The organism is Burkholderia sp. Bp9099, assembly GCF_003857805.1.
GTDB lineage: Bacteria > Pseudomonadota > Gammaproteobacteria > Burkholderiales > Burkholderiaceae > Burkholderia.
The window spans coordinates 169,715-227,385 of sequence record NZ_QTPU01000005.1 but is presented as its reverse complement, the minus strand read 5'-3'; the positions used below and the strand labels follow the sequence as shown (position 1 = coordinate 227,385).

The following is a 57,671-nucleotide window of genomic DNA, read 5'->3' as shown; positions in this document are numbered from 1 at the left end:
CACCTGTAAAGGCCGCCGGCGGCGGGTCCGGCGCGCCGGGCCCGCGTTATCCTCCTTTCATCGCCACGAGTCACAACGGGGGTGACCGCGATGCACTCGGACTATCTCGCGCATGACGCGATCGGCCTCGCCACGCTCGTGCGCGAACGCAAGGCGAGCCCGCGCGAACTGCTCGACGCCGCGATCGGCCAGGCCGAAGCGGTGAACGGCGCGATCAACGCGATCGTGCTGCAGGACTACGACGCCGCGCGCAAGCGGGCCGAGCAGGCCGGCGACACCGGCACCGACGCGCCGTTCGCGGGCGTCCCGTATCTCGTCAAGGATCTGGGCGCGGCGGTCGCCGGGCTGCCGCTGTCGATGGGCAGCCGGCACTACCGCTACTTCGCCCCCGCCGACGATTCGCCGCTGATCGCGCGCAGCCGCGCGGCCGGGCTCAATGTGTTCGGCAAGACCAACACGTCGGAAATCGGCCAGATGCCGTACACCGAACCCGAGCTGTTCGGCGCGTGCCGCAATCCGTGGGACATCGATCACACGCCCGGCGGCTCGAGCGGCGGCGCGGCCGCGGCCGTCGCGGCCGGCATCGTGCCGCTCGCGCATGCGTCCGACGGCGGCGGCTCGATCCGGATCCCCGCGTCGTGCTGCGGGCTGTTCGGCCTGAAGCCGAGCCGCAATCCGGTGCTGGTCGACCTGCCTTCGAACGGCGAGCTGGTCGTCCAGCATGCGGTGTCGCGCAGCGTGCGCGACAGTGCGCTGCTGCTCGACGTGACGACCGGCCAGACGCTGCCGCCCGGCGCGCCCGGCACCTTTCTGGGCGCGCTCGACGCGCCGCCCGGCCCGCTTCGGATCGGCCTCGTCGTCGACCCGATGCTCGCGCCGGCGCTCGCCGGCGACACACGCGCGGCGCTCGACGACGCGGCCGCGCTGGTCGAATCGCTCGGCCATCACGTCGAACCGGCGACGCTGAACATCGACTACGCGCGCGCGGCCGAAACCTTTCTCACGCTATGGGCGACGATCGCCGAGGAGCTGGTGCTGGGTGCGCGCGCGCTGACCGGACGCACGCCGAAGCGCGCGGAGTTCGAGCCGGCGACGTGGGCGATGGCCGTCGTCGGCAGGCGCGTCGCCCGCGCGCGCCTGCCGGACGTGCTCGAATGGCAGCGCCAGCTCACCGTGCAGGTCGCGGGCCTCGTGTCGCGCTACGACGCGATCCTGTGCGCGACGCTCGCGGGGCCGCCGGTCAAGATCGGCGAGCTGCAGCCGACGCCGCTCGAAGCCGCGCAGATGAAGCTGCTCGGCGCGCTGCCGGTGAAACCGCTGCTGCGCGAGATGCTCGCGAAGGCGTCGGAGAAGGCGTTCGCGTGGGCCGGCTGCACCGAGCTGTTCAACCTGACGGGCCAGCCGGCGATGTCGGTGCCGCTCTGGTGGAACGCGCGCGGGCTGCCGATCGGCGTGCAGTTCGTCGCGCGCCACGCCGACGATGCGTTGCTGCTGAAACTCGCGCGCCAGCTCGAACAGGCGCGGCCGTGGTTCGACCGGCGCCCGCCGCTGATGCAGGCGCAGCGCTGACGCTGGCGCGGCGGGCGGACCGGCCGACCGGCAGCGAAAAAAAAGCCCAGCCGGTTTTGCCGGCGGGGCTTTCGACGCATGCAACCGCGTGATGACGCTTACATGGAGAGCCGTTCGCAGATCGTCCGCGTCGCGGCCGCCGCGTTCAGCGTATAGAAGTGCAGGCCCGGCACGCCCGCGTCGATCAGGCGCTGGCACAGGCTCGTGACGACGTCCGCGCCGAACGCACGGATCGCGTCGCGATCGTCGCCGAAGCTCTCGAGCCGGCGCGCGACCCAGCGCGGCACTTCCGCGCCGCACATTTCCGAGAAGCGCATCAGCTGCGAGAAGTTCGTGATCGGCATGATGCCCGGCACGATCGGCACGTCCACCCCCAGCTTGCGCGCATCCTCGACGAAGCGGAAATACGCGTCGGCATTGAAGAAGTATTGCGTGATCGCGGAATTCGCGCCGGCTTTCACCTTGCGCGCGAAGTTCTCGAGATCGGCCTTCGGCGAGCGCGATTGCGGGTGGTATTCCGGATAGCCGGCGACTTCGATGTGGAACCAGTCGCCATGCTCGGCGCGGATGAAGCTGACGAGCTCGGACGCATAACGCAGCTCGCCGACCGCGCCCATCCCCGACGGCAGGTCGCCGCGCAGCGCGACGATATGCCGGATACCGTGCGAGCGGTACTGGTCGAGGATCGCGCGCAGGTTGTCGCGCGACGAGCCGATGCACGACAGGTGCGGCGCGGCCTCGAGGCCGTCCTTCTGCATGTCGAGCACGGTATCGAGCGTGCCCTGCTGCGTCGAGCCGCCGGCGCCGAACGTCACGGAGACGAATTTCGGCTTCAGCGGCAGCAGCTGCGCACGCGTCGCGCGCAGCTTCTCGACGCCCTCCGCCGTCTTCGGCGGGAAGAATTCAAACGAGAGTTCGATCGGTTTCATGATTCGCAAGAGTGAGCCCGGCCGTCAGCCGATGTCGCGCTGCCCGAAGATCAGCGCGGACAGCAGCCACGACACGATGCTGTACAGGATCGAACCGAAGAACGCCGACCAGAAACCCGACACCTCGAACCCCTTCAGCAGCGACGACGCGAACCAGAAGCACAGCGCGTTCACGACGAGGATGAACACCCCGAGCGTGACGATCGTGACGGGCAGCGTCAGCAGGATCAACACCGGCCGGATCACCGTGTTGATCAGGCCCAGCACGACCGCGATGATCAGCGCGGTGCCGAAGCTCTTGATGTGGATCGACGGCACGAGGTACGTGATGATCAGCAGCGCGAGGGCGTTGATGACCCAGGTGAGGATGACGCTCATGGAGGGCTCCGGTTCGGTTGTCGATCTGGTCGGTCAATGCTCGGTGACCGCCGCCGGCCGCCACGCGTGCCCGCGCAGCGGCGGACATGACGCGACGGCCGGCGATCCGGCACCGTGCCGCCGTACCGCGCCCGCCCGATGCGGGACGCCCGCGGCACGGCGGCGACGGCGCATCAGTAGCGGTAGTGGTTCGGCTTGAACGGGCCGTCCTTCTGCACGCCGATGTACGCAGCCTGCTCGTCCGACAGCACGGACAGGTTCGCGCCGATGCGCGCGAGGTGCAGGCGCGCGACCTTTTCATCGAGGTGCTTCGGCAGCACGTACACCTTGTTCTCGTACTCGTTGCCGCGCACGAACAGCTCGATCTGCGCGAGCGTCTGGTTCGCGAACGAGTTCGACATCACGAACGACGGGTGGCCGGTCGCGCAGCCGAGGTTCACGAGGCGGCCTTCGGCCAGCAGGATCACGCGCTTGCCGTCCGGGAAGATGATGTGGTCGACCTGCGGCTTGATGTTTTCCCACTGGTACTGGCGGGTCGACGCGACGTCGATTTCCGAGTCGAAGTGGCCGATGTTGCAGACGATCGCGTTGTGGCGCATCGCCTTCATGTGATCGTGGTTGATCACGTGGTAGTTGCCGGTCGCCGTCACGAAGATGTCGGCCTTGTCGGCCGCGTATTCCATCGTCACGACGCGGTAGCCTTCCATCGCCGCCTGCAGCGCGCAGATCGGGTCGATTTCGGTGACCCACACGGTCGCGCCCAGGCCGCGCAGCGATTGCGCGCAGCCCTTGCCCACGTCGCCGTAGCCCGCGACGACCGCGACCTTGCCCGCGATCATCACGTCGGTCGCGCGCTTGATGCCGTCGACGAGCGATTCGCGGCAGCCGTACAGGTTGTCGAACTTCGACTTCGTGACCGAGTCGTTCACGTTGAACGCCGGGAACGGCAGGCGGCCGTCCTTTTCCATCTGGTACAGGCGGTGCACGCCGGTCGTGGTTTCCTCGGTCACGCCCTTGATGTGCGCGAGGCGCGTCGAGTACCAGGTCGGGTCCGCGTCGAGGTGCTTCGCGATCGACTTGTACAGCGCGACTTCTTCCTCGTTGGTCGGCTTCGCGATCACCGAACGGTCCTTCTCGGCCTTCGAGCCGAGGATCAGCAGCAGCGTTGCGTCGCCGCCGTCGTCCAGGATCATGTTCGCGAATTCGCCGTTCGGCCATTCGAAGATGCGGTGCGAGAACTCCCAGTATTCGTCGAGCGACTCGCCCTTGAACGCGAACACCGGCGTGCCGGCTTCGACGATCGCGGCCGCGGCATGGTCCTGCGTCGAGAAGATGTTGCACGACGCCCAGCGCACGTCCGCGCCGAGCGCCTTCAGCGTCTCGATCAGCACGCCGGTCTGGATCGTCATGTGCAGCGAACCGGCGATGCGCGCGCCCTTCAGCGGCTGCTGCGCCTTGTATTCGTCGCGGATCTGCACGAGGCCCGGCATTTCGGTCTCGGCGATGTTCAGTTCCTTGCGGCCCCAGCCGGCAAGCGCCATGTCGGCGACGATGTAATCCTTGGAAGCCTGGGAATCGATAATGGCGTTCATCACGCCCTCCTTTCTAAAAAAGTTCTAGAAATTGGTGACGTGAGCGCCGTTCAGGAAGCGGGGCCGGTGCAAATATCGCCGCACGGCTGCTTGGTGAAGCTTTCCGAGCCTGGCGGACGCAGGATGGTCCGTCGCAACGCTCCTCGGAAAACGGGAGGGATTGTAGCAAATCGGCGCGGGAAATGCGCGCCGCGCGCCGCGTCGGCGCGCGTGGGCTGCCGTGAAAGGGTCAGTTCTCCGCGCCGACCCACGCCTGTTCGCGCAACCGCGCGCGCAGGCGCGCGACGGCCTGGCTGTGCAGCTGGCACACGCGCGACTCGCTGACTTCGAGCACCGCGCCGATCTCGCGCAGGTTCAGCCCGCGCTCGTAGTACAGCGACATCAGCAGCTTCTCGCGCTCGGGCAGCCGGTCGATCGCGTCGACGAGTGCCTCGCGCAGGTGGTCGTCGAGCAGCGCCGACAGCGGATCGGCGTGATCGACGCGATAGCGGTCGAGGAACGGCTCGTCGTCGGCCGCGCGGTCGAAATCCTCGTAATAGATGAGCTGGCTGCCGTGCAGGTCCTGCAGCATCCCCTGGTATTCGTCGAGCGGCATCTTCAGGTGCTGCGCGATCTCGGTCTCGCTCGCCGAGCGGCCGAGCTGCTGCTCGACCTGGTGCACCGCGTGCTCGACCTCGCGCGACGTCTTGCGCAGGCTGCGCGGCAGCCAGTCGTTGCTGCGTAGCTCGTCGAGCATCGCGCCGCGGATGCGCTGGGTCGCGTAGGTCTCGAACTGCGCGCCCTGGTCTTCCTTGTAGCGGCCGGCCGCGTCCATCAGGCCGATCATGCCGGCCTGGATCAGGTCGTCGAGGTCGACGCTCGCCGGCATCTTCGCGACGAGCTGCAGCCCCAGGCGCCGCACGAGCGGCGCGTATTGCGCGAGCACGTCGGCCTGGGTCATCTTTCCCTGAGCGTTGTACATCATGGCTCTCTCCTTGCGGTGGCGCTCACGCGGCGTGCGCCGCACCCGCCTCGTAAGACGGCTTGCCGCCCGCATGCACGGCGCGCCCCGCGCCCGTGCCCGGGCGCATCGGCCAGTACAGCAGGTCGGCGGCAATCTGCCGGTAATCGCGCGCGGCGGCCGACGACGGAAACGCGTCGACCGCGGTATGCATCAGGTCGCGCGCATGCTCGACGAGCGGATCGGCGGTCACGCAGCCGGCGTCGGCGATCGACACCGTCAGGTAGCGGCTCGCGACGCCCGCGAGGTTGTCGAATGCGGTCCTCGCGTCGGCGTGGCTGCCGACGTGATTGGTCAGCACGCGGAACTGCGCGACCGCGTGCGCGAAATGCAGCCGCTTCATGCACGCGTACGCCTCGGTGATCGCCTGCGCGGCGACCCGCGTGACGATCAGCACGTCGTGCGCCTCGCGCGCGAGCGCGGAGAACCCGCCGTCGGCGCCGAGCTGCGCGTCGACCAGCACGATGTCGGCCTGGCCGTCGACGAAGTCGCTCAGTTCCGTATCGTCGTAGCCGTCGCGTGCGAGCCGCGCGGCCGCGCACAGGCCGAAGCCGGCGGCGACGCGCGTGCGTTCGCCGTCGCGCAGCCACGCGCCCGCGAGCGTCGCCGTGGCCGACTGCACGTCGGCGCGCTCGTCGACGACGAGCACGTCCTTGCCGAGCGCGGTCAGCGCCGCCGCGAGGTTCACGACGGTGGACGTGCAGCCGACGCCCGCCGGCCCGCCCGTCACCGCGACGATGCGCGACGCGCGCCCGGCCAGCAGGCGCCGCAGCCCTTCGGCCTGATCGATGATCCGTTTATCCAAATCGCACCTCGTGCAGCTCGGCGGTGGAACGTGCGGTCAGTGCGGACAGCAGCGTCGGCATGTCTTCGTCTTGCGGCACGAAGGGCGAGCCGTCGCGCGGCACACAGAACGCGCTCTTCAGCAGGAATTTGGTCGACGCGACGTACAGGTTCTCCGGCACCTTCTGGCCGGTCGACACGTAGTGGACCGGCAGCTTGTAGCGGATCACCGTGTCGAGCACGCCGCCGAGATGGGTCGCCTCGTCGAGCTTGGTCAGGATGCAGCCGGCGAGATCGGGGTGTGCCGCGTGCGGATGGTCGGCCGCGCTGCGGTAGGCCTGGACGACCTCGTTGAGCGTGTCGCCGTGGCTCGTCGCGTTGAGCAGCAGCAGGCGCTGCACCGGCGCGTTCGCACCGTGCAGCATCGCGATCTGGTCGGACAGCGCGCGGTCCCGCTGGCTCATGCCGATCGTGTCGATCAGCACGATGTGCTTGTTGCGCAGCTCGGACAGCGCGAGCTCGAGATCGCCCGCATCCTTCACCGCATGCACGGGGACGCCGAGGATCTTGCCGAAGATGCGCAGCTGCTCGTGGCCGCCGATCCGGTAGCTGTCGGTGGTCAGCAGCGCGACCTTGCTCGCGCCGAAGCGCATCACGCAGCGCGCGGCGAGCTTCGCGGTGGTGGTCGTCTTGCCGACGCCGGTCGGCCCCATCAGCGCGAACACGCCGCCGCGCTCCATCAGCGCGTCTTCGCTCTCGAGCACCGGCAGGTTCGCCGCGAGCACCGACTGCGCCCAGTCGGCGGCCTGCTCGAAGGTCTGCGCGCCGTCGCCGGACGGCAGGTTGTCGACCAGCATGCGCACCAGCTGCGCGGAGAAGCCGGCCGAGAACAGGTGCCGGGTCAGCGCGCCGTGCACCGGGCTGCGGCGCTGGCGGTCGTGCCACATCAGGCTGTCGAACTGCGCTTCCATCATCCCGCGCATCGCGCCGAGCTCGTGCATCACCGTGTCGTTGACGATGCTCTCGACGCGCGCCTTCACCGCGTCTGCCACCGCGGCGGCGGCCTCGGCGGACAGGCGCGTGCGTTCGGCCGGCTTCGCGGCACCCGTTTCGCCCTGGCGGGCCGTCGCAGCGGCGGCCGGCGGCATCCGGCGCTCGGCGTCGCGCACGATGTCGCGCGCCCAGGCGGCAGGCGTCGCGGGTGCGGCGTCCTGCTGCATGCGGGCCGGCGCTTGCGGGGCGGTCGGGGCGGCCTGCGCGCGGGCGATCAGCGCTTCGCGCTGCTGGGTCAGGCGTTTCGCGTGCTCGACGAGCCACGGCGCGGGTTCGGACGCTGCCGACGGCGTGCCGGCGGCGGTGATCGGCGCAACGGGCGCAACCGGCGCGCCCGATGCCGCGGCCGTTGCGTGCGTGTCGGCATCCGCGTCGAAGGCGGTCGATTCCGCGGCCGGCTCCGTCGCTTCGGCGCGCGCGCCGAACACCGAGGAAAACACGTCCGGGAGCCCGCCCTCGCCTGCTGCATACGGATTGACGGCCGGGCGCGCGAGCCCGGCACCCGGGCGCGACACGATGCCCGGCACGGCTGCGGCCGGCACGGATTCCGGCGTGCGCGGCGGAAGGCTGCGCGCCCGGGCCGCGGCCGGCGGCGCGACCGCGGCGAGATCCGAATCGGCGAGCGCGACGATTTCGACACTGCCGTCATCGAGCGTGCGGTTCGACAGCACGACGGCGTCGGCACCCAGTGCCTCGCGCACGAGGCGAAGCGCGTCGCGGCTGGTCGCGCCGGTGAATTTGCGAATGTTCAAGCGGAACCCCCGATGACGTTAACGACTTTGATCGTGCGCGTGTCCGGCACTTCGGCATACGACAGCACTTTCAGTTGCGGCAGGCTGCGGCGCAGGAAACGCGCGAGCATCGCGCGCAGCGCGTGCTGCACCAGCAGCACGGGCGGCAGCCCGAGATTCTGTTGACGCAGCATCGCTTGCTGCGTGCCGGTCAGAAGGTTGTGCGCGAGGCCGGGTTCGAGGCCCGGGTTCGCGCCGGTGGCGAGCGCCTGCGACAGCACGCGCTCGAGATTCGAATCGAGGCCCATCACCTGCATCTCGCCCGCGCCCGGATACCACTGCTGCGTGATCGCCCGGCCGAGCGACAGCCGCACCGCGGCGGTGATCTCGTACGCGTCGCCGCGGCCCGCGTGTTCGGACACGGCCTCGAGGATCGTGCGCATGTCGCGGATCGGCACGCCTTCCTCGAGCAGGTTCTGCAGCACTTTCTGCAGCGTCGTCAGCGAGATCGTCTTCGGCACGAGGTCCTCGACGAGCGACGGCGCATCCTTGCCGGTGCGCTCGACGAGCGACTGCACTTCCTGGCGGCCGAGCAGCTCGGCCGCGTGCTGCACGACCAGATGGTTCAGATGGGTCGCGACGACCGTGCTCGCATCGACGACCGTGTAGCCGTACACCTGCGCCTGCTCGCGCATCGCGACGTCGATCCACACGGCCGGCAACCCGAACGCCGGATCCTGCGTCGTGGCGCCCGGCAGCGCGGCCGTCACCTGGCCCGGGTTGATCGCGAGCCACTGGCCCGGGAACACTTCGCCCGTGCCGATCTCGACGCCCTTCAGCGCGATCCGGTATGCGTTCGGCCGCAGCTCGAGGTTGTCGCGGATGTGGATCACCGGCGGCAGGAAGCCGATTTCCTGCGCGAATTTCTTGCGGATGCTCTTGATGCGCTTGAGCAGCTCGCCGTCGCTGTTCTTGTCGACGAGCGGGATCAGCCGGTAGCCGACTTCGAGGCCGAGCGGATCGATCAGCTGCACGTCGTCCCAGGTCGCCTCGTGGCTGTCGCCCGGCAGCGCGGCGGGCGGTGCGATCTCGGTCACGTCGCCGGCCGCCACGCGGGCCGCCGCGCGACGCGTCTGCGTGCGGGCCAGCCAGATCGCGCCGCCGCCGAGCGCGAGGAACGCGACGTGCGGCATGCCCGGGATCAGCCCCATCAGCACGATGATCGCGCCGGTGATGTTGAGCACGCGCGGGTTGGTGAACAGCTGGCCGGTGATCTGCGTGCCGATGTCCTCGTCGGTCGCGACGCGCGACACGATCACGCCGGCCGCGGTCGAGATCACGAGCGACGGGATCTGCGCGACGAGGCCGTCGCCGATCGTCAGCAGCGTGTAGTTGGTGCCGGCCGCGGCGAAGCTCATGTCGTGCTGCACCATCCCGACGATCAGACCGCCGATCACGTTGATCGCCATGATGATCAGGCCCGCGATCGCGTCGCCGCGCACGAACTTCGACGCGCCGTCCATCGACCCGTAGAACTCGGCTTCCTGCGACACGGCGAGGCGCCGCTTGCGCGCCTGTTCCTCGTTGATGAGGCCCGCGTTCAGGTCGGCGTCGATCGCCATCTGCTTGCCGGGCATCGCGTCGAGCGTGAAGCGCGCGGACACTTCGGCGATCCGCCCCGCGCCCTTCGTGATCACCATGAAGTTGATGATCATCAGGATCACGAACACGACGATGCCGACCGCGAAGTTGCCGCCGACGAGGAAGTGGCCGAACGCCTCGATCACCTGGCCCGCCGCGTCGGGGCCGGTGTGGCCTTCGAGCAGCACGACGCGCGTCGACGCGACGTTCAGCGACAGCCGCAACAGCGTCGAGAACAGCAGCACGCTCGGGAACGCCGCGAAGTCGAGCGGCTTCATCGTGTACATGCTGACGAGCAGCACCATCACCGACAGCGCGATGTTGAAGGTGAACAGCAGATCCAGCAGCAGCGGCGGCAGCGGCAGGATCATCATCCCCAGGATCATGCAGATGAGGATCGGGCCCGCGAGCGCGCGCAGGTTGGTGCCCGCGAACGGGTTCGCGCGCTTGGCGAACAGGCCGGTGGTCGGGGTGCTCATGCTGCGTTCCCTTGCTTGCCGAGCGTGTCTTCGGCTTCTTCACGCTCGTCGTCGGCGGCGACCGACGACCCCTTGTCGAGGTCGGCCGGCACGTCGAGATCGACCGGCGCGGCCGGGAAGGCGCCGCCTTCCGAGCGGAAACGCTTGAGCTGGTAGACCCACGCGAGCACTTCGGCGACAGCCGAGTACAGCGAGCCGGGAATCTCGCGTTCGAGTTCGACGTTGTGATACAGCGCACGCGCGAGCGGCGGCGCCTCGAGCAGCGGCACGTTGTGCTCGGCCGCGAGTTCGCGGATGCGCGCGGCGACGAGGTTCACGCCCTTCGCGACGACCTTCGGCGCACGCATCTCGCCGTCCGTGTACTGCAGCGCGACGGCGAAGTGCGTCGGGTTCGTGACGACCACGTCGGCCTTCGGCACGGCGGCCATCATCCGGCGCCGCGCGATCGCGCGCTGCTGCTGGCGGATGCGGCCCTTCACGTGCGGATCGCCTTCGTTCTCGCGATGCTCGCGCTTCACTTCTTCCTTCGTCATGCGCAACTTCTTGTTGTACTGCCAGAGTTGGTAAGGCACATCGAGCGCGGCGACCACCAGCATCCCGGCGACCGTCGTGCCGCAGCACACGGCGACCAGATGCATCGCATCGGCGAGCGCCGAGCCGAGCGGCTGGGTCGCGAGACCGAGCAGCTCGTCCTTGCTGCGCCAGATCGCGATCCCGCCGATCCCGCCGACGACGAGCGTCTTCGCGAGCGACATCCCGAGCTGGATCGGCCCCTGGATCGAGAACATCCGGCCCAGGCCCGAGATCGGGTTCAGGCGGTCGAACTTCAGCTCGAAGGTCTTCTGCGAGATCAGCCAGCCGCCGAGCGCCATTGGCGCGAGCAGCGCGGCGAGGCCGGTGAGCGCCAGGATCGGCAGCAGCGCGGCGAGACCCTCGAGGCTCGCGCTGCCGGCCGCCGACAGCATCCGGTGCGTGTCGAACGCGGTCGCGCGGTCGAACGCGAACGCACCGCGCAGCATCGTCTGGAGGTGGGCGCCCGACGGACCCGCGAGCAGCCACGCGCCGTAGAACCCGGCCGCGAGCAGCGCGAACGAAGCCAGCTCGCGCGAACGCGCGACCTGCCCCTCCTCGCGCGCCTTCTCGCGGCGCCTCGGAGTGGCGGCTTCGGTTCTGTCGAGATCGCTCTCGTCTGCCACGGGGCCTCCAGTCGGGTACGGCGAAATGCCGTTCTCCAGTGACACCGATTATTCATGCGCGCGTCAAACGCCGATCGGTCGAGCAAAGCCTGGAAAGGGGGGTATTTCGAGGAATCGGGCGAGCGGGGGCGGCGGACGGCCGGCGGGAGGGTGCGGCGCGCGAGGAGACGATGGAAACTGCGTCCGCGGGGTGGCGGGGTGGCGGGGTGGCGGGGTGGCGCGGTGGCGCGGTGGCGTGGTGACGTGGTGACGTGGATGAAGGTGTGAAGCGGGGAAGCGGGGAAGCGGGGAAGCGGGGAAGCGGGGAAGCGGCGAAGCGGGTAATGGGGAAACGGTGAAGCGTGGGATCTGCCAAGCAGCCAAGCAGCGAAGCAAGGCAGCCGTGAAGCGATCGTCGGCCCGCCCCGACACGACGGCGTCGCGCGTCGGGGCGGGCGGCGCTCAGATCGCTGGAATCGGATCCGAGCCGTAACGGTTCGGGCCGTTGGTGCCGCGCGAGCACATCCACACGAGCAGCAGAATCCCGCCGACGAGCGGAATGAGCGCGATCAGCAGGAACCAGCCCGAGCGGCCCGTATCGTGCAGGCGGCGGACGGTGACCGCGAGGCTCGGCAGCACCAGCGCGAGCGACACGACGGCCGCGACGATCATCAGCAGCAGCGAGATCGCGCTCGTGTCGTGCCCCACCATGGTGATCACCTGGCAGAGGATCGACACGACGCTCGTGAGCAACGCGAAATACCAGTATTCCGCGCGGCGCGCGCGGCCCTCGAATTTCGCGTATTGATTGAGTGCGGCACGAACGGCTTCACTAAAACTCATCTTATTGCCCTCATGTTTTATATCGACGATCCCGGAAACAACGCGGGCATTATAAGTTTGAATTTCTTCGCATCGCATCTCCTTTCGCATGCGGACCGTCTCTCACGCCGGCTCTCGCATTACTGGAGCGGCCGCAGCGGCGGCGCGCCGTATCGCCAACACGCATGTCACGTCATTTTTATAATCGCGACGACCTGACATAAACAGCAGCAAGATAATTCACGACTTGATTACACCGGCGTGAAACGCATCTCGATCGATAATCGAAACGATCGTTCTGCGCTGATTGACCGACCGGCCGGGAATATCGTCGGACGTCGCGTGCGCACGTCGAAACGGCGCGTCCAGGCCGGCGTTCGCTAGCCGGCCGCCGCCTGCTGCAGCACGCCGAGATCGAGCTTCTTCATCTTCATCACCTGCGCCATCACGCGTTCGGCGCGTGCCGGGTCGCCCGCCATCAGTTCGGGCATCTGCACCGGCACCACCTGCCACGACACGCCGAAGCGGTCGCGCAGCCAGCCGCACTGCTGTGCGCGTTCGTCCCCGCCTTCGGCCAGGGCCGCCCAGTAGCGGTCGATCTCCTGCTGGTCGCGGCAGTTGACGACGAACGACACGGCCGGTGTGAGCGGGAACGCCGGGCCGCCGTTCAGCGCGAGAAACGCCTGCCCGTCCAGTTCGAACGACACCGTCATCACCGCGCCCTCCGCCTGCCCCGACGCCTGCGCGCCGGACTTGCCGTAACGGGCGACGTGCAGGATGCGCGCGTCGTCGAACACCGACACGTAGAAGCGGGCGGCCGCCTCGGCGTCGTGGTCGAACCACAGAAACGGCGTGATGCGTTGGATACGCTGGCTCATGGCGCTGTCTCCTCGATGTCGTGCGCCGGCACCGGTGCCGGTCTTATATCGTAGGCGCTGGCGCGGCGTTCCCCGGTAATCCGGGTTGAACCATAAAAAAGGGGGCGATCGCTCGCCCCCTTCCTGCTGCCGCTCGTGCGCAATCAGAACGCGACGTAAGGCTGCGCGCCGCCGGTCGCGGTCCGGTCCATCCCGAAGTAAATCGTCTTGCCGTAGAAGTGCGGCATGCCGAGATCGAGCCAGCCGGCCGCGCCGAACGGGCCGGCGATGTCGTTGAACGCGAACGTCGACGCATTCGCGAACAGCGAATCGGCGTTCGCGACGGGCATCGACACGCCGCCCGACTTCCCGTTCTGGCCGGTCAGCGTCGCCGTATAGGTGGTCGTCGACGACGGGCAGTAGAACTGCGTGTTGGTCGTACAGGCCTTCTGCGCCGAATCGTTGAAGAAGTACGCGTTCGAGCCCGTATCGAAGAACGCGGTCACGTTGCCGCCGAGGAACGTCGCGTTCACGTCGCCCGTCGTCGTCGACGTCAGCACCGTCGACGCCCCCAGCGCGTTGTTGCCCTGCGTGCCGATCCCGAACGTCAGCAGGCCCGTCGCGCTGCCCTGCCCGCTGCTCGAGATGTTCGGCATCTGCACGATCACGCCGTTGTTGTCGGTCGCGAAGCGATGGACCGGGTTGGCCACCTGCTGCGCGACCGGCACCAGCGCCACGGCGCAGCTCGCATTGCCGTTCGGGCACGCGTAGTAGTTGTTGGACGTCGCCGACGTCGACGTCGCGCAGCTCGTGCCGCAATCGACCGGCGCCGGCCCGATGCCGAGGATGCCGTTCGCGCCGAGGTCGCTCGCCGTGTTGGCCGACGTCCTGGCGCCGTTGTTCGAGCACGAGCTCGGCACGTTGGTCGTGCCGAGATCGCCGATGATCTGCACCGGCAGCGAACCCGCCTGCTCGGTACCGATCGACAGGTCGACGGTACGCACCGAGCCCCACGTGAAGCTCGACACGAACTTGCCGCACTCGGCGACCGGCGCGCCGCCGCTCGTCGTCTGCGGCAGGTTGTTCAACACGCCCGACGACAGCGCGCTGCTGACCAGCCGCAGCCCGTACGACGCGGTGTCGACGAGCACGTTGTTGACCACCTGGCAGTTCGTCGTGCCCGGCACGCAGATCTTCACGTTGACGGTCGGGATGTTGATCACGTGCGCGACGCCGGTGCCGACCGTGATCACGGCCGTGTTCGCGGTATTGCCGTCCGATACGTTGGAACCATTGCCGCCGCCGCTGCCGCCGCTGCCGCCGCCGTTGTCATCGCCGCCGCCGCAGGCGGTCACGAGCATGGCCGTCACGGCCGCGACGCTCAGCAGCCCGAGCCAGCGCCTGAAGGTACGAGGAATTCTCAAGATCGCTCTCCCGCTGTCACTGGATGTCGTTGCCGGTCAGCCCGGCAGGCAGCGCCGCCGGCAGCCATGCCTGGCCCGCGAAGGCGCCCATGTGGCCGCCCGTGCGGATCACGAGGCCGCTCGTGTCGACGGACACGGGCGCGCGCCAGCCGCGCGCCGCATGCGCCGCCTGGACGCCGGCCGTGTACTGCGGGAAATAGCTGCCGAGCAGCGACTCGAGATCCGGCATGCTCGGCCCGCGCCAAGCGAGGCCGAACACGGTGCCGGCCGCGCTCGCGTATTCGTGGATGACGGTGCCCGATCCGAGCGTGATCTCGCGGACGGTGTAGGCGGCCGCGCTCGCCTGCGCGCCGTCGGCGGAGCGCATCGCGCGCTGCAGCGCGCGCACCGTGGCGGCGTGATCGTCCGCCGGCGGCGACATCGGTGCGCCGCCCAGTTCGGCCTGTGCGTGGACGGCCCACAGCACACCCATTGCAGCCGTCGCGTGCGCGGCGGCCCAGCCCAAGCGTTTCAGCTTCACGTTCCCCCCCAAAGGGACTGGCTTCGTTGCCGGCGGTGCCGCCATCAGGCACGGCGCCGCGGGCCAACAAATCAAAGTCTTAAGAATGACGCTTCGTTGCTGCTGATGCGTAGTATGCCTGCGGAGTGTGTCGGAGTGTCAAATCAACGATGCATGACGCGGCGCAGCATGACGAGCGACACGACCCGCGCGCGGGGGGGCTCGGCGGGAGAGGCAGGGTGAAAGCCACGCACACCGGGCGCTCCGCGAACGGAGAGCGGCGCGGTGGCGTGCGGTGCGGCACGGTCAGAAGCCGAGACTCGCGAGCAGGTCGTCGACCTGCGCCTGGTCCTGCACGACGTCGGACTTGCCTTCCGGTGCGATCTGCGGCCCGTTCAGCAGCGACTCGGGGCTGCCGGTCGCGCTGATCTGCTCGGCCGCGAGCGCGGCCGCGGTCGCCGCGAACTGCTCGCGCCGCTCGGGCGCGATATTCTCGACGAGCACGGTGAGCAGCTGCTGCTCGATCAGATAGACCATGTCCATGATCTTCTTGATCACCTGCCCGGTCAGGTCCTGGAAATCCTGCGCGAGCATGATCTCGAGCAGCTGCGCGCTGGTCGCGGACGTCGCTTCGGGCAGCGCGCGCAGGAACGTGCGCGTGTCGTCCATCAGCTCGCGCACGTCCGCATGCTCGATCGGCGCCGCGTACCACTGCGCCCAGCGCGCGTCAAGCGCCTCGGCCTCGCTCTGGATGCGCGCCTGCACCGGCTTCGCGACCTCGATCGCGTTCAGCACGCGCTCGGCCGCCTGCTCGGTCATCGTCGCGACGTAGCGCAGCCGGTCGCGTGCATCGGGCACGGCTTCCGCCGCACGCTCGACATGCTTGTCGAGCCCGAGCTCGCGCATCGAATCGCGCAGCGTGCGCGTGACGTGGCCGATGCGCGCGAGGATCCGGTCGCTCGCGTAATCGGCGCCTTCGGCGTGGCCGTCGGCGCTGAACGCAGCGCCGGCGAGCGCCGCATGGATCGGCTCGTTCACGTCAGCTCCCGGCCTTGGCCATCTTGTCGATGATCTTGTTCAGCTTCTCGTCGAGCGTCGCGGCCGTGAACGGTTTCACGACGTAGCCGCTCGCGCCGGCCTGCGCGGCCGCGATGATGTTCTCCTTCTTCGACTCGGCCGTGACCATCAGCACCGGCAGATGCGTGAGCGTCGCGTCCGCGCGGATTTCCTTCAGCATCGCGAGGCCGTCGAGGTTCGGCATGTTCCAGTCCGAGATCACGAAGTCGAAGCCGCCGCCGCGCAAGCGCGCGAGGCCGGCTGCGCCGTCCTCGGCTTCGTCGACGTTCGTGTAGCCCAGTTCCTTGAGCAGGTTGCGGACGATCCTGCGCATCGTCGGGAAATCGTCCACCACCAGGATTTTCATGCTCTTGTCCATCGTCGTTCCTTTGCAGATTCGTTACCGTCGGGGCCCGCGGCTTCGCACGTGCCCCGTGACATTTCATTCAGACGCGTTGCACGCGGTCACCCATCGTCGCCAGCCGCGCCATCACGCGCCGGCTCATCTCCGCAAGCGGCGCGACCTCGTCCGCGCCGCCGAGCGCGATCGCCTCGCGCGGCATCCCGAACACGATGCAGCTCGCCTCGTCCTGCGCGAACGTGTGGGCGCCCGCGCGCTTCATGTCCAGCAGGCCGGCCGCGCCGTCGCGCCCCATCCCCGTGAGGATCACGCCGATCGCGTTCTTGCCCGCGTGCTGCGCCGCCGAGCGGAACAGCACGTCGACCGACGGCCGGTGGCGGTTCACCGGCGGCTCGTCGGACAGCTGCGCGATGTAGTTCGCGCCGCTGCGCGCGAGCAGCAGGTGCGCATGGCCCGGTGCGATGTACGCATGGCCCGGCAGCACGCGCTCGCCGTGCTCGGCTTCCTTCACCGCGATCCGGCACAGGCCGTTCAGCCGCTGCGCGAACGACTTCGTGAAGCCGGGCGGCATGTGCTGCGCGATCAGCACCGCCGGCGCATCCGGCGGCAGCGGCGTCAGCACCTCGCGGATCGCCTCGGTGCCGCCCGTCGACGCGCCGATGATGATCAGCTTCTCGGTACTGACGAGCGGGTTGTTGATCATCGGCGCGGCCGGCTGGCCGCTCGCGGTGCGCGCGGCGGCCGCCTGCGGCTGCGGTGCCTGGCGCACGCGGGCGCGCGACGCCGCGCGGATCTTGTCCGCGAGCTTTTCCGCGTAGTCGAGCATGCCGTCGCGGATCCCGACGCGCGGCTTCGTGACGAAATCCACCGCGCCGAGTTCGAGCGCGCGCAGCGTGATCTCGGAACCGCGCTCGGTCAGCGACGACACCATCACGACCGGCATCGGCCGCAGGCGCATCAGCTTCTCGAGGAAGTCGAGGCCGTCCATGCGCGGCATTTCGACGTCCAGCGTCAGGACGTCCGGGTTGTGCTGCTTGATGAGTTCGCGCGCGACGAGCGGATCGGGCGCGGTCGCGCATACCGTCATGTCGGGCTGGCTGTTGATGATCTCCGTCATCAGGCTGCGGATCAGCGCCGAATCGTCGACGCACAACACTTTGATCTTCTGCACTGCGGTCATGCCTCCTGCTTTCTCGAATGGTTGGCCGCGTACGGGCTGCCGGCGTTCGGGCTGGTGGCCTTCGCGTTCGCCGGCTGCGCGCCCGCGCCGCCGCGTGCGCCGAACAGCTCGATGCGCGGGCGCGCCGGCGGCGGCGCGGCCGGGCGCTTCGCCGCGAACAGCTCGACGTGCGCGCGCGTCCGGGCGGCGTGCACGCGGTCGGCCTCGCGCGCCAGCGCGGCTTCGCGCTCGGTCACGCCCGGCACCTGCAGCCGCAGCTTCTTCACCATCGCGCGCCCGCTGCGCGGCATGAACGCGACCTTGCGCGGGTGCACGCCCTGCAGGTCCTCCGCGGTGATGCGGATGCGCTCGAGCGCGAGATAGCGGCGCACGAAATCCGCGTTGCGGTCGCCGATGTTGATGGTCGTCATCCCTGCCAGCACGGCCGCGCCGCCGAACACCTTCGCCTCGAGGCGCTCGCGGCGCCCGCCGGCCTTGATCAGTTCGTTCATCAGCACTTCCATCGCATACGCGCCGTAGCGCATCGACTCCGATGCGGCCGCGCCGGCGTCGGCGCCGTCGTCGGGCAGCATGAAGTGATTCATCCCGCCGATGCCCGCGATCGGGTCGTGCAGGCACGCGGCGACGCACGAGCCGAGCACGGTCATCAGCACCATGTCCTCGGACGTCGTGTAGAACTCGTTCGGCAGCAGCTTCACGCCGGGGCGCTCGAAGTGGTTGTCGAAGTAACGATTGGTGGCGATCGGCAGCGCGCTCATCCGCGTTCTCCGTAAGCGGGCGCGGCGCCCGCGGCACGCGCATGGGCGCGCGGCGGCACCGCCGCGGCCGGCGCCGCGCCGCGCGGGCGCAGGCCCGGCGCGGCGTCGTGCCCCAAGGGCACTTCCTTCGGGGCGCGCGTCAGCTCATACACCGTCTGCCCGCGCAGCCGGAACGCCTGCGAGACGTAGGTGAAATTCTCCGAATGCCCGGCGAACAGCAGCCCGCCCGGTTTCACGAGCGGCTCGAAGCGCGACAGCACCTGCCCCTGCGTCGGCTTGTCGAAATAGATCATCACGTTGCGGCAGAAGATCGCGTCGAACGGCTTCGCGATCCCGTAGTCGGCATCGGTCAGGTTCAGCTGCTCGAAGCGGATCATCGCGCGCAGCTCCGGGCGCACCTTCACGCGGCCGGCCTGCGCGCCGGTGCCCTTCAGGAAGAAGCGCTTGAGCCGCTCCGGGCTCAGGTGCTTGACCTGGTCGTACGTATAGATGCCGGCCTCGGCCTTCGCGAGCACCTGCGTGTCGAGGTCGGTCGCGAGGATCGATGCGCCGCGCGCAGCCGATTCGCCGAGCGCCTCGATCAGCGTGATCGCGATCGAATAGGGCTCCTCGCCGGTCGACGCCGCCGAGCACCACACCGACACGGGCGCCGCGCGCCCCTTCACGAAGTCGGCCAGGATCGGGAAATGGTGCGACTCGCGGAAGAACGCGGTCAGGTTCGTCGTCAGCGCGTTGGTGAACGCCTCCCACTCGAGCGGATCGTCCTCCTGCTCGAGCAGGTCGAGGTAGTCGCGGAACGTGTCGAGGCCGCGGGCGCGCAGCCGGCGCGCGAGCCGGCTGTACGCCATGTCGCGCTTGTGCTCGGACAACGAGATGCCCGCGCGTTGATGAATCAGCGCGCGGATGCGTGCGAAATCCGCGCCGGTGAACGCGAAGTCGCGCCCCGGCTCGCCCGCGCGGGGCGAGGCATCCGGTGCATCGGGTCGAAACGGTGCGCGCGCGGACGGCATGGCTTAGAAGGTCTCCCAGTCGTCATCGGACGTGCCGGCCGCGGCCAGCGCCGGCTTCTCGCTGCTCAGCGCCGGACGCACCAGCGCGGGCTTGTCGGCCGGCTTGTGCGCCGGTGCGGCGGCCGCCTTCGCGAGACGCGGGCCGTAGCCGCCCGCGGCCGGCGCTTCCTTCGCCGTGCGTGCGGCGGCGTCCGGCGCACGCTTCGTTTCGTGGCTCGCGGCCGGTGCCGATGCATGTGACGCATGCGACGCGGGCGCAGGCGACGCGCGGCGCGCCGGCTGAACGGCCGCCTGCGGTGCCGGCAATGCGGCCGGCGCGGTTTCATGGCGGCGTTCCGACGGCGACGCCAGCGCCGGCGCCGATGCGTGCGCGGCCGGGCGTGCGGCGCCGCGCGACGGCGCGAGCGCGATGCCGCCCGCGACGCGCCACGCCGACACGACCGCCTTCATCTGGCGCGTCTGCTCCTCGAGCGACGCGGCGGCGGCCGCGGCCTGCTCGACGAGCGCCGCGTTCTGCTGCGTGACGGAATCCATCTGGCCGACCGCGCGATTGACCTGCTCGATGCCGGTCGACTGCTCGTCCGACGCGGCGCTGATCTCGCCCATGATGTCGGTCACGCGGCGCACGGCCTGCACGATCTCGTCCATCGTCGAGCCGGCCCGCGCGACGAGCGCCGACCCGCTGTCGACCTTCTCGGCCGAATCGCCGATCAACTGCTTGATTTCCTTCGCGGCGCTCGCGCTGCGCTGCGCGAGCGAGCGCACTTCGCCCGCGACCACCGCGAAGCCGCGGCCCTGCTCGCCGGCCCGCGCGGCTTCGACCGCCGCGTTCAGCGCGAGGATGTTGGTCTGGAATGCGATGCCTTCGATCGTGCCGATGATGTCGACGACCTTGCCCGAGCTGGCCGCGATGTCCTGCATCGTCGACACGACCTGGCCGACCACCTCGCCGCCCTGCGTCGCGATGTCGGACGCGTTCACCGCGAGCTGGCTCGCCTGCCGCGCGTTCTCCGCGTTCTGCCGCACGGTGCCGGTCAGCTGCTCCATGCTCGATGCGGTTTCCTGCAGCGACGCGGCCTGCTCCTCGGTGCGCTGCGACAGGTCGGTGTTGCCGGTCGAGATCTCGCGCGCGCCGACGTCGATCGATTCGGTGCCGCGATGCACGGCCTGCACCATCGCCGTCACGGCGTCCTGCATCCGCTTGATGCCGCCGAACAGGCGGCCGATCTCATTGTTGCTGAACACGTTCACCGGCTGCGTGAGGTCGCCGCCGGCGATCCGCTCGAAGTGCGCGATCGCGTCCTCGAGCGGCTTCACGATCAGCCCGCGCAGCACGAAGCGGATCGCGATCACGACGACGAACGCGATCGCGATGCCGGCCGCGATCAGGCCGATCATCAGCGAGATCTGCGATTGCGTCGCGGTCTGGCGGTCGTTCGCGCGCTTCTGCAGCGCCGCGACCACGGCCGATGCCGTCTGGTCGTACGCGACGAACATCGGGCTGATCTTCGTGTCGGCGACCGCGTGATACGCGGCCATGTCGCCGGCGCGCGCGGCCGCGAACTCGGGCTCGACGCCTTCCTTCACGATCGTCGTATAGCGTGCGGTGAGCTCGTCGACGAGCGCCTGCTCGATGCCGAGCTTCGGCGTGGCCTGGAACGCCTGCCAGTTCTGGCTCGACTTCGCGTACAGCTCCTGCGCGCGGTCGAGCACCTTGCCCGCCTCGGCCGTGTTGCCGGCTTCGGTCAGGGTGCGGAAGCGGTCGAGCGCCACGCGCGCGCGCAGCAACTGCGCCGACGTGTCGTCGAGCGCATGGATCGCCGGCAAGTCGACGTGCGCGATCTCGTCGAGCGAGCGGCTCGCGCGATCGAGCGCGTAGAGGCCGAGCCCGCCGACCGCGGCGGCCAGGCCCACGAGGATGAGTCCGACCGCCGTGAGCGTCGTGCGGATCGACCAGTTATGCAACATTGCAGATTCTCCCGAAGTTCCTGCGCGCGCGGCGCGCTTACGCGCCGAGCGTCTCGATCAGCGCCATTTCCCGGCTCGACATCAGCTTCTCGATGTCCATCAGGATCAGCATCCGGCCGTCGACCGTGCCGAGGCCCGTGAGGTACTCGGTCGTCAGCGTCGCGCCGAATTCCGGCGCCGGCATGATCTGGTCGGTCTGCAGCGTCAGCACGTCCGACACGCCGTCGACCACCATCCCGACCACGCGGTTCGACACGTTCAGGATGATCACCACCGTCTGGTGGTCGTACTCGACGCGGCCGAGATGGAACTTGATCCGCATGTCGACGATCGGCACGATGATCCCGCGCAGGTTGATCACGCCCTTGATGAAGTCCGGCGCGTTCGCGATGCGCGTGACGCTGTCGTAGCCGCGGATTTCCTGCACCTTCAGGATGTCGATCCCGTACTCCTCGTCGCCGAGCGTGAAGACGAGGAATTCCTGGCCCGTCGCATCGCCCTGCTCCGCATCGCGGCGGCTGGTTGCCGCGTTCGCCGCGGCCGGATTGATCATTTGGACTTCAGCGGACACGTTTGCCCCCAATCGGTTGAATGGCGAGAGTCAGAAAATGGCGAGCTCGGCGCCGGCTCGGGCGCCGTGCGTCGCACGGGTTTCGCGGTTCAGCGCCGCGACGTCGACGATCAGCGCGACACTGCCGTCGCCGAGAATGGTCGCCGCAGAGATGCCGTGCACCTTGCGGTAATTGGTTTCGAGGTTCTTCACGACCACCTGCTGCTGGCCGACCAGCTCGTCGATCAGCATCGCGAAGCGGCGCCCCTCGGTTTCCATGATGGTGACGATGCCCTGGGTCGGATCGGTGCGCGCGTCCTCGACCGAGAACACCTCGTGCAGCGCGACGAGCGGCAGGTATTCGCCGCGCACGCGCACCACGCGCTCGCCGTTGCCGACCGTGTAGATGTCGTCGTTCGACGGCTGCAGCGACTCCATCACGAAATTCAGCGGCAGGATGAAGATCTCGCTGCCGACCTTCACCGACATCCCGTCGAGGATCGCCAGCGTGAGCGGCAGCACGATCCGCGTGGTCGTGCCGCGACCGGCCTGCGACGTGATCTCGACATGGCCGCCCATCGACTGGATGTTGCGCTTCACGACGTCCATCCCGACGCCGCGGCCCGACACGTCGGTCACGGTTTCGGCGGTCGAGAAGCCCGGCGCGAAGATCAGCTGCCAGACTTCGTCGTCGCTGATGTTTTCGGAAATCTGCATGCCCTGCTTCGCGGCCTTCGCGAGGATCCGCTCGCGGTTCAGGCCCGCGCCGTCGTCGCTGACCTCAATCACGATGTTGCCGCCGTGATGCGCGGCCGACAGCACGAGCTGGCCGACGCCGTCCTTGCCGGCGGCGACGCGCTTGTCGACCGTCTCGATCCCGTGGTCGAGGCTGTTGCGCACGAGGTGCGTGAGCGGGTCGATGATCCGCTCGATCAGGCTCTTGTCCAGCTCGGTCGCCTGGCCGAACGTGACCAGCTCGACCTGCTTGCCGAGCTTGCCGGCGAGGTCGCGCACGAGCCGCGGGAAGCGGCTGAACACGTAGTCCATCGGCATCATGCGGATCGACATCACCGCTTCCTGCAGGTCGCGCGCGTTGCGCTCGAGCTGCGCCATCCCGTTGAACAGGCGGTCGTGCAGCGCCGGATCGAACGCGCTCGCGGTTTCCGCGAGCATCGCCTGCGTGATCACGAGCTCGCCGACCAGGTTGATCAGCTGGTCGACCTTCTCGACGCCGACGCGGATCGAGCTGCCTTCGGCGCCCGATGCGGCGGCGGCCGGGCGCGGACGCTTGTCGTCGTGGTGCGCGGCAGCCTGGGCAGCCTGCGCGGCGGGTTCTGCGTGCGGTTGCGATGCCGGTTGCGATGCCTGTTGCGATGCCTGTTGCGATGCCTGTTGCGGCGCCGGTTGCGCGGCGGCGCTCGGCTGCGCCTGCGGTGCGGCGGCGGCCGGGGTGGCACCGGGGGCTTGCGCGAAGACCTCGACCCGCGCGGCCGGTTCCGGCGCGGCGACCGGTTCGACGGCGGCCGGTTCGACGGCGGCCGGCGTGGCGGCAGGCGCCGCCGGTGCGGCCGGCGCGGTGCCGCGCGCGATGCGGATCTGGCTGTCGTCGATCACGAAGCAGCACACGGCGACGATGTCGTCGGACGGCACGTCCGATTCGAGCCACAGCGTCAGGTCGGCGCCCGCTTCCTCGCGGCCGACGATCCGGCCGAGATTGCCGAGCTCCTCGGTGAGCAGCGCCTGGTCCTTCGCGTCGACGCCGAGGAGCGTGATCTTCAGGTGCGGGCCGTCCGTGCCGGCAGCCGCCGCCGGATGCGCGGCCGCGACCGCCTGTTCGACCACGTGATCGGGCGCGCGGTCGCTGGCGGAGGTAGCGGCGGCCGGCGCCGGTGCAGTCTCCACGGCAGGCGCGGCAGGTGCGACGTCCGCGGGGGCGCCCGCGCCGCTCTCCGCCTTCAGGCGTTCGAGCTTCGCGCAGATCGTCGCGGCAGCCGCCGCGTCCGGTTCCGCGCTCGCGCGATAGTCGACCAGCTGGTCGGACAGCACGTCCTTGGTCTCGAGGAACGCGTCGACCATTTCCTTGGTCAGCGTCAGCTCATGGTTGCGCGCGCGGTCGAGCAGCGACTCGAGGATGTGGGTCGTCTCGGTCAGCGCGGAAAAGCCGAACGTCGCCGCGCCGCCCTTGATCGAATGCGCGGCGCGGAAGATCGCGGCCAGGTCCTCGGGGTCCGGCGAGCCGACGTCGAGGTTCAACAGCAGTTGCTCCATCTGCGCGAGCAACTCGTCCGCTTCGTCGAAAAAGGTCTGGTAGAACTGCGTGATGTCGAGAGTCATGCCCGGTCACCGGTTGGATTCGTCGCGTTCATGTCAGGAGGCGGTCTGCTCGGACAGCGTCGCGACCAGGTCGATCAGCACGGCCGGGTCGATCGGCTTTTCGATCCAGCCGGTCGCGCCCGCGTCGCGCGCGGCGTCCTTGAACGCATCGCTGCCTTCGGTCGTCAGTACGAGAATCGGCGTGTCCGCATACGCCGTCAGCTTGCGCAGCGCGGCGATCACCTCGAGGCCGTTCCTGCGCGGCATGTTCTGGTCGGTCAGCACCAGGTCGTACGGCACGGTGGCCGCCATGTCGAAGCCGGCTTCGCCGTCCGGCGCCACCGTCACGTCATAGCCGGCCTGCGCAAGCGTCGCCTGCAGCAGCGCACGCATGGTCGCGGAGTCGTCGATGGCGAGAATGGTTCGGATCATGTCGGGCTCCGCAGGACCGCTCCAGGGTGGCTGACCGCCCCCTCGGGGGGCAGCGAACGAAGTGAGCGTGAAGGTTGTTTCATACGCGTCTCGAAATCTTGGAAACGTCAGGGTTTCGGCACCACGGCGACGGCGCTCGCGAGCACCGGTCGCGCGGCCGGCGCCGTGCCGTCGAGCTGCTGGGCCAGTTGCTTCGAGCCCGCGGCGTCGGCCGACAGCGTCGTGGTCGTCGTGTCGTCGCGCATCAGCGCGTCTTCGGATTTGCGGTTCAGCACGATCACGCTGATCCGGCGGTTTTCCGGATCGAGCGGATCGGCCTTGTTCAGGTTCTGCGTCGACGCGAGGCCGAGCACGCGCAGCACCTTCGACTCGTCCATGCCGCCCGCGATCAGCTCGCGGCGCGACGCGTTCGCGCGATCGGCCGACAGTTCCCAGTTGCTGTAGCCGCCCTCGCCGCCCGCGTACGGCACCGCGTCGGTGTGGCCCTGGACGATGATCCGGTTCGGCACGTCGTTCAGCGTCTTGCCGATCTCGCGCAGGATGTCGCGCATGTACGGCTCGACGTGGTCGCTCGACATCGCGAACATCGGCCGCTTCTGCGAATCGACGATCTCGATGCGCAGCCCCATCAGCGTCGAATCGATGCGGATCTGCTGCTTGAACTGGCGCAGCGTCGGATTCGCCTCGATCGCCGCCATCAGCTTGATCTGCAGGTCGTGCAGGCGCGCCTGCTCGAGCCGGTCCTGTGCGCCCTGCGCCTGCGAGCGCGTCCTGTCGTCGCCGGCCTTCGCGACGCGATCGGCGAGCGACGTCGTGCCGTCGGTACGGCGCAGCGTGCCGGCATCGAGGCTCGACAGGTCGCGGCCGCCGCCGTTGATGATGCTCGAGTCCTGCGAGCTGCGATCGCCGCTGCCGAACAGCGCGGCCTTCAGCGGCGTGTTGAAGTACTCGGCGATCCCCTTCAGCTGCACCGGCGTGACCGAGCTCAGCAGCCACATCAGCAGGAAGAACGCCATCATCGCGGTCATGAAGTCCGCATACGCGAGCTTCCAGGCGCCGCCGTGGTGGCCCTTCTTCTGCGGGGCCACCCGTTTGACGACGATCGCGCGATCCTTGCTCTTGCTCATCGAATGCTCCGCGTCACTTCGCCTTCACGCGGCGCACATGCTCTTCGAGCTCGGTAAACGACGGCCGCTCGGTCGAGAACAGCACCTTGCGGCCGAACTCGACCGCGATCGCCGGCGCATAGCCGTTCAGGCTCGCGAGGATCGTCACCTTGATGCACTGGAACATCTTGGTCGACTCGGCGACGCGCTGCTCCGCGAGGCTAGCGAGCGGCCCGATCAGCCCGTACGACAGCAGGATCCCGAGGAACGTGCCGACCAGCGCCTGCGCGATCATCGCGCCGAGCACCGCGGGCGGCTTGTCGGCCGACGCCATCGTGTGCACGACGCCCATCACCGCCGCGACGATCCCGAACGCCGGCATCGCGTCGCCGACGCGCATCAGCGCGTGCGCGGGGCCTTCGCCTTCCGCGTGGTGCGTCTCGATTTCCTCGTCCATCAGGCTCTCGATCTCGAACGCGTTCATGTTGCCGCCCACCATCAGGCGCAGGTAGTCGGTCAGGAATTCGACGATGTGGCGATCCGCGAGGATCTTCGGGTATTGCGTGAAGATCGGGCTCTTGTCCGGATCGTCGATGTCGGCCTCGAGCGTCAGCGTGCCTTCCTTGCGGGCCTTCGCGAGCAGCACGTACAGGAGCGCCATCAGTTCCATGTAGACGTCCTTGGTGTACTTCGAGCCCTTGAAGAGCGTCGGCAGCACGCGCAGCGTCGCCTTGATGGTCTTCATGCCGTTGCCGAGGATGAACGCGCCGACGCCCGCGCCTGCGATCATCAGGATCTCGAGCGGCTGGACCAATGCGCCCAGATGCCCGCCTGCCAGCGCGTAACCGCCGAAGACGGACAACAGTGTCACGAGTGTTCCCACGATAATCAGCACTGCCTGTCCCTCACGAATGACCGGCGGGGAGACCGCCGTTAATCAGGTTTACGGCAGTCGGCAGGAAAACTTTGGCGGTCGCGCCGCGACCGCGCGGCGGTGTTTACCAGCAGGCCCCCGGCCGGTTCGCGCGGCGCGCGGCAGGCGTGCGGAAGGCGTGCGGCTCCCGCCCGGCCCCGCCCGGCCCCGCCCGGCGGCGTTCAGGCCGCGGCGGTGGCCAGCCCGGCGCGTGCGGCGGCCGCCTTGCGGGTCTTGCCCGCGCGCGACGGCGGCTGGCACAGGCCGCACACGAAACCTTGATGCGGATCATGCGCATGCGCGACGAAATGGCCGCCGCAGCGCGTGCACGGCGTCATCTGCAGCATCCCCGAGTCGAAGAAGCGCACCAGCGTCCACGCGCGCGTGAGACTCAGCGCGGCCTCGTCGCCGGACAGGTTCACGTGCTCCAGATAGAGCCGGTACGCCTTCACGATCGACTGGATCGGCTCGCAGCGGCCGTGGTCCTGCATGAACCGGTAGATGTTGTAGAACAGCGACGAGTGGATGTTCGGCTGCCACGTCATGAACCAGTCGGTCGAGAACGGCAGCATCCCCTTCGGCGGCGACGCGCCCTTCAGTTCCTTGTACAGCTTGATCAGGCGGTCGCGCGACAGGCTCGTCTCCGCCTCCAGCAGTTGCAGCCTGGCGCCCAGTTCGATCAGTTCGATGGCGAGGGTGATTTCCTTCACCTCGATCACGACGCTTTTGCTTGCCATGGTGAATAACCGTCCGCTTGACGTTGTTCGGATGAATCGCCAATACGCCGCCCGCCGACGCGGCGCGCCGGCACGAACGCAAGGCGGGGAGGGATCAGCGGACGCTTTCGACCGGCTGGCCGGCCATCAGGATCGCGGAATGCGCATGCGTGACGACGTCGCTGCGGCCTTTGTCGGCGAGCGACGACAGCAGCGCGTGATCGTCGAAGCGGAAACGGCACAACATCTGGTTCGATGCCGCGAGCTTCACGGTCTGGGCGAGCGTGAGGTTCGCGAGCACGTCGGCCAGTTCCTGGGAAACTCCCATGCGGAACATGCCCATCGCCTTGTCTTCCCGCAGCAGGCGCTGCGCGAGGAGGAGGTACGACAGGTTGACCTCTTTGATCTCACTGAGCATTTCGCTGGTGGCGCTCATGATTCCCCCGTTAAGAGCTTTTGCTTTGGCCTTTCATTGTGAAAACGTTTGCTCGATCGGGCGCCTGCTGACGCGCTGCCGGCACGTTTATAGTCTTACAGGGCGAATTCTGGCCAAACGGCATTTATGCCGGTATCAGCGAAGTGGCGCACGCCACGCAGGAATTGTCTGTAAACCGTGTAGGAATTTTTCCGACAAGGCGAATTGAAAGGGAACGAACGGCGGGGGCGAATGGGGCGCGAATGCGTCGGCGATGCGGTCCGCATGGGACGAATCCGGCTGAAGGCCATCCGGCAAGGCTGCCGGAAGTTGAATCGGTAAAAATTATAGTGGTTTTTCATGATAGCGCAACAATTGTGGTGGCTATCTCGTTTTATGTTTTCGCACCCTTTTTATCGGGGTTTTCGCGTATTTCATGGTGTAACAAGCCTTAAGTGTTTGAAAAAACAGTCGAACCCCTGAAGGCGATATCGATAATGGACTCAAATGGGCGGCGGCGGGAGCCGCGCCGGCCCGCCCCGCAGCTTGCCGCCCGGCGTCCCGCGCACCCCGCCACGGACCCGGCCACGCACCGCAGACAGCGTGCGTCGGCGAGTTCCGCAACCCTGCAGCGGACCAGCATGCGCGCTCGAGCGCTTTGCGCTGGTCGACACCGGAGAACGTCCATGCGTATTGCCCAGATCGCGCCGCTTTACGAAGCTGTCCCGCCGAAACTCTATGGCGGCACCGAGCGTGTCGTGTCCTACCTCACCGAGGCGCTCGTCGAGCTGGGGCACGACGTGACGCTGTTCGCGAGCGGCGACTCCGTCACGTCCGCCCGTCTCGAGGCGGCATGGCCGCGCGCACTGCGGCTCGACCCGTCGATTCGCGACTCGATGGCGCCCCATATGCGCCTGATCGAGCAGGTCGCCCGTGTCGCGCACGAATTCGACGTGCTGCACTTCCACCTCGACTACCTGCCGTTCCCGCTGATGTCGCGCCTCGACACGCCGTACGTGACGACGCTGCACGGCCGCCTCGACCTGCCGGAGCTGCAACCGGTGTTCGACGCGTTCCCGGACGCGCCGGTCGTGTCGATCTCGAACAACCAGCGCAAGCCGCTGCCGCAGGCCGCGTGGGCCGGCACCGTGTATCACGGGCTGCCCGACACGCTGCTCACGCCGCAACCGGACGTGAAGCCCGAATATCTCGCGTTCCTCGGCCGGATCTGCCCCGAAAAGCGGGTCGACACCGCGATCCGGATCGCCGCGCAAAGCGGGCTGCCGCTGAAGATCGCCGCGAAGGTCGACAAGGCCGACGCCGACTACTTCAAGGAAGTGATCGAGCCGCTGCTCGGCGAGGCGCATGTCGAATTCATCGGCGAGATCAACGAGGCGCAGAAGCCGGCGTTCCTGTCCGGCGCGAAGGCGCTGCTGTTCCCGATCGACTGGCCGGAACCGTTCGGCCTGGTGATGATCGAGGCGATGGCCTGCGGCACGCCGGTCGTCGCGTTCAACCGCGGCTCGGTGCCGGAAGTGATCGAGGACGGCGTGACCGGCTTCATCGTCGAGGACGTCCAGGGCGCGGTCGGTGCGCTGCACCGGATCGACAGCCTGTCGCGCGACGCGATCCGCGCGCGCTTCGATACGCGCTTCAGCTCGAAAGCGATGGCACGGCGCTATGTCGAAACTTACGAATCGCTTTGCGCGACGGCAAAGCGGCCGACCTTGCGCCGCGTCGCGAGCGCGTGACGCCGAAATTCGTCAGAAATATTCGGTGAAATTCGCGCCGAAATCGGCGCGTAAAACCCAAAGGCGCCAAAGAGCCGCAGTCGATGCGGCTCTTTCTTTTTGTGCGCTCATTCGATCAGGAAACGATCGCGGTTTTTCCCGACGATCCAATTCGGCGGCTTGCCGCGCCCGCTCCAGGTTGCACCCGACTTCGGGTCGCGGTATTTCGGGGGGAGCGGTGCCTTTTTCGGCGGACGGCCGCGCCGCGCTCGCTCCGCGAAGCCCAGATCCTGGGCCGTCAGGCCATATTCGGCAATCATTCGCTGGACGTCGGCGATCACCGCCGCCACTTCCTGGCGACGCACGTCATCCGCCTGGGCCTGCAGATCGGCGATCTGCGCCTTGAGCTTCGCGTATTGAGACATTTTTCGGCTCCCTTTTTCATGATGCGGCGCCGGCAGTTCCGGCCGGAACGCCAACACCCGTTACGTCATCCGCACTGCCGCCCTGCCCTTCAAAATTAATGCTGCCATCTTTAACCGAATCGGCTATATCGAGAATGCGGACTTATTCTAATAAAAGCCATTCGTCAGCCATTCGAATTTAACAATCGTTGACCCTCACCCAGCCGATTCATTTCCTATAATCCAGACCAATTCGGGGTGACGGAATAAATCATCCGGTCATCCGTTTGTCTTCAACCCACTTGAACGGGATCCTTACATGAATCTTTCTCAGCGTCTGGCTGCAGAGGTATTCGGCACGTTCTGGCTGGTGCTCGGCGGGTGCGGAAGCGCCGTGCTGGCCGCAGCCTTTCCGGGCCTCGGCATCGGCTTCGCCGGCGTCGCGCTCGCCTTCGGCCTGACCGTGCTGACGATGGCATTCGCGATTGGCCATATTTCGGGTTGCCACCTGAATCCGGCCGTCAGCGTGGGCCTGACGGTCGCCGGCCGCTTCCCGGCACGCGATCTCGCGCCGTATATCGTTGCGCAGGTCGTCGGCGCGACGCTCGGTGCGTTCGTGCTGTACCTGATCGCGACCGGCAAGCCGGGCTTCGACGTCGTCGGCAGCGGCTTTGCGACGAACGGCTTCGGCGAGCGCTCGCCCGGCCACTACTCGCTCGGCGCGGCGTTCATCTGCGAAGTCGTGATGACGGGCTTCTTCCTGTTCGTGATTCTCGGCGCCACCGACAAGCGCGCGCCGGCCGGCTTTGCGCCGATCGCGATCGGCCTGTGCCTGACGTTGATCCACCTGATCTCGATCCCGGTCACCAACACGTCGGTGAACCCGGCCCGCTCGACCGGCCCCGCGCTGTTCGTGGGCGGCGAGGCGATCGGCCAGCTGTGGCTGTTCTGGGTCGCGCCGATCATCGGCGCGGCAATTGCGGGGATCGTCTACCCGCTGATCGCGGGGCGCGACGATGCCGTCGGCCTCGTGCCCGCATCCGCTCGCACCAGCGAATAAAACACTACGGGGTCACGCGAGCAGAGCAGCGAGCCTCACGCTGTCGAACAACATCGAGGCAGGTAATTTGAACGGGCGCCGCTGGCGCCCGTTTTTCATGGCCGCTCAGGAAGCGGTGACGCCGTCGAGCGTGCCTTCCAGCGCGAACAGCGTGCGCAGGTGGCGGGCGACTCCCGCATCGAAGTTGTTGCCGATCCGAGGGATGTGCGGCAGGTGCGCGATCAGGTCGGGGTTCGCGTTGTTCATCATGAACGCGTGGCCGGCCGTTTCGAGCAGGTCGATGTCGTTCATGTTGTCGCCGAACGCGATGCAGTGGCCGGCGTCGACGCCGAGTCGCGCGAGCACCGTACGCAGCGCGCGGCCCTTCGACACGTTGGCGGTCATCACTTCGAGACAGTCGGGCAGCGAGTACGTGACGTACAGCGCATCGCCGAACCGCACGCGCATCTGCTCTGCAACCACCGCCAGATCGGCCGGCTCGCCGATGTACAGCACCTTCGCGATGTCGGCGCCGTCGTGCGCGGCCATGTCGATCACGTCGTATCGGAAGCCCGAATCCTGGTGGAATTCGAGCAGGTGCGGCGCGTCGCGGTCGATCAGCCAGCCGCGGTCGGTGAACAGGTTGACGATCACGCGCCCGTGCGCACCGGTCACGCCCGGCTGCACAAGGCCGCGGACGATCGCGGGATCGATGTCCTGCGCATGGATCGCCGTGTCGTCCGGCGCATGCACACGCGCGCCGTTCGACGTGATCAGGTACGGCCGGATGCCCAGCACGTCGCGGATGCCGGCGACGTCCGCATAGTGACGCCCCGTCGCGATCACGAACTGCAGGCCGTCGCGGTCGAGCCGGCGGACGGTCTCGATCGTGTACGGATCGAGCTGGTGGTCGCTGTTCAGCAGGGTGCCGTCGAGATCGGTGGCGATGACTTTGTACATGGGGGATGGGGGATGGGGGAGTGGCGCGCAGGACGCTGCGGAGCCGCCATTTTAACGTCGTGCCCGGGGGCGCGCCGGGTGGCTGGGAAATGGGGGCGGGTTTCAGGCCGTTCGGGTTTCGGTGCGTCGCTGGTTCGGCTGGGGCAGGCTGTTCGCTCGGTTCGCTCGGTCCGCTCGGTCCGCTCGGTCGCTCGGTCCAGTTTGCCCGCTCAACGTGCCCGTCCGTCGCTTTACCCGATCGGTCCGCCCGGCCGGCTCAACCCACTCATCGCACGCCGCCCACGCGCCCCTCTCACCCTGCTTCAGCCGCCCTCAACGCCTGCAGCGCGAGCCGCAACGCGCCGTGCGCGGAATCGTCGAGCGGCGCGCGCAGCCGCGCCGCATGGCGTGCCGGCACGGCCGGGGCCAGCGCGTCGGCCAGCCCGCCGCACAGCGCGACCGGCAGCGCCTGCTGCGGATCGAGCGCGTCGATCATCTTGCCGATCTCGTCGCCGGCCTGCGCGATCAGCGCCGCCGCATAAGAATGGTCGCGGTGCGCGAACACGATCGGCGCGAGGCGCGCGTAGATCGTCTGGTTCGCATCGCACGACCACTGGACGAGCGCGTCGCGATCGTGCGCGCCCGTTTCCGCGAGCAGCGCGCCGGCAAACGCGTCACGCGGCACGCGGCCGTCGAGCGCCTGCTGCGCGTACGCGAGCGCGCGCATGCCGAGCCACGCGCCGCTCGCCTCATCGCCGGACGGAAAGCCGAAGCCGCCCGCGATGCGGCAGTCGCCCGCGGCGTCGAGCGCCGCCGCGATGCTGCCCGTACCGAGCGCGACGATGAGCCCCGGCGCACCGCCGTGCGCGCCGACGACGGTCGTATAGGCGTCGCTCTCGATCGCCAGCGCGTCGAGCGGCGCCTGCGCGCGGAACGCGGCGAGCCACGCGGCATTGTTGACGCCCGCGAGCCCGCAGCCGAGCGCGCACTGCGACCAGTCGAACGCGAGCCCCGCCCGCGTGAATGCGTCGGCACAGGCCGCGCCGATCGATGCCCACGCGCGCTCGATGCCGAGGCCGAGCCCCGACGGGCCGCCGCGCCCCTGCGCGAGTTCGCGCCCGTGCCGGTCGGCGAGTACCGCGCGGGTGCCCGTGCCGCCGCCGTCGATGCCGATCGCAAAAAGGAATGCCGTCATGCGTTGATCCTGCTGATTCGAACAGGCGCCAAGCTTAACCGGATCGGTGCCGCGCGCCCATCTGCCGTTCGGCCAGCTATACCGTGAATGGGCCTTCCGCTATGCTGGCACGATCGAATCGACACTGGAACGAGGCCGGCGATGTCGCAGCGGTGCAACTGGGTAAAGACGGAAGCGGATGCTCACTATCACGATACCGAGTGGGGCGTGCCGTCGCATGACGATCGCCATCTGTTCGAGATGCTGATTCTGGAAGGCGCGCAGGCGGGACTGTCGTGGTCGACGATCCTGAACATGCGCGCCGGCTACCGCGAGGCGTTCGCCGACTTCGATGTCGACGCGGTCGCGCGCTTCACGCCGAAGCGCATCGAGAAACTGCTCGAGAACCCCGGCATCGTCCGCAATCGCGCGAAGGTCGAATCCGCGGTGACCAATGCACGGGCCGTGCAGCGCATTCGCGAGGATCACGGATCGCTCGCGCAATTCCTGTGGTCGTTCGTCGACCACACGCCGGTCCAGAACGCGTGGCAGTCGTATCGCGACGCGCCCGCGTCGACTGCCCAGTCGGATGCGCTCAGCAAGGCGCTGAAGGAGTACGGCTGCAAGTTCGTCGGCTCGACGATCTGCTATGCGCTGATGCAGGCGACCGGGATGGTCAACGACCATGAGACCAGTTGCCCGTGTCACGCCCAATGCGCGGCGCTCGGCGGCAAGCAGCAGCCGGCACGGCGCCGCAAGGCGGGCTGACGGCGACGAAGCTCACGGGCCGGTCGCCTTGGCGCGCACCGGCACGTCAGCACGCGCCGCCAGGTGATCCGCGCAAGGCGAGCCCGAACGCGGCGCCGATTTCCCGGTGAGCACGTCGGCGGCCTTGCCCGTTTGCTGCCGGCGGAACCGCCGTGCGGCCGTGCGGCCATTCGACCGTCTGGCAGTCGATCGGCCACTTTTCCGCCACGATCGGCAACCTTTTCCGGCCCCGAAAAGCAAAACGACGGAGCGGCTTCTATCGAAGCACGCTCCGCCGTTTCGCGGCGAACCGTAAACGCTCTTAGTGGAGCTTCTTCGGCAGCATCTGGCTGCGCAGGCGCTTGTGCAGGCGCTTGACGGCTGCTGCCTTCTTGCGCTTGCGGACTGCGGTCGGCTTTTCGTAGGACTGGCGTTCGCGCAGTTCAGCGATCAGGCCATTTTTTTCGATAGCACGGCGAAAGCGGCGAATCGCCACTTCGAACGGCTCGTTTTCCTTCAGAAGAATCGTCGTCATGTCGTTCCTAAATTGCTTAAACGGTCAAAAACGTAGCGGCCAAGCGCCACGCACCGGCCATCCGGGCGTCCCCACAACAGGCGAAACGAGCGGAAATACGGCCTCGGAGGCCGGAAAAGAGAGGCACAAAGCACCGCGGGTACGCTTCACAAGCCGCGTGCAGCGCCGCGTTTGACTGCCAGCAGGAATGCCGAGACGGCATAGGCGTGACAGAAAATCTCAATTCAGCCCGCCATGATATCAGGTAAACATAGCTTCGCCTACCGGTTTACCACTTTTCCGTCGCAATCACGCATCGCAGGCGTTCGAACGCCCGTCCAGCCTTGCCGCGCGCCGTTCGGGCCCTTTAAATGCGCGCCAGACTCTACCCAAACGCACCCAATGCCCCTGGTGCTTCCCCACTATAAAAAATAGAGCCAAATCTTCGGCGCCCCCTCCAATTTGGTTTCGAACCACCGAGGTCTGGTTCTGAGGCGGCCGGCACTGCATGCACGTATCCATTGGTACCAGCAGGGCTTTGCGTGCTTACCTACTAACAACAAAAAAAATCGGCTGCCGGCTGCAAACCGAGCGACTACCGCGCCGCCTGCCATCTCCCAACCGATCCGTACCGCCCCCAACCTAAAAATGTGGTTGATGTCCGCACCTCGCCGGAACGCGATCCGCGTCCAGTCATTGCTTCAGCTTCAACAGTATTCCTTGTCAAAACCGAATCTGCCACGGGTCTCGCTGGACCACGCGCGGAATTCAACAGGCCAGCCGCACGTCCGGTGCGGCATCGTCGGTACGTCAACCGGCTGCCGCGTGGGAGCGCCGCAGGTCCTCACACCGAACGAACGAAAGCGCATACGCAGGCGTCGAGGCCATGCTTGGCAAACCACAGAGCCAGTTCGGCCAGCCGGTACGCCAAAGCAACTTCGCATCTGCCCCTAAAGTTTGGTCGCATGGTCGCCGACAACCAGGAAAGGCGGGCGATGCAGGATGCCAAAAAGCGCGACGCCGAACACGAAACAGCCAAATTTAAACCGGGCGTTTTCCAAAAACGAGGATAGAAATGCTGAATATCAACACCAACCTTTATTCGCAAACGGCGCAAACCAACCTGTCGAATACGCAGAACGCGCTGTCGCAGGCAATCAACCGCCTGTCGTCGGGCAAGCGCATCAACTCGGCAGCAGATGACGCAGCCGGCCTCGCGATCTCGACGACGATGACGGCGTCGATCAACGCGTACAACCAAGGCGTCGCGAACGCGAACAACGCGGTGTCGATGGCTCAAACTGCTTCGAGCGGCCTCTCGGCAATTACCGCCAACCTGCAACGTATCCGCCAACTGGCAGTTCAGGCTTCGGACGATTCGATCGGCTCGGCTGCAGCCAACAATCTCGACACCGAAGTGCAAGCGCGTATTACCGAAATCGGCCGGATTACCAGCCAAACGACGTTCAACGGCATCAACTTGCTCGACGGTACCGCGAACGCCGGCGCGGTGCTGAATTTCCAGATCGGTGAAAAATCTGGCCAACAACTGTCGCTGGATCTGACTGGCAAGTACGATACGGCGACGCTCGGCCTGACCGGCAACGTCAAGACCTACGCCGCCGCGCAGACGATGATGGACACGGTCGACACGGCGCTGACGACGATCAACACCGCACAAGCTCAGCTCGGTTCGGACATCAACATCTACCAGGCAGCGATCTCGCAAACGACTGCGCAATCGACCAACCTGAACGCAGCCAGCGCACAGATCACCGACGCGAACTTCGCACAGGAAACCGCCAACCTGTCGAAGGCTCAAGTGCTGCAGCAAGCTGGCATCTCGGTGCTCGCGCAAGCGAACTCGATGCCGCAGCAGGTTCTGAAGCTCCTGCAATAAGGGCTAGATAACGCGCCACGTCACGCATTCAAGAAATGCGTGACGTGGCGGTCAATACGGATGCCAAAGAAAGAATGCTTATCCGAGGGCTCGCCTTCAGATAAGCATTTTGCGCATCGTGCGGCACATCGGCGCCGCCACGCCAATGCGCCCGGCGGCGCACTTTTTACCAGACGGAGTCCTCGATGTCGACGACGAACATTTCCAGCACCACGGCCAACAGCGCGCTGACACAGGCGGCGCAGTCCATCATCAGCGGAGTGACGAACTCGAACACGGACACGTCCGCACTCGTTTCCGCGATGGTTACGGCCAAGATGGCCGCACAGACCACGCAGAACGTCAACCGGCAAAATCTCGACAACACCACGCTGTCGGCCATCGGCTCGCTCAAGTCGGCACTGTCCTCCCTGCAATCGGCGCTGTCCGGGCTCACCGACGGATCGGCTCTGGCGAAAACCACCGCCACCGCGAGCGGCAGCGGCCTGAGCGCCACCACGTCGACGGGCTCGGTCGCCGGCAGCTATTCGATTGCGGTAACGCAAGTCGCCACCGCGCAGAAGCTTGCACTGACAGCGGGCGTGCAGCCGTCCACCAAACAGCTCGGGACGGGCAGCCTCACCATCACGCTCGGCAGCGGCGCGCCGATGACCGTCGGAATCAACACCGGCAACAACACGCTCGCGGGCATCGCCAGCGCAATCAATTCGGCGAGTGGCAATCCCGGCGTGACCGCCACCGTCGTTACCGGCACGGATGGGTCGCACCTCGTGCTGACCTCGAACGTGACAGGGGCGGCGAACACGATCCAGGTATCGACCAATTCGACAGACGGGCTGGCCAGCCTCGCGACCGTCGACAGCTCGGGCGTCGCAACAAACAACTACGTCGAGAAAAACAACGCACAAGACGCGATGCTCAGCATCGACGGCATCACCAATATCCAGAGCGCCAGCAACACGATCACCGGCGCCATTACAGGCGTGACGCTCAACCTCGCCACGTCGGCGGCAAACACGACCCAAACCCTCACGGTCGCGGCGGACAACACGTCAGCGACCAACGCGATCAACGGCTTCGTCTCGGCATACAACTCATTCGTGAGCACCGCATCGTCGCTGTCGAGTTTCGACTCGACCGCCGCTGCCGGCAGCCAGGGCGGGCCACTCATCGGCGATTCGATGCTGAATTCGATCGTCGGCTCGCTTGCCACGGCCCTTTCCAAGGGCGTAACAAGCGGCAGCAGCACCGTGAGCCTGAGCGCGCTCGGCATCAACCTGACGCCGAGCGGCACGCTCAGCGTCGATAGTGCGGCTTTGTCGAACGCCCTGACGCACAATTCGGCCTCGCTAGCGACCGCCTTCAACGCGACGAATGGCATCGGCGCAGTGCTGAACAACAACATCACGTCGTATCTGCAGACGGGTGGGATCATCGATACGCGCGTCAACGCGCTGAACAGCGACCTCGCCGACGCGAAGACGCAAGCGAAGACCCTGCAAGCGTATGCGAATCAGTTGACCGATCAGTACAATGCGCAATTCACCGCCCTCAATACGCTCATGGCGCGGATGCAGAACAACTCGCAGTATCTGACGCAGTTGTTCGGCGGCACCAATAGCGCCGGCGCACTCGCCACCAACAAGTCATAAGGCCCACCGGATGTATCGAGCCGCGCGGTACTTTTGAAATGGCACTGGAGTGATCGTCACGATGGATCAACCCACATTACTCGCACGCGTGTGGCAACTGACGCAGGCAATCGAACATGCCGCGACGATGGCGGACTGGTGCGGCGCGGCGCGTCTCGCGGAAGCGCGCTCGCCCCTGCTGATGTCGCTGAGCGCACCGCAAACGCCCGATGCGCTGGCGATCATCCGCCGCATACAGGCGATCGACACAGCCATCGCGGCCGACGCGGAAACGACGCAGCGGGAGTTGCATGCGGAGTTTCAGGCCGCACTCGGACGGACCGAAGCTGCCGGCCGATATCAGCAGATCGCGCAACTGTAACTGCATTGCCACTGCATTGCCGCCAGGTACGTCGCGAGCGGCACTTCGCGCCGGACGTTTCAGGGCCGGCGTCTTGCTCTGGCCTGCAGCCTCCAGCAGCCGTGCTTCTTCATCGCCCCGAAGCCGCCGCTCGCGATGCTGCCCCTTCGCCGGCCACTTGACGCCGTCGAGCGGATTGCCCATCGGCACCTCCCACAGCTCCCGCGCGGTCCTGAAAACGGCCGAGATGATGACCAGTTCTCGCCGGACAGTTTCGGCACAGCACTTTTTCAGGCGCTCGTCCCGGTAGTTCGCGAAATCGACCTTGCGCAACGTCGCCAGCGGCCGGGCGGCGAGCACGTGCTTCTGCAGCGCGCGGATGCGGACCACTTCGGTTTGCGAGCCACGCTTTTTGGGTGTCTCCTCCTTGGCATACCGGGCCAGCAGGTCGCCGAAGGTTACGCGCTCAAGCGCCGACCGGTCGATAAAGGAGCCAAGAGTCATCTCGGCCTCGGTCTTAGCGGCCCACTTCTGGGCTTCCTCAAGCGTCTCGAACGTTTCGGTCTGGGCGGGATAGCCCTTGCGGCGAATCAGGGCTTGGTACTGGTAGGGGCCACGGTGCGTGATGGAAGCCATCGCCTGTTCCTTATCTGGTTGGGGAACAGGGTATAGGTGCGAGTGCGGGGGATGACTGCAGCAGAATTGCTGCAAAAAGCCGGAAATCTTTAACGGCGTTGCCCGAGCTGCGCAAAAGTCCTTGATTTCACGACCTATTTTTGGCGCGCCCGGCTGGGATCGAACCAGCAACCCCTGCCTTCGGAGGGCGGGAAGCGGCATCCAACGACAACCAAGTCGATTCAAAAACCCGACACAAACCGTTGATTTTTATAGAAAAATAATTCAACCCCATCCAACCCCATTCCACCTATAATTTCCGTACCGTTTCCGTACGAAAATTCATGGCTATTCCCATCACCAGCAAAACCGCTCGCGACAAACTGGTCCCGCGACGGGAACCCTACTTCGCTCGGGTTCAATCCGGTCTTTACGTCGGCTTCCGGAAACTCGCGGAGGGCGACGGAACATGGATCGCCCGCAGACGTAACGAAGCGGGCAAGCAGGAATACAAGGCGCTCGGAACCTTCCCGACTTTTGATGAAGCGGTGAAGGCAGCACTCGAATGGGCTAAGACGGCGGATGCCGGCGTCTCTACGAAGACCACAACCGTCAAAGACGCGTGCGAACACTATGTGAAGCATCTAGGCTTGCACAAGGGCACCGCCAGCAAATCAGACGCCGAAGGCCGTTTCAAGCGGCTAGTCTACAACGACAAGCTCGGGCGAATTGACATTGCCAAGCTACGCACCTCGCATCTGAAGGACTGGCTGGGCGAGCAAATCAGCGAAATCGAGGAAGCGGCCGAGGACGAAGACGACATCCGACGCGCCAAGGATACGGCAAATCGAAATCTTGCTTCGCTGAAGGCAGCGTTGAACCTCGCGCTGCACGATCGTCTCGTAGCAACCGACGCAGGCTGGAAAACTGTCACGAAATTCAAGGATGTCGGGCGCAGAAGGCAATCGTTTCTCCCCGCAGAACAACGGACTGCGTTGATCAATGCCTGCACCGCAGATATCCGACAACTGGTCAAGGCGATGCTGTTCACCGCAGCTCGTCCCGGCGAGCTCGCACGCGCCTGTGTCAAACATTTTGATCGCCAACAAGGCACCCTGGCTCTCGATGGAAAAACCGGGCATCGAATCGTTTCACTGTCGTCGGCAGCAGTTATCTTCTTTGAGGAACAAATCACGGACAAGATCGCCAACGCCTCAATCTTCTCGACCGAGTACGGCCAACCCTGGAACAAGGATTCGTGGAAAAAGCCCTTCAAGGATGCCGTTAAGGCGGCGCAGCTTCCCACATCGGTCGTGATGTACTCGTTACGACACACCGCGATTAGTGAAATGATCGCGAATGGCATTGATAGCTTTGAAGTCGCCCGGATGGCGGGGACATCCACCGAAATGATTGACAAGCACTACGGACATCTGCGCCACGACCGGATGCGAGCAAAGCTTGACGCTGTCGCTATTCTGTCGTGACGACTGGCTGCCATCTCAATCCACCAACAGACCACGACTAGCGACCTGACGTTGCGTTCCGCAAGGCAACTGACCTATTCCCCGGCCCATCCGCCCTTACAATCAGGTGCTCGCTGTTCGACACCAGATATGCCAACGGCCGTGTCAGATTGAGCGGGAACAGCACCGGCAGCGATTGCAGGTTTGATATTGCAAGCGGCTTGTCTGCGTAGCACGATGCTGCTTCGATCAGCCACGCCGTAAGCTCATCGTTGTCTATCGTCGTAGCAGCTCGGCGGATCACGCGCCGCCCCTTTTCAATCCGCTCCACAGCGCCCCAACTGGCCTGACTCTGGACGACCATGTTCGTCATCCGGTAGGTACCTTCGCGCTCACCGTAAATTTCACTCATCCTTCGATGGATTTCGGCGGAAGCGCAGTCACCTTGCAGGGCCGTCAGACGCCCAATCAGTTCGGCCACTTTTCCGAAAAAGGGATAGGACGCGACAGCCATGCCCCAGCACAGTACAGCTACAGGCACGTCCGGATGCGCCTGGAAAATCTCTACGCCACGGTTCGCGTAGTTCACCAGCTCGGCCCGCGGCTCAAGCCACAGACGCTTCAGCACGGTACGCGTCTTCGTTCTTGCGGCGGCACCCAACTCGGCGGCATCGAGCAATGCCTCCAAATCTTCGCTCTGTGCCGCGCCCGCACGAATCTTCAGCGCAGTCGCCGCCCAGTCGAGAGCAATGAATCGGTCAAAGCCGATTCGAGGAGCCAACGTGTTCATCAAACATCATCTAACTTTGAAACCTTCACGAAAGGAACAATTAGTTCCTCAACCGAAACGCCTCCGTGAACAACCACTTGGTCGCCAGCGGGAACAAACGCACTGCGCCCACCTGCGAACAACGGCACAAAATTCGCCGGCAGCCCAGCAATATCCAGACTAATCGTAGTTGAGTACGCCACCGAAGACTCAGCTCGCAATGGTTCGCTGCGATAGACCCGAACGCGCTCACCGCGTGTCTCCGCGATCACGCCCTGATTGGGCCTGCCGACGCCTACGGCATCCACGTTACCATGGTCTGCTGTGACGTAGATGCTAAACCCCTCGGCCAACAAAAAGGCAAGCAGTCGATCAACGAAACCTGTCTCGAGCCAACGATCGATCCACAGGGCTACATCCTCTTTGGATCGCTCCTTGTGTAATCGTTCGTCCACCTCGTCGATCACCAAACCAAGCACCTTGGGCTTACGATCAGTGATGTCGGCTTGCAAGGATGCCAGTTGATCGAGCTGGCGTAGGGCTCGCCGGTACATTACATCACCAGGAGCGACGCCCCCCTCACTTTGCCAAAACGCTTTCCATAAGCTTTCTTCCTTGTTCGTGTGATCTATCGAGTCGTCGAATTCGCGCGGCTTCAACCCGGAAAATAGCGCCTGACGAGAAACCGATGTCACCGTGGGCAACCAGGCGAATGCGGTGTTCTCATCGAATGCCAGCGGCTGACCGTTTGCAATCAGATGTTCCCTGATCCGGACCCACTGATCGAATGCGAGTCCATCGAACACGAGCAACGCCACTTTGGCCTCGCCCGCATTGCGGCGCTGACGAAGAAAGCGCGGAATGTGATGCACCATGACCGGCCCCTTGGTAGCCGGTTGCAAAATCAGATCAGCGTAGTGGCTGGCTGCGACCCACATCTGCAATCGCTCATCTGAGAGCGCCTGAATCGCCGTGACGTGAGCGCGAAGCTCCGCCATCTGCTCTGCGGTGCCCTTGCCACGCAAGTCGTGAACCCGGCTCAACATCTCGCCATAACGCTTGGCGAAATCACCCCATTGCTTGTGCGAGGCATCTGCGCCCGGCACTGTCGAGCCCAAGATGTCGATGTTCTCTTCCACCCTCGCAAATTGTGACCAGACATCTTCGACGATACCCGCCTTGATCCATCCTGGCATCCCAGCAGAGACACCGGACACGGCCAGAGGATGCAGGCTGCCGTCGAGGAACATCGAATAGATGATGGCACGCACATCGGTGTGATCGAAGGGAATTTCCACCTGCCGCTTGCTCTCATAACCTCCATAGGGCGGAGGATCAGGCTCGCTAAGTTGTGTACTGTCCAGATGCAATTCGGCCAGATAGCAATGCCAAGCGTCCTGCACTACACGCAGCAGCGCACTCCTGGACGACAACCACTTACTAATGGGCTGCCCCACGAATAGGCCTTTACCGTGCAAAACGCCTGCCACATGCTCGGAGAAGACTTCCGGCAACGCCCGGTTGGCGAAGTGCAACCGGAGTGCCTCACGCCAAAAATCCACGGAGTTTCGAATGGATCGCGGTGTTAACTGATACACGTGTTCGAGGATGAAATCCTTGGACTCACCGTCACCGCGCGCCGATTGCAACTCGCTTTGATGGGCGTCGAACAATGGCGCCAGAAAGTCCGGCTCCACCTGCCGCACTGCGCTATACGCCAGCTTAGGAAACAGCTCCGCGAGAATCAGTCGTACCTGACGGGCATGATGAACAATGTCCCACGGCAGGCTATCTGCATTGTCACGACGCAGATGCACGATCAATGCTGATGACGGCGCCAACTCACCGGCATCCCACGCGGCACGATAACGTTCCTCGTATTCTGCTCGGAATTCGAACGGATCTTCGTACCCAATCACATTGAAGCTACGGGCGCGAAGCTCGGATAGCAGCTTTTCGTCAAGCAGAACACCATCAGGGTCGCAGGCTATCCATAGCCTGGAGAGATCCGCAGTGAATCGGTCAAGGATGCGTTGATGCCACAGGCTCATACTGGACGCTCGCGGGCAATTCGTACCATCGTTACGGCGTTCAGTTCCGGTGTGCAGTTTTCCATTTCGTCCAAGATGGCCATACGAACTTTATGCTCAGCTTGCAATTGGCGGCGGCGGTATTCGCGCACGGCGGGCAGACCAATCCTGCCAATAGCTTGGAAGCGCGCTTCGAATGCATAGATAGCGCGATCACGTTCACTCTTGATGTTGCTGCGATGCTCTTCCAGCATCGCAGCAAACATTGACTCGCCTTGTGCCTTGGCCACAGCGAATGACGCATCGAACCAGTGCGCCGAGTCTTCCACATCTACGGCAGATAACACGACCACATCCTCAGTCAACAGCAAGTCCCACACGCGCTTGGCGGTGGGCACAAAGGTACGGCCTTCATCGTTAATGAAGACGGGCAAAAAGCGCTTCCGGCTCGCACCTTGCGCCGTCAGACCAATTTCCCAGAGGGACCAGATACCGCTCACGGAACCCGGCAGACCGGTCACACGGATCACAGGCAAGGGCTGCCCTGCCACGAAGCGTGGCACACTACCGATGACAGCACGCGCACGTGGGTCTTCCATCGTCAGCCATTCCGCCGTCGGCTTATCGTCCGCCGTGCGTGAGTCGAAACACGCTTGCGGTGTTTCACTGCCGTCCGCCCAGAGCACCCGCCAGACATCGCCGGTCTTGGTTGCCGCCCCACCTCTCGCTGCCAGCCCGTTGACGACAGCACGTTCTAGCCAGAACTGCGCCGGATGGTCGCGCCACTTGCGCGCTTCCATGACATCCAGATCGTGCGGCACAGCCAGCAGATCGTTGTGCCGGTTCGATTCTTCCAGCGTAGCGCGCAACTGCGAGGCGACGCTGTCACATTCGCGCTCAATAGCATCCGGATGTTGCAGGCTCTGAACGAATAGCTCATCGAACACCGGCTCGACTTCCGCCGAATCCATCACGTCCGCGGCCTTGTCTACGCCGAACTCGTCAGCGATGGCTTGCAGCTTCTCTTCCAGCACCTGCCGCACGCGGTGCTCCACGGTGTCTTCCAGAACGAAGTTGATGGCGCGCACGACGTGCTTCTGCCCGATGCGATCCACGCGCCCGATGCGCTGCTCAATGCGCATGGGATTCCACGGCATGTCGAAATTGACGATGACGTGGCAAAACTGAAGGTTCAAGCCTTCACCGCCCGCGTCGGTGGAAATCAGCACGCGCCTGTCCTCCGCGAAGCGCTGCAACGTGCGGGTACGCGCTTCCATGTCCATGCTGCCGTTGAGTGTCGCTACCGAAAAGCCCCGGCTTTCCAGATAGTCGGCCAGCATCGCCTGCGTGGGCACGAACTCGGTGAACACCAGCATCTTCAGCGCTGGATTGCCTTCCTCCTGTTGCAGTTTGTAGATCAGCTCGAGCAGGGCTTCGGCCTTGGCATCCGTACCTGCGGCCTCGGTGGAACGCGCCACCGCCAGCAAGGTTTCGACTTCCGATTTCTCCAACTCGATGCCATTGGCTTGCAGCACCAAGTCCACTTGCGCCTCACCATCCAGATCGGCCCATTCGTCGGCGCTAAGGCTTTCGAACAGGCTGGCCTGTGTCTGCGGCATCTCCAGCACCGTCTGACGCTTTTCCAGCGTTGCGCGGATCGCGGCCGTGCTGGATGTCACCAGCCGCTGCATCAAGATCATCAAGAAGCCGACGTGGCGCTGCTTGGCGGCCAGTGCCTTGTTGTAACCATGGCGCACATAGTCGGTGACGGCTTCATACAACTGCTGCTGCGCTGCGTGCCGCGCCTGCCATGCCACCGTGTGTAAGCGTGTGAGACGTGGGCGAAAGAGCGGCTGGCCTTCAGCATTGACGGCCGCGCGCTTCTCGGTGCGGATGACAAAGGGCTGCACACGCTCGCGGCTTACGCTGCTTTCGTCGGGAAAGGCATTCCGGTCCAGCAACTGCATCAGACGCATAAATTGGTCTGTCTTTCCTTGATGCGGCGTGGCAGACAACAACAGCAGATAAGGAGATGCCTCCGCCAGCGCTGCGCCTAGCTTGTAGCGCGCCACCTGCTCGGTGCTGCCGCCCATGCGATGCGCCTCGTCGATGATGACCAAGTCCCATGCCCCCGACACCAACTCCTCGAAGCGTTCACGGTTGTAGATCTGGATCTGCTCCAGACTCCAACCGCGCCGCGATTCCAATGGCTTCACCGAATCCAATGCACAGATCACCTGATCGTGCATCCGCCACGGGTTGTCGTCCGCGCTTTCGCTGCGCCACTGACGCAAGGCGGCGAACGCGGATGGATCGACGAAGTGGAAAGGCTCGCCAAAGTGCTGGCGCATCTCGGTCTGCCATTGCCGCACCAGTCCCTTCGGCGCGACCACAAGAATGCGCTTGGCTCGGTCGCGCAGCTTCAGCTCGCGCAGCACCAAGCCCGCCTCAATGGTCTTACCCAACCCTACTTCGTCAGCCAGCAGGTAACGAACGCGATCTTGGCTAATGGCGCGGTTCAACGCATAGAGCTGATGCGGCAGCGGGATCACGCTGGACTGGATTGGCGCTAGCAGTAGGTCTGCTTCGAGCGCGTCCTGCAACTTGGCCGCTGCCACGGCATGCAGAATTTGCTCCACCGTAGGGTGCACACCATCCAGCATGGCTAGTTCTGCAGCCACCGCGCGCAGCACGACATCCTTGGCAGGCAACCAGACGCGATAGCCAGATTCGCCCCATAGCGCCAGCCGTTCGACCACGCGGCAGGGCGTCGCACGCCGGACATGCCAGCACCAGTCACCCGTATCGAAGCCGCGCTCGGTCATCGCTCACGCTCCGTCTTCGCTGCGCGTCAGCGCCATGTCGTAGAGCGTGAGCAGCTTCTCATCCTCTTGCAGGGTCTCTTCCGGCAGTTTGTTGGCGATGGCGAGAATGGTGCTGTAGTCTTTCTCGGCCCACGCGGCGCGGAAGCCCGCGCGCAACACTTCCAGGCGGGACTCTTTGATCTTGCGGCCCGTGAAGGCCTTGTACTGCTCGAACTCCTTAAGCAACGCCTTTTCGCGTTTTTTCTCGAGATCCTGCGCCTTGTTCGGGTCAGGCACATACCAGCGATCCCTCGCTTTGGCAATGAGACGCGGGTCGTTTTTTTCCAATCCGCGCACGTCCTTGTGGTTGGACGAGAGATAGCCATGAATCTGACTGGGCACCTCCCCCATGCCGTCGTAGCGCAGGAAATTAGCTTCCAACAACGCGGAGAGTTCCGGGCGAACCTCGTGCTTCCTCCAGCCCGCACCCAATTGCCGGATAAACTCCGGGTGGATGTCCTGATAAGTGGATGGCCGCTTCTTGAGGAAATCCTCCACCCAATCAATAGCACTCCGTTCGTCGGAAACGAATAGCTCCATCTGAGACGCTCGCGCGGTCTGTGCGCGTTTCTTGTCGTATTCGGCGACCTGTTCTTGCAAGAAAGCCATGCCATCGCGTTCTGCAAAATGACGGCTGAAAATGTCTGCGAGGAATTCGGGGCTGGAGAGCGGCACTGGCGCATCGTGGCGCACGAACCAAGCCACCATGCGGTCATAGATGCGGCGTGGGCTACGCTCGGCGACGGTGTCCAGCTCACCGCTCTTCTTGTATTTAACGACAGGCAGATTCCGTAGATGGGTTTGTACGAAATCCCAAGCCGATGCCACCGTCGCCCCGCTTTTCGTAAGGCGGTCTTCCAAGCCGCCATTGGGCTTGTACGCGGAAATTACCAAGTCTTGCTTAACCGCCGTGGTGGATGTGACTTGCCGGAAACTGCCCTGCACCTTGTCCAACGCCGTCACCTCTGCCACAACGAAACCAGCCTGCTGCAATGCCACTTGAATGGCATTCCATACCGCCGCTTTGCTATTAGAAAACACCACCGTCATCCAGCGCCCCGGCTTGAGCACACGGTGGTATTCGGCGAAGCAACGTTGCATCAAGTGCTGGTATTCGGGCAGTGCCTTGTGCTTGAATTTGTCGATGATGGCTTCGGGCTTGGCGTCAGTGGTGACACCGTGCCACGCTTCAACCAGAAAGTTCAGATCAGCATAGTAAATGTTTTCACCAAAGGGCGGATCGGTGAAGATGTAATCCACTGAGTCGCCTGGCAACGGAAGTGTGGCTGCTGTGCCTGTTGTCACCGCCACATTGGAAGCCGACTTCAAGCTGTGGAACGTCTTTACCAGTCGATCGAGCTTTCCATCAAGAATGTACCAGGGGCTGCATTCGGCGTGTTGAGATGCAACGTAGTACACGCCCGTCAGGTACTGATTGACTTGCGAGAAGCCCGTCGGTCGGAATCGGTTTAACAGGGTAGCGGTCCAAACTGCCTGTTCGACCATGAAAATCAGGAAAGCCCGAATGCGCAGGTCAGGATGCGCTTGTGCCATCTCCCACAGTTTGCCCATCGCCTGAGCAGCGCGCGGCAGATAAAAATGGTGAACGTGGGTGAAACCCTTGGGCGCGATCCGCGAACCGTGATACATGTCCTCAACGGGAAAACGATTCGTTGGCACTGACGCGGGCAGCGGCAGGGCTTCGATCTTCGCCAGCGTGGCCAAGTCGGCAGCGTCCGGTTCTTTCTCGTAACGCGTTTTTCCGACGACATAATAAATCAACGATGGCTGAAACTTCACCCGCTGCCACGGTTGGCCCGTGGCCGGATCAACGCGAGTTTCAAACACACGCTCCAGCCTGTCCTTGTTCAATTCTGCACCACAGTGCGGGCACGGAAAAGTGTCGCGCACACGCTTGCTCTCTTCTTCAAGCGCCTCATCGAGAAAATTCACCGTGCCCGCGCATTCCGGGCAACTAAACACCTCGCTCCAAACCGTATATTCGATACGCCCCTTGGTTACGCCGTCGCTATGCAGAGTGTCGTACATCCAGCCAATGTCCTGCTCCACGCCCTTGAGCAGTTGCTTGCCTGCCTTCGCGAAGGCCTCCACATCGAACGGAATGTTGTAGTTCGCGCCGATGAAGGTCGCGGCTGGCGACAAGTCGTTGAGCACAGCACGACGTGCGCCCCATTGAGGCGCGGCATGACCTTCCTTTTTCCATGCCAATTCTAGCTCGTGCCGATAGCTGGCCGGAGCAGTGCCGCACCACTGCGCAGCCACGCCGGTCATGCCCGAACCAGAAAAGCCGTCCAGCACCAAGTCACCAGGCTTCGTGTAGTGCAGAATGGATGGCACGATGGCTAGATGTGGCACCTTGGTGTGGTAGCTGTGTGCTTTGTAGATGGCGTCGGTCTTACCCACGCTCACGTCAATTGCCAACGGCTCACGGCTGTATTTCACCGTCGGATCGTAGGCCTTGCCGTAGTGTTCAACGAAATCCACCAGCCACGGATTCGGGCAGGCGGTGTAATACGGCGGATCGGACATGGCGAGAATAGCCTCGTCCGTGCCCTGCGGAAAACCTTCCTGCTTGCGGAACTCTGACTCCTTCAACTTGGCAGCCAGCAGTGCAACATAATGCTCGCGCCGGGCCTGATCGCTGGGGAACGTCTGGCCAAGGCATTCAACTGGGCTAGATGCCACTTCTTCTGCGCCGAAGTTCAGGGACTGGGTGCTACTCATCGTTTTCTTCCGTTCGGCCGGCGGCCGGTTGTTGTTCGTGCAGTACCTTGAGTTTCACGCCAACCTCGGTAAGCACGTAGCGTTGCTGCGGCGATCGCGGTTTATCGGGGACAGTTTGACGTAGCACTCCGCCCGCGAGTAGCGGCTCTAAATGGGTGGCGACGAAGTGCGGACGCTGGCGGTAGCCGGTATAGCGCATCAACTCGGCAAGCGAGCGCGGGGCATCGGTAAAGCCAATGATGCTCCACTGCACGGTGGTCAACCGATCAAGCCCAATTATTCCAGATACAGCTTGATCGGTAGCTTGATCGGTCAAACCGCCCACCGCCGCACCGCCGGTAGGCGATTGATTTTCCTCATTTTTTCCATCAGCACCCGAAAGGAAGCGGGCCCGCAAGTGCTCGGCGAGACCGAACAAGTTGTTGGACTCTCCTCGCGCCACGATCAAGGCTTGTACAGTCAGGCGCTGCACAAGCTCACGGGCACCGACCCCACTCAATCCAGTGAGCGCTTTGACATCGACAATGTCGATCTGTCCCTGACGGGTCAGGTAAGCGAACACATCAGCTTCCTGCTCGCTCAGATGCACGCCCAGACTGGCCTGCGCCAGAAGCTGGGCTTCGGTAATCAGTTTTTCCTTGCGCAGTCGCAGGCGAAAGCTCTTTTCGGCCTTGTGGTTTTCAATCTCCGGCGGCAGATAACCCAGCTTGCGCCAACCGTCGAAGATGGCACGCACGCCGGTACCACCTTGGTCGGATAGGCCGATGCGACGAAAGGCATTGACGATACTGGGGTTGCGCACTTCCTTATCACCGGGATCGAGCAATTGCTCGCGCGACGCGAAGGCATCGCCCGGGTTGAAAAACTCGGTCTGATCGCGGAAGAAGCGGACGACCGGCACGCGTGTGGTGTCACCAAAATCCTGATGGATCAGCAAATTGATGACAGCCTCACGGAAGGAAATGTAATCCGGCGGATCGTCGTCACGCCGAAGGGTGGCGGCATCGATACCGAAGGGTCGCTCACTGTGCCGAAAATAGAAATCGACGATGGCCTGCCACGCCTTGATGAGGTTGTCTTCCACAGTGATGCGGTCAGCCCAGCGCACCGCAGAGTCGTAGTCGGTACTCGCGTTGTAATAAAGCTGCACGTCCACTACCATGCGCGGCAGCACCTGTCTGACGTACTCGCCACTGCCCAGCACCAGAATAGCGGCGCGGGTGGGACGCAACACACCTCCCTGCTCGACCAGAAAGCCCCATTCGCGCAGGAAGGCTTCATCGTTAGCGGTCGCGTCCTTACCCGGATTGCTGGCGGCAAAGCGCGTGCGATACCAACGCAAGGAGGCTTCATCAAAGCAACGGGAAATGTCCACGTCCATCAACTCGGCGTCGTAGCGAGTCGCCGCCCCATCGCGAATGAAGCGGAGCAGTTCATCCCCCGTGCAAGTATCGTCACGCCCACCACGGCGGACGAATGCCTTCTTCGGGTTGCCGTCGAGATAAACGGGCTTTTGCCTGCGCGCTGCCTCGGGAATATAGAACGCCAGCACCGTGCCTTCATCCAGGTTGTGCACCTTTCCAGCGATAGGCAGGAAAGCGCTGATTTTGTTGGCGTCCCGGACCTGACCGAGAAAGGTGTTCTGGATGCCATCAGCATCGGTGACACCGGTGACGGTGAACGAGCCATTGGCCTGCTTCACGCCAAACACCAGGTACCCGCCTGCCGTGTTGGCAAAGGCACTGACCGTTGAAAGCGCATCCTTCGGTACTGCCCAAGTTGCTTCCTTGAACTCGATGTCGTCCCACTCAATAGATTGGAGACGTGCGAGCAGTTCATCCCTCTCCATGCATGCTCCGTCGGAATTTCGTCGTCACGGCATCACTCAATAACGAAACGCAGCTTGGTGGCATCCTTGCCCTTGCCCCGCTCACTAATCAGCGCATCAAACCGCTTGCGCAATTCATCGGGCGTCACGGGCGCACCACCTTGCAGCAGCGCTTGACGCAGTTCATCCGTTCTTACCGTGATCTTCTCCAGTCCAGACAAGGCTTCCTGAACGGCGCCGGCGAAGTCGGCAGTTACTGGCTCCGGCAGCTTGCGTGCGGCGAGGAACGTGTCGATCAGACTTTTCGACGCAGAGGGCAGCAGGCTCAGGCTTTCCTGCGTGAAAGGGTCTTCCAAGTTCTCCAACAAAGTTTGTTGCCAATTGGCCAGCAACTGATCAAGGTCGTCGTCCAGCTTGCTCAGTCGGTTGGCGGCGGGTAGCAGTTCCAGTTGCTCGGCGGACGGACGAAATTGGCAGTGCGGACAAACGGGAGCAGCGACCAGCGTCGGTTCGTCCAGCGCTGAGCAGCTTTTCAGGCCGTTCAGTGCGTCCTCGAAGGCAATGAGCTGACTGGTAGGCATCAGCGATACGTCGGCCAACACTCGCAGAGATCGCAAGCGTTCGTCTTTGCGCAACGCATTGCGGGTTTTCTCTTCGGTCACACCGAGTCGTGCCTTGCTGTGAGAAGCGATATACGCGGCGATATAGTCCCTCTTGAGCTGAGCCAGCACTTGGCGGCAGTCACCAAGCACCGTAGCAGCACGATCTGCCGTGCGATCGTCGGCCAGTTTCTCGAACAGAACCTTGCGCGCCGCATCGGCTCGCTTCACCCATTCATGGCCGGATGACAGCACCATCTCCGCCTGCGAAAGATAGGATGCCGTGCTCCCCAGTTCGCCGACCAGTTCCAGCAGACGCTCGACGCCGGTAAGCACGTCCAGATTCTTCTTCTGGGTGTCGATTTCCTCCTGCGTCACACGCAGGTTCTTCAGCGTGCCAACCGTGTGATAACGCGACAGCGATTCCGTGAACTGCTTGAGCGCATCGAGTCGCGCATACCAATCCTTGGCTTCTTCGTCACGGAGCAAATTCTGCCCCCAGAATCCGAGCTTGCCTTGCTGGAGATCGGAACCGGCCTTAAGGACACGCGGCACCAAAGCGCTGATCTTATCCCTCAGCGCAATGACCGGCTCGTTGTCGCCTTGGCTGGCTTTCTGCGCAAGCCCGGAAGCCAGTCCGAACAATTCGAACAGTGCGCGCAGCACTGCAAGATTGATTTCCTTGGGCGCTTCGATGTGCTTGAACTGCAGGAGTTCATCGGCAGAGCGTTCGGCCAGCAGGTTTAGTTTGCCGGAGTCGATCTTGTCGCCCGTGATCGACAACACGATGTCACCGCTATATACAAGCACACCCAGCACAACGACGAGCAGGTCGGGCTCCAGTCGTTGTTTGGCAGGGGAGAAATACTCTACGTCCGTCGCGCCGGCAATCAGTTCGCTACGATTAAGTACCTGGCCGTGACCTTTGGCCTTGAGACGGTTCAAAACCTCTTGGGCGTAGCGCGAATTGGTCGGGTCAATGCGGTCGCCATCAAGCATTTCCAAGGCATCGAGGACCGCGATAGCATCTTTGGTACGCGTGCCACCCGCGAGCGCGCGCAATGTGCTGGAAATCAGTGACTTGCGGTTGGCCTCGGTGACCAGGACGGGGAACTTCGGGTATTCGGGAGCGATGTCGGCGAAATGCTGGTTCAACACCAAGCCCGACACAGTGTTCACGATGTCTCGGAAATTGATCCTCTCATTCGGTCCCAAACGGGCGCGGTCACGCAGCGACACACCCTTGACCCAGTCTTGCAGCGTCTTGGCTTTGCCTTGATAAGTGACTTCAAAGGCGACCAACTGCGCTTCCTGCAACCACTTGCTCATGCCACGCAGGGCATCTTGCGCCTTGGAAAGATAGACGTTTTTTGCACCGCCACTGGCCGTAGATGCCAGATCGAGAGACGCCGCGTATTGCGATAGGTAACGCTTGTAAGCTTCGTCCAGCGACTTCAGACGGAAAAACACCTCGTCCGGCTGCTGCTTGTCGGTAAAGCGGGGCTTGTCGAATGGCTGGACGAAGTAGATGTAGAAGTCCCGTTCCGGCTGCGCCGTCGGGCGATCGTTCGGTGCGCCGAAGAACAGGTAACCCAAGCGCTCGACGCGATGCTCTTGCCATTCGATCTGATACTGCCAGATCTGGAATCCGGGATAACGAAGATCGTCGCTGCACTCCATCAGTGCCTTGATGGCACTGTAATAGGCTCGATCGAGTGCGTCTTCGGACAGCGCTTCGGCACGCTTTTCGATCTGAGCGTCATAGTCAATGTCCTTCTTGAGATCGAGGTAATACTGTTCCGTGTCGGCGGCCTTGGAGATGAACTGGCCGTTGACGGTCTTCAGCACCTCGCGCAACACGGTTTGCACCATCGACAGCAAGTTTTCGGCGGGCTCCCCGGGCATATCCTCAACCCCAGGTTGGAACAGGCACAACGAATCACGTAACTCGGCTGCAGTGGGACCAATGGGAATGTGGATGTCCCCTCCCGTAGTCAGACGATGCACTGCCAGCGCGTAGATAACGCGCAAAGCCATTGGCCTGTAGGCTGGACGGGTGAACGCCTGCTGGACTCTGGACTCCAGCACATCAGAAACACGCAACACTTCCTTGATGTTCGGATCGGCGCGCAAGACCGAGTTGCTCTTGACGGTGTTCCAAAAGCTCTCGTAGGCGATCAATTGTGGTCGATCGGTGGGCACATCTTTCTCAAGGATGGCCTGCATCGCAGATTCGATGGTCTTGAGCGCGCCGCGCTTCTCCGTGAAATGGATCTGCTCGAACGTCTTCAGGTAGTCGGGGTGAACGGGAAAGAGTCGTACGTATTCGTCCATTCGCTCGTTCATCGAGCCATAGAACTTGGCGAACGGCGTAAGGTATTCGCGGATTTTGCTCTGCTGGTCAACGGACTTCTTGAGCAGGCGAGCTGAGACAACAAAGCTGACATCCTGACGATCGATCAGGATCTGAGTGAACCGCTCATTGACACGCCGGATGCTGTCGGCCACATGCTGGAAACGCCCGCCATCGAAAATTGCTTCCTGCACGCCCGCCACAAAGCGGAACTTCAGATGTTTGGCGACCTCGCCAATTTGGCGCAGGATAGCCAGATCGAGAACCAGTTCGTGATCCCTGCGCGACTGCAGGTATTCGAGGAATTCGTCCACCACGACCAACATCCCCTGATTCGGAAATTTCTCCCCGAAGGCGGCCATCATTTCTTCAAGCGAATCCTTGTTGTTTAGTTCTTGGTCCGCACGCGGAAAAGTAAAGTCCACGCCAAGCTTTTCGAGAAAGCGCTCAAGCTGCTGGGTGATGATCTGGCGCAGCGGCATTTCAAGTCCGCCGACTTCAATACGCAGCACTTTGAAACGACCGGCGATGGATGCCACCGCGTCGACAACTTTGGGATGCCGGATCATAGACGCGTAGGCGGCATCTTCTGCCACCAGCGACAACACCGACATCAAGTGCGATTTACCCGTGCCATAGTTGCCGACGATGAGCACGCCCTTGTGATCGACCGCTTCATCGAAGCCGAGTTGAGGCACCATGAGCTTGGAGATACGCTCAGCCATATCGTCGGAGATGACGAACGTCGAGACGAGCTTCTTCGCTTCGGCTGGACGATCGGCGTCAAGCAGTTGAACGACTGACTCGATCTGCTCGAACTGAATCAAATCTCCGTATTTCATGTTCTTGGCCATGAGTTTGATGTTAGCTTTGCGCTGTTTCGAAAATGACCACGCTGTCGCGGCTGTAGTCACGGTATTCTGGGTGCCCCATGCTGGCGTATACCAAGTGTCCATCGCGCATTTCGCCCGGCCACACGGCGACGACACAACGGGAATGCGCCAGACGCTTGATGAGATCGAGTGGATTGACCTTCAGGCCCGGTTCAAACAGCACTTCGATGTTGTCGAGCAGCAGTGGTGCTCTGTTACCCACGCTGTTCGCGATTTCTCGCAACAGTTCGCCCGCCGAGAAACTTCGCTTTAAAACGGGCGTGATGGCAAGACGATGCCCCAACTCTGCCCCGACGTTGACCGGCGCTGTTTTAAGCTGCTCGGCCAGCGCACGCAGGAGTGGAGTCTTTCCACTGAGGCCGACCAGTAGGATCAGCTTGCTCTGGAGAGCATCTACTTCCCTGACGAGCCGTTCGAGCTTATCAAGCACTGGAAGGGAGGTGACGCGCGAGGACGTGGCAATGGCACCAGTCATGATTTCCCCTTGTCGGACCTGGAAGATTGGCAATGCGAGCCAATGCGGCTGGCAATCCAGCGATCTAATTCAGAGCGGCGAAAGCGCCAACTACCTCCAAGCTTGAAGCCCGGGATTTCTCCTTTCTGAGCAAGGCGATAGACCGTCCGTTTCCCGGCTTTGAGATATACAGCGACTTCGTCGAGCGTCAAGATTTCGCTCTCAGGATCGGTCATCGTCTCACCCCCTGCCATTTGCCGAACTTGAACTTTGTTTGCCAAAACTGTCCAATTTTCCCACATTGAGGCATAAGCGGCCAAGGAGTTGACTCGCAACCAATCCGTTTCAGGCATGTACCACTGGCTCCAGGAGCGGCGACAACCTGCCCGCTCCGTTGGCGCAATCCAGTGCTGGTGAACCTCCCCGGAAACCGTGAATGTCCACCTGCGATTCCTTTTTGATTTCTGCTCGCGTTCCCGTTCAGCCTCGTCTTGCAATCGGCGTGCTCATGTACGCTTGCCGCGCTTCGACGGAGAGCTACCGTGCGTATGAATCAGATGAAGCCCATCACGCATGGCACTGTCCTTAGAAGGCGTACCGTCCCCGCGTCCTGTCAACAGGTTCAGCATCAAGTTAAACGTCAGGGAGTCGATTTCTTTTGGCGGAATCGCAAGAGCGTGGGCAACATCAGATCTTGACGTTCCTTCATCGCGCAATGCCTTGAAAACCTTCTCCAGCACTTGAGACTTTTCATGCGTCATTGGCTCCGGTTCGTTTGTGCGGTAGCCGGCTTCTGCTAGTTGAATACACAACGTCCTGTAGATCCATGCGCTCGTCAGCCCAAGTGCGTGCATTCGGTAGTTCAACGCCGCAACCGACACTTTCCAGTGATGTTTCGCGCGTACCAGCCCAGGCAATGTCGCCACACGAGGCGCATAAGCCAGAACACTCTTGCGGGGCATGAGGAACGCCGAAGCAAACGCGTTTGCTTCGCGCTCCAGCTCGGGCCCTTGCGTCTGCCCATGTCGATGCAGGATCAGATGGCCCAGCTCATGTGCCGCATCGAACCGGCAGTGTTCAGCCGACTTATAGGTGTTCAAGAACATGAACGGCGTACCACCGTGCCACATAGAGAATGCGTCGACTTCTTTCGCGTCAATCGCGAGCGAGAACACGCGCACGCCCTTTGATTCCAGCAGGGCAATCATATTCCTAACCGGCAGCTCACCAAGCCCCCACTGCGAGCGCAGCGCCTCAGCCGCCGCCTCAGGGCCATAGGCCGTAGGGATCGATGGATATGGGATATCCTCCTCGAAATCTTCCAGACGCGCCGGGTCCGTCAGCGTACCGGGCTCCCGTCCGAGGTCGGGAAGATCGGGGGACGGCAGGTTGAAATTGCGCTCTAGCCACTCGTTGAGCATGAGCCCGATCGCGCCCGAACCCAGCGCGCTGTCACGCTGGCGCGCGCTCATCTTCGACATCGACCGGAAGCTCGCCACGCTACCCGACAGCTCGCTCGGATCGCCGGCGAAAAAGAACGCTTCGGGGAAGCCGAGCGCTGCCGCAATACGTTGCATATTGGACGGTTCCGGCTCCTGGTCTCCCTTTTCGTACGCGGACACCGACCGCTCGCTGACGCCAATGCGTTCAGCGACTTCCCGTTTGGTCATACCTCGTCGCCGCCGCGCGAGCGAGAATCGCTTTGAGTTGAACATCACTTACCTGATTGCGCTACTTACGGCTCACCGCCACGTCGACGTCCGGCGATTGGGGAATTGGCAACACCGCGGGATTACCGTCCAACTCAATCGCACCGAGCACAATGCGTTCGGACCACGAAGTCACGAAACGTTGTGTCGAGTCGTAACCGTTCGGGCGAGACAGTTCAAGATGGAGCTCGTCGCTTTTGAAATGATGCAGCAGTATCCACGTGTCGAGCGCGCGCTGCTCGTCCTCTACGGGCGGCAGGGTCTCAGGAAACAGATCCGCCGTCCGGTTGTCGTCCACCGCCTTGACGGTACGCGGACCTTTTTCGCTCTTGTTGGACGGCGTCCGGTCCTTGATGCCCGTTGCATCATCGCCCGACGCGACAGCGATTGCGACAGCAAGCGCCGGATTGACCACCAACTCGTAGTTGCCTTCGTCCTGCTTTTCCCAACCACGCGGAATGAGAAAATCCCGCAGGGCGGCAACCGTCTCATTGGTCAGTACGGAGTGACGATACAGCCTGGGATGGTGGGCCGTGAGACGCGCCCGGTACAGAATGGCCTGCAACACTGCGTCGATGAGCACCTGCCGGTCAAGCTGCAATTGCGCTAATCGGGTATCGACATCGGCTGGCTCGTGAAAGACGACAGTGGCAAACATGGGTATGCCCCAGAAGTTGACTTCCGGTTACTTTACCACAAATGTGGAAGAAAAATCGGAAGCCAGAAGCAGCGACTCGATGTCACGACACCAGACTGACGATCCCATTTCTTTTCAGCCCTATATCACGCGCCCGAGCACGCAGCAGACTGCTGCTCCGTCGCTGCGATTGCGCACCGGCGAACCCGCCTCAGGAGTCCGGTGATGCTCCCTACCCCACCCCTCGACTATCTGGTCGCATTCGTGATGTGCTTCGTCCTCGGCACGCTGTGGACGATGTGCGTCGGTTGCTACGCCAGTCACATCCGGCGGAAGGCGATGGCTAGCCATGCCTGATCGCAATCTGCCCTATCCCCCCTTTGACGATGACAACGAAGACGGATCGCTGCACGAACACATGCGCCTGCACGGTCATGAGCCTTCGCAGGAGTCGTCCCGCCCATTCGGGCAGGAGCTACCTCGCTACCGTCCGGATACGGGCGAAGTGATCTACGCCTGCCCTGCGTGCGAGTCGTTCCGCACGGAGCCTCGCCACATTG

At 64.3% G+C, this 57,671-nt stretch carries 50 protein-coding genes and 1 riboswitch (2 of these 51 running past the window's edge); of the genes, 10 read left to right on the top strand and 40 right to left on the bottom strand.

Features of this window, described 5'->3' with window-relative positions; genetic code table 11:
* A protein-coding gene (locus DIE17_RS07550; RefSeq protein WP_124520484.1) for a dienelactone hydrolase family protein crosses the window boundary here: on the top strand, nt 1-9 show its 3' end. Its footprint begins 684 nt before the window's first position; only the last 9 of its 693 coding nucleotides appear in the window; its start codon lies beyond the left edge, outside the window; its stop codon occupies nt 7-9.
* A gap of 81 nt (nt 10-90) precedes the next feature.
* Nucleotides 91-1,569, top strand: a complete 1,479-nt coding sequence (locus DIE17_RS07545) for an amidase (RefSeq protein ID WP_124520514.1) — start codon at nt 91-93, stop codon at nt 1,567-1,569.
* A gap of 98 nt (nt 1,570-1,667) precedes the next feature.
* Here DIE17_RS07545 and metF read toward each other — a convergent pair whose 3' ends face one another.
* The 25 genes from metF to flhD all read right to left on the bottom strand — a co-directional run bounded on the left by metF (nt 1,668) and on the right by flhD (nt 27,731).
* Nucleotides 1,668-2,498, bottom strand: a complete 831-nt coding sequence (metF, locus tag DIE17_RS07540; RefSeq protein ID WP_044846364.1) for a methylenetetrahydrofolate reductase [NAD(P)H] — start codon at nt 2,496-2,498, stop codon at nt 1,668-1,670.
* A 24-nt stretch (nt 2,499-2,522) separates the two neighbouring features.
* Nucleotides 2,523-2,876, bottom strand: a complete 354-nt coding sequence (locus DIE17_RS07535) for a phage holin family protein (protein ID WP_006477367.1) — start codon at nt 2,874-2,876, stop codon at nt 2,523-2,525.
* A 173-nt stretch (nt 2,877-3,049) separates the two neighbouring features.
* Entirely contained in the window at nt 3,050-4,468 is a 1,419-nt protein-coding gene (gene ahcY / locus DIE17_RS07530; RefSeq protein ID WP_124486873.1) for an adenosylhomocysteinase, read from the bottom strand.
* Between the two features lie 34 nt (nt 4,469-4,502).
* Nucleotides 4,503-4,619: riboswitch (S-adenosyl-L-homocysteine riboswitch) on the bottom strand.
* A gap of 78 nt (nt 4,620-4,697) precedes the next feature.
* Nucleotides 4,698-5,432, bottom strand: a complete 735-nt coding sequence (locus tag DIE17_RS07525) for an RNA polymerase sigma factor FliA (RefSeq protein WP_044846366.1) — start codon at nt 5,430-5,432, stop codon at nt 4,698-4,700.
* Between the two features lie 22 nt (nt 5,433-5,454).
* The gene (locus tag DIE17_RS07520) at nt 5,455-6,273 is read right to left on the bottom strand and encodes an AAA family ATPase (protein ID WP_124520483.1); all 819 of its coding nucleotides are present in this window, start codon (nt 6,271-6,273) and stop codon (nt 5,455-5,457) included.
* A complete protein-coding gene (gene flhF, locus DIE17_RS07515; protein WP_124520482.1) occupies nt 6,266-8,056 on the bottom strand; it encodes a flagellar biosynthesis protein FlhF in 1,791 nt (596 codons plus the stop codon). Before flhF ends, DIE17_RS07520 begins: the two co-directional genes overlap by 8 nt.
* Nucleotides 8,053-10,155 (bottom strand): flagellar biosynthesis protein FlhA, encoded by a 2,103-nt coding sequence (flhA, locus tag DIE17_RS07510; protein ID WP_124486870.1) that lies wholly within the window; start codon nt 10,153-10,155, stop codon nt 8,053-8,055. The genes flhF and flhA overlap by 4 nt, the downstream gene beginning before the upstream one ends.
* Nucleotides 10,152-11,351, bottom strand: coding sequence for a flagellar biosynthesis protein FlhB (gene flhB, locus DIE17_RS07505; RefSeq protein WP_124486869.1), 1,200 nt, complete (start codon nt 11,349-11,351; stop codon nt 10,152-10,154). Before flhB ends, flhA begins: the two co-directional genes overlap by 4 nt.
* 441 nt (nt 11,352-11,792) lie before the next feature.
* Nucleotides 11,793-12,173 carry a DUF805 domain-containing protein gene (locus DIE17_RS07500; protein WP_124520480.1) on the bottom strand — a complete coding sequence of 127 codons (381 nt, stop codon included), beginning with the start codon at nt 12,171-12,173 and terminating at the stop codon, nt 11,793-11,795.
* Nucleotides 12,174-12,532: 359 nt separating this feature from the next.
* A complete protein-coding gene (locus DIE17_RS07495) occupies nt 12,533-13,030 on the bottom strand; it encodes a VOC family protein (protein ID WP_124520479.1) in 498 nt (165 codons plus the stop codon).
* Between the two features lie 143 nt (nt 13,031-13,173).
* Entirely contained in the window at nt 13,174-14,433 is a 1,260-nt protein-coding gene (locus DIE17_RS07490) for a DUF3443 domain-containing protein (RefSeq protein WP_124520478.1), read from the bottom strand.
* Nucleotides 14,434-14,449: 16 nt separating this feature from the next.
* A complete protein-coding gene (locus DIE17_RS07485; RefSeq protein WP_124486866.1) occupies nt 14,450-14,953 on the bottom strand; it encodes a DUF2844 domain-containing protein in 504 nt (167 codons plus the stop codon).
* 285 nt (nt 14,954-15,238) lie between these two features.
* Nucleotides 15,239-15,970 carry a protein phosphatase CheZ gene (cheZ, locus tag DIE17_RS07480; RefSeq protein ID WP_124486865.1) on the bottom strand — a complete coding sequence of 244 codons (732 nt, stop codon included), beginning with the start codon at nt 15,968-15,970 and terminating at the stop codon, nt 15,239-15,241.
* Nucleotide 15,971: 1 nt separating this feature from the next.
* Nucleotides 15,972-16,367, bottom strand: a complete 396-nt coding sequence (gene cheY / locus DIE17_RS07475; RefSeq protein ID WP_006754880.1) for a chemotaxis response regulator CheY — start codon at nt 16,365-16,367, stop codon at nt 15,972-15,974.
* A 67-nt stretch (nt 16,368-16,434) separates the two neighbouring features.
* On the bottom strand, nt 16,435-17,529 hold the full coding sequence (locus DIE17_RS07470; protein WP_044846376.1) for a chemotaxis response regulator protein-glutamate methylesterase: 1,095 nt from the start codon (nt 17,527-17,529) through the stop codon (nt 16,435-16,437).
* Complete coding sequence (gene cheD / locus DIE17_RS07465; protein ID WP_124520477.1) at nt 17,526-18,287, bottom strand: chemoreceptor glutamine deamidase CheD; 762 nt, start codon at nt 18,285-18,287, stop codon at nt 17,526-17,528. Before cheD ends, DIE17_RS07470 begins: the two co-directional genes overlap by 4 nt.
* Nucleotides 18,284-19,297 carry a CheR family methyltransferase gene (locus tag DIE17_RS07460; RefSeq protein WP_124486863.1) on the bottom strand — a complete coding sequence of 338 codons (1,014 nt, stop codon included), beginning with the start codon at nt 19,295-19,297 and terminating at the stop codon, nt 18,284-18,286. The genes cheD and DIE17_RS07460 overlap by 4 nt, the downstream gene beginning before the upstream one ends.
* Before the next feature lie 3 nt (nt 19,298-19,300).
* Entirely contained in the window at nt 19,301-21,265 is a 1,965-nt protein-coding gene (locus DIE17_RS07455) for a methyl-accepting chemotaxis protein (protein WP_124520476.1), read from the bottom strand.
* Nucleotides 21,266-21,302: 37 nt separating this feature from the next.
* Nucleotides 21,303-21,818 (bottom strand): chemotaxis protein CheW, encoded by a 516-nt coding sequence (gene cheW / locus DIE17_RS07450; protein ID WP_039320139.1) that lies wholly within the window; start codon nt 21,816-21,818, stop codon nt 21,303-21,305.
* A 48-nt stretch (nt 21,819-21,866) separates the two neighbouring features.
* Nucleotides 21,867-24,149 (bottom strand): chemotaxis protein CheA, encoded by a 2,283-nt coding sequence (gene cheA / locus DIE17_RS07445; protein ID WP_124920783.1) that lies wholly within the window; start codon nt 24,147-24,149, stop codon nt 21,867-21,869.
* Between the two features lie 33 nt (nt 24,150-24,182).
* Nucleotides 24,183-24,560, bottom strand: coding sequence for a response regulator (locus DIE17_RS07440; RefSeq protein ID WP_044849175.1), 378 nt, complete (start codon nt 24,558-24,560; stop codon nt 24,183-24,185).
* 107 nt (nt 24,561-24,667) lie between these two features.
* Nucleotides 24,668-25,687, bottom strand: a complete 1,020-nt coding sequence (gene motB / locus DIE17_RS07435) for a flagellar motor protein MotB (protein WP_044849176.1) — start codon at nt 25,685-25,687, stop codon at nt 24,668-24,670.
* A gap of 13 nt (nt 25,688-25,700) precedes the next feature.
* Nucleotides 25,701-26,561 (bottom strand): flagellar motor stator protein MotA, encoded by an 861-nt coding sequence (gene motA / locus DIE17_RS07430; RefSeq protein WP_124486860.1) that lies wholly within the window; start codon nt 26,559-26,561, stop codon nt 25,701-25,703.
* 200 nt (nt 26,562-26,761) lie between these two features.
* Nucleotides 26,762-27,316: a flagellar transcriptional regulator FlhC gene (gene flhC, locus DIE17_RS07425; protein WP_124520474.1), complete on the bottom strand. Its 555-nt coding sequence runs from the start codon at nt 27,314-27,316 to the stop codon at nt 26,762-26,764.
* 94 nt (nt 27,317-27,410) lie between these two features.
* On the bottom strand, nt 27,411-27,731 hold the full coding sequence (gene flhD, locus DIE17_RS07420) for a flagellar transcriptional regulator FlhD (protein WP_014895554.1): 321 nt from the start codon (nt 27,729-27,731) through the stop codon (nt 27,411-27,413).
* A gap of 665 nt (nt 27,732-28,396) precedes the next feature.
* On the opposite strand from flhD, the gene DIE17_RS07410 reads away from it, so the two are divergent.
* Nucleotides 28,397-29,461 (top strand): glycosyltransferase family 4 protein, encoded by a 1,065-nt coding sequence (locus DIE17_RS07410; protein ID WP_044849179.1) that lies wholly within the window; start codon nt 28,397-28,399, stop codon nt 29,459-29,461.
* A gap of 107 nt (nt 29,462-29,568) precedes the next feature.
* Here DIE17_RS07410 and DIE17_RS07405 read toward each other — a convergent pair whose 3' ends face one another.
* Nucleotides 29,569-29,865 (bottom strand): H-NS histone family protein, encoded by a 297-nt coding sequence (locus DIE17_RS07405; protein WP_006489320.1) that lies wholly within the window; start codon nt 29,863-29,865, stop codon nt 29,569-29,571.
* Nucleotides 29,866-30,163: 298 nt separating this feature from the next.
* Between DIE17_RS07405 and aqpZ the strand changes: the two genes are divergently transcribed.
* Nucleotides 30,164-30,904 carry an aquaporin Z gene (gene aqpZ / locus DIE17_RS07400; protein WP_044849180.1) on the top strand — a complete coding sequence of 247 codons (741 nt, stop codon included), beginning with the start codon at nt 30,164-30,166 and terminating at the stop codon, nt 30,902-30,904.
* A 105-nt stretch (nt 30,905-31,009) separates the two neighbouring features.
* On the opposite strand, the gene DIE17_RS07395 is transcribed toward aqpZ, so the two are convergent.
* Entirely contained in the window at nt 31,010-31,843 is an 834-nt protein-coding gene (locus tag DIE17_RS07395; protein ID WP_124520473.1) for a Cof-type HAD-IIB family hydrolase, read from the bottom strand.
* A gap of 292 nt (nt 31,844-32,135) precedes the next feature.
* Entirely contained in the window at nt 32,136-33,017 is an 882-nt protein-coding gene (locus DIE17_RS07390; RefSeq protein WP_124520472.1) for a BadF/BadG/BcrA/BcrD ATPase family protein, read from the bottom strand.
* Between the two features lie 141 nt (nt 33,018-33,158).
* Between DIE17_RS07390 and DIE17_RS07385 the strand changes: the two genes are divergently transcribed.
* A complete protein-coding gene (locus DIE17_RS07385) occupies nt 33,159-33,764 on the top strand; it encodes a DNA-3-methyladenine glycosylase I (protein WP_124520471.1) in 606 nt (201 codons plus the stop codon).
* A gap of 301 nt (nt 33,765-34,065) precedes the next feature.
* Here the strand turns inward: DIE17_RS07385 and rpsU are convergent, their stop codons facing one another.
* Complete coding sequence (rpsU, locus tag DIE17_RS07380; RefSeq protein ID WP_006401410.1) at nt 34,066-34,278, bottom strand: 30S ribosomal protein S21; 213 nt, start codon at nt 34,276-34,278, stop codon at nt 34,066-34,068.
* Nucleotides 34,279-35,332: 1,054 nt separating this feature from the next.
* Between rpsU and DIE17_RS07375 the strand changes: the two genes are divergently transcribed.
* Both DIE17_RS07375 and fliD read left to right on the top strand, forming a co-directional pair.
* On the top strand, nt 35,333-36,157 hold the full coding sequence (locus DIE17_RS07375) for a flagellin (RefSeq protein WP_124520470.1): 825 nt from the start codon (nt 35,333-35,335) through the stop codon (nt 36,155-36,157).
* 185 nt (nt 36,158-36,342) lie between these two features.
* Nucleotides 36,343-37,809 (top strand): flagellar filament capping protein FliD, encoded by a 1,467-nt coding sequence (gene fliD, locus DIE17_RS07370; protein ID WP_124520469.1) that lies wholly within the window; start codon nt 36,343-36,345, stop codon nt 37,807-37,809.
* Nucleotides 37,810-37,885: 76 nt separating this feature from the next.
* Here fliD and DIE17_RS38405 read toward each other — a convergent pair whose 3' ends face one another.
* Complete coding sequence (locus DIE17_RS38405) at nt 37,886-38,785, bottom strand: hypothetical protein (protein WP_221621944.1); 900 nt, start codon at nt 38,783-38,785, stop codon at nt 37,886-37,888.
* Between the two features lie 323 nt (nt 38,786-39,108).
* On the opposite strand from DIE17_RS38405, the gene DIE17_RS07355 reads away from it, so the two are divergent.
* Nucleotides 39,109-40,251, top strand: a complete 1,143-nt coding sequence (locus DIE17_RS07355) for a tyrosine-type recombinase/integrase (protein ID WP_124920782.1) — start codon at nt 39,109-39,111, stop codon at nt 40,249-40,251.
* A gap of 37 nt (nt 40,252-40,288) precedes the next feature.
* Here the strand turns inward: DIE17_RS07355 and DIE17_RS07350 are convergent, their stop codons facing one another.
* The 10 genes from DIE17_RS07350 to DIE17_RS07305 all read right to left on the bottom strand — a co-directional run bounded on the left by DIE17_RS07350 (nt 40,289) and on the right by DIE17_RS07305 (nt 57,132).
* A complete protein-coding gene (locus DIE17_RS07350; RefSeq protein WP_124920781.1) occupies nt 40,289-41,020 on the bottom strand; it encodes a hypothetical protein in 732 nt (243 codons plus the stop codon).
* Nucleotides 41,020-43,050, bottom strand: a complete 2,031-nt coding sequence (gene pglZ, locus DIE17_RS07345; RefSeq protein WP_124920780.1) for a BREX-3 system phosphatase PglZ — start codon at nt 43,048-43,050, stop codon at nt 41,020-41,022. The genes DIE17_RS07350 and pglZ overlap by 1 nt, the downstream gene beginning before the upstream one ends.
* Nucleotides 43,047-45,854: a DEAD/DEAH box helicase gene (locus DIE17_RS07340; RefSeq protein ID WP_124920779.1), complete on the bottom strand. Its 2,808-nt coding sequence runs from the start codon at nt 45,852-45,854 to the stop codon at nt 43,047-43,049. The genes pglZ and DIE17_RS07340 overlap by 4 nt, the downstream gene beginning before the upstream one ends.
* Nucleotides 45,855-45,857: 3 nt before the next feature.
* A complete protein-coding gene (locus tag DIE17_RS07335) occupies nt 45,858-48,638 on the bottom strand; it encodes a DNA methyltransferase (RefSeq protein ID WP_124920778.1) in 2,781 nt (926 codons plus the stop codon).
* Nucleotides 48,631-50,487: an RNA-binding domain-containing protein gene (locus tag DIE17_RS07330; RefSeq protein WP_124920777.1), complete on the bottom strand. Its 1,857-nt coding sequence runs from the start codon at nt 50,485-50,487 to the stop codon at nt 48,631-48,633. The genes DIE17_RS07335 and DIE17_RS07330 overlap by 8 nt, the downstream gene beginning before the upstream one ends.
* Nucleotides 50,488-50,519: 32 nt before the next feature.
* Nucleotides 50,520-54,272, bottom strand: a complete 3,753-nt coding sequence (locus tag DIE17_RS07325; protein WP_260439215.1) for a DUF6079 family protein — start codon at nt 54,270-54,272, stop codon at nt 50,520-50,522.
* Between the two features lie 10 nt (nt 54,273-54,282).
* Complete coding sequence (gene brxF, locus DIE17_RS07320) at nt 54,283-54,786, bottom strand: BREX-3 system P-loop-containing protein BrxF (protein ID WP_124920776.1); 504 nt, start codon at nt 54,784-54,786, stop codon at nt 54,283-54,285.
* Nucleotides 54,783-55,001 carry a methylation-associated defense system helix-turn-helix domain-containing protein MAD1 gene (gene mads1 / locus DIE17_RS07315; protein ID WP_124920785.1) on the bottom strand — a complete coding sequence of 73 codons (219 nt, stop codon included), beginning with the start codon at nt 54,999-55,001 and terminating at the stop codon, nt 54,783-54,785. The genes brxF and mads1 overlap by 4 nt, the downstream gene beginning before the upstream one ends.
* Nucleotides 55,002-55,271: 270 nt before the next feature.
* The gene (locus DIE17_RS07310) at nt 55,272-56,435 is read right to left on the bottom strand and encodes a helix-turn-helix domain-containing protein (RefSeq protein ID WP_409410392.1); all 1,164 of its coding nucleotides are present in this window, start codon (nt 56,433-56,435) and stop codon (nt 55,272-55,274) included.
* A gap of 61 nt (nt 56,436-56,496) precedes the next feature.
* Nucleotides 56,497-57,132 carry a hypothetical protein gene (locus tag DIE17_RS07305; protein WP_124920774.1) on the bottom strand — a complete coding sequence of 212 codons (636 nt, stop codon included), beginning with the start codon at nt 57,130-57,132 and terminating at the stop codon, nt 56,497-56,499.
* A gap of 204 nt (nt 57,133-57,336) precedes the next feature.
* On the opposite strand from DIE17_RS07305, the gene DIE17_RS37715 reads away from it, so the two are divergent.
* Together DIE17_RS37715 and DIE17_RS07300 are read left to right on the top strand one after the other, a co-directional pair.
* Entirely contained in the window at nt 57,337-57,468 is a 132-nt protein-coding gene (locus tag DIE17_RS37715) for a DC-STAMP domain-containing protein (RefSeq protein WP_221624889.1), read from the top strand.
* Nucleotides 57,461-57,671 carry the 5' end (the start) of a hypothetical protein gene (locus DIE17_RS07300; protein ID WP_124920773.1) on the top strand. The gene runs 278 nt beyond the window's last position, so only the first 211 of its 489 coding nucleotides appear in the window; it begins with the start codon at nt 57,461-57,463; its stop codon lies beyond the right edge, outside the window. The genes DIE17_RS37715 and DIE17_RS07300 overlap by 8 nt, the downstream gene beginning before the upstream one ends.

Bases quoted from the DNA above. Each gene is read 5' to 3' on its own strand.
- brxF (WP_124920776.1), bottom strand. From the start codon at position 54,786: ATGACTGGTGCCATTGCCACGTCCTCGCGCGTCACCTCCCTTCCAGTG.
- DIE17_RS07325 (WP_260439215.1), bottom strand. From the start codon at position 54,272: ATGGCCAAGAACATGAAATACGGAGATTTGATTCAGTTCGAGCAGATC.
- DIE17_RS07340 (WP_124920779.1), bottom strand. From the start codon at position 45,854: ATGACCGAGCGCGGCTTCGATACGGGTGACTGGTGCTGGCATGTCCGG.
- DIE17_RS07470 (WP_044846376.1), bottom strand. From the start codon at position 17,529: ATGACCGCAGTGCAGAAGATCAAAGTGTTGTGCGTCGACGATTCGGCG.
- metF (WP_044846364.1), bottom strand. From the start codon at position 2,498: ATGAAACCGATCGAACTCTCGTTTGAATTCTTCCCGCCGAAGACGGCG.
- cheD (WP_124520477.1), bottom strand. From the start codon at position 18,287: ATGAGCGCGCTGCCGATCGCCACCAATCGTTACTTCGACAACCACTTC.
- DIE17_RS07375 (WP_124520470.1), top strand. From the start codon at position 35,333: ATGCTGAATATCAACACCAACCTTTATTCGCAAACGGCGCAAACCAAC.
- DIE17_RS07495 (WP_124520479.1), bottom strand. From the start codon at position 13,030: ATGAGCCAGCGTATCCAACGCATCACGCCGTTTCTGTGGTTCGACCAC.
- cheA (WP_124920783.1), bottom strand. From the start codon at position 24,149: ATGACTCTCGACATCACGCAGTTCTACCAGACCTTTTTCGACGAAGCG.
- pglZ (WP_124920780.1), bottom strand. From the start codon at position 43,050: ATGAGCCTGTGGCATCAACGCATCCTTGACCGATTCACTGCGGATCTC.
- DIE17_RS38405 (WP_221621944.1), bottom strand. From the start codon at position 38,785: ATGGCTTCCATCACGCACCGTGGCCCCTACCAGTACCAAGCCCTGATT.
- DIE17_RS07305 (WP_124920774.1), bottom strand. From the start codon at position 57,132: ATGTTTGCCACTGTCGTCTTTCACGAGCCAGCCGATGTCGATACCCGA.
- mads1 (WP_124920785.1), bottom strand. From the start codon at position 55,001: ATGACCGATCCTGAGAGCGAAATCTTGACGCTCGACGAAGTCGCTGTA.
- flhD (WP_014895554.1), bottom strand. From the start codon at position 27,731: ATGAGCGCCACCAGCGAAATGCTCAGTGAGATCAAAGAGGTCAACCTG.
- motB (WP_044849176.1), bottom strand. From the start codon at position 25,687: ATGAGCAAGAGCAAGGATCGCGCGATCGTCGTCAAACGGGTGGCCCCG.
- DIE17_RS07385 (WP_124520471.1), top strand. From the start codon at position 33,159: ATGTCGCAGCGGTGCAACTGGGTAAAGACGGAAGCGGATGCTCACTAT.
- DIE17_RS37715 (WP_221624889.1), top strand. From the start codon at position 57,337: ATGCTCCCTACCCCACCCCTCGACTATCTGGTCGCATTCGTGATGTGC.
- ahcY (WP_124486873.1), bottom strand. From the start codon at position 4,468: ATGAACGCCATTATCGATTCCCAGGCTTCCAAGGATTACATCGTCGCC.
- DIE17_RS07500 (WP_124520480.1), bottom strand. From the start codon at position 12,173: ATGAGTTTTAGTGAAGCCGTTCGTGCCGCACTCAATCAATACGCGAAA.
- DIE17_RS07390 (WP_124520472.1), bottom strand. From the start codon at position 33,017: ATGACGGCATTCCTTTTTGCGATCGGCATCGACGGCGGCGGCACGGGC.
- DIE17_RS07405 (WP_006489320.1), bottom strand. From the start codon at position 29,865: ATGTCTCAATACGCGAAGCTCAAGGCGCAGATCGCCGATCTGCAGGCC.
- rpsU (WP_006401410.1), bottom strand. From the start codon at position 34,278: ATGACGACGATTCTTCTGAAGGAAAACGAGCCGTTCGAAGTGGCGATT.
- DIE17_RS07440 (WP_044849175.1), bottom strand. From the start codon at position 24,560: ATGATCCGAACCATTCTCGCCATCGACGACTCCGCGACCATGCGTGCG.
- cheW (WP_039320139.1), bottom strand. From the start codon at position 21,818: ATGATCAATCCGGCCGCGGCGAACGCGGCAACCAGCCGCCGCGATGCG.
- flhA (WP_124486870.1), bottom strand. From the start codon at position 10,155: ATGAGCACCCCGACCACCGGCCTGTTCGCCAAGCGCGCGAACCCGTTC.
- flhC (WP_124520474.1), bottom strand. From the start codon at position 27,316: ATGGCAAGCAAAAGCGTCGTGATCGAGGTGAAGGAAATCACCCTCGCC.
- DIE17_RS07335 (WP_124920778.1), bottom strand. From the start codon at position 48,638: ATGAGTAGCACCCAGTCCCTGAACTTCGGCGCAGAAGAAGTGGCATCT.
- DIE17_RS07330 (WP_124920777.1), bottom strand. From the start codon at position 50,487: ATGGAGAGGGATGAACTGCTCGCACGTCTCCAATCTATTGAGTGGGAC.
- DIE17_RS07350 (WP_124920781.1), bottom strand. From the start codon at position 41,020: ATGAACACGTTGGCTCCTCGAATCGGCTTTGACCGATTCATTGCTCTC.
- DIE17_RS07395 (WP_124520473.1), bottom strand. From the start codon at position 31,843: ATGTACAAAGTCATCGCCACCGATCTCGACGGCACCCTGCTGAACAGC.
- DIE17_RS07355 (WP_124920782.1), top strand. From the start codon at position 39,109: ATGGCTATTCCCATCACCAGCAAAACCGCTCGCGACAAACTGGTCCCG.
- DIE17_RS07460 (WP_124486863.1), bottom strand. From the start codon at position 19,297: ATGCCGTCCGCGCGCGCACCGTTTCGACCCGATGCACCGGATGCCTCG.
- DIE17_RS07535 (WP_006477367.1), bottom strand. From the start codon at position 2,876: ATGAGCGTCATCCTCACCTGGGTCATCAACGCCCTCGCGCTGCTGATC.
- aqpZ (WP_044849180.1), top strand. From the start codon at position 30,164: ATGAATCTTTCTCAGCGTCTGGCTGCAGAGGTATTCGGCACGTTCTGG.
- DIE17_RS07545 (WP_124520514.1), top strand. From the start codon at position 91: ATGCACTCGGACTATCTCGCGCATGACGCGATCGGCCTCGCCACGCTC.
- DIE17_RS07410 (WP_044849179.1), top strand. From the start codon at position 28,397: ATGCGTATTGCCCAGATCGCGCCGCTTTACGAAGCTGTCCCGCCGAAA.
- DIE17_RS07525 (WP_044846366.1), bottom strand. From the start codon at position 5,432: ATGATGTACAACGCTCAGGGAAAGATGACCCAGGCCGACGTGCTCGCG.
- fliD (WP_124520469.1), top strand. From the start codon at position 36,343: ATGTCGACGACGAACATTTCCAGCACCACGGCCAACAGCGCGCTGACA.
- DIE17_RS07310 (WP_409410392.1), bottom strand. From the start codon at position 56,435: ATGACCAAACGGGAAGTCGCTGAACGCATTGGCGTCAGCGAGCGGTCG.
- cheY (WP_006754880.1), bottom strand. From the start codon at position 16,367: ATGGACAAGAGCATGAAAATCCTGGTGGTGGACGATTTCCCGACGATG.
- DIE17_RS07455 (WP_124520476.1), bottom strand. From the start codon at position 21,265: ATGTTGCATAACTGGTCGATCCGCACGACGCTCACGGCGGTCGGACTC.